The sequence below is a fragment of the Murimonas intestini genome (assembly GCF_024622195.1).
Classification (GTDB): domain Bacteria; phylum Bacillota; class Clostridia; order Lachnospirales; family Lachnospiraceae; genus Murimonas; species Murimonas intestini.
Genome location: NZ_JANKBI010000012.1, coordinates 57672 through 115342 on the forward strand (window position 1 = coordinate 57672; position 57671 = coordinate 115342).

At 46.3% G+C, this 57671-nt stretch carries 46 protein-coding genes (1 of these 46 only partly in view); 42 read left to right on the forward strand and 4 right to left on the reverse strand.

The features are described 5' to 3' along the window. The first annotated feature begins 952 nt into the window (after nucleotides 1–952). The 3 genes from NSB28_RS16165 to NSB28_RS25240 all read left to right on the forward strand — a co-directional run bounded on the left by NSB28_RS16165 (nucleotide 953) and on the right by NSB28_RS25240 (nucleotide 5271). Nucleotides 953–2227, forward strand: a complete 1275-nt coding sequence (locus NSB28_RS16165; protein ID WP_109624939.1) for an adenylosuccinate synthase — start codon at nucleotides 953–955, stop codon at nucleotides 2225–2227. A 204-nt stretch (nucleotides 2228–2431) separates the two neighbouring features. After that, nucleotides 2432–3145, forward strand: a complete 714-nt coding sequence (locus NSB28_RS16170) for an ion transporter (RefSeq protein ID WP_257497474.1) — start codon at nucleotides 2432–2434, stop codon at nucleotides 3143–3145. 269 nt (nucleotides 3146–3414) lie between these two features. After that, the gene (locus NSB28_RS25240; RefSeq protein ID WP_257497473.1) at nucleotides 3415–5271 is read left to right on the forward strand and encodes a hypothetical protein; all 1857 of its coding nucleotides are present in this window, start codon (nucleotides 3415–3417) and stop codon (nucleotides 5269–5271) included. Nucleotides 5272–5397: 126 nt separating this feature from the next. On the opposite strand, the gene NSB28_RS16180 is transcribed toward NSB28_RS25240, so the two are convergent. After that, nucleotides 5398–6441, reverse strand: a complete 1044-nt coding sequence (locus NSB28_RS16180) for an AraC family transcriptional regulator (protein ID WP_109624937.1) — start codon at nucleotides 6439–6441, stop codon at nucleotides 5398–5400. Between the two features lie 244 nt (nucleotides 6442–6685). Here NSB28_RS16180 and NSB28_RS16185 point away from each other — a divergent pair, with 244 nt between their 5' ends. The 9 genes from NSB28_RS16185 to NSB28_RS16225 all read left to right on the forward strand — a co-directional run bounded on the left by NSB28_RS16185 (nucleotide 6686) and on the right by NSB28_RS16225 (nucleotide 19867). Then, entirely contained in the window at nucleotides 6686–8149 is a 1464-nt protein-coding gene (locus NSB28_RS16185; RefSeq protein ID WP_257497471.1) for an ABC transporter substrate-binding protein, read from the forward strand. 96 nt (nucleotides 8150–8245) lie between these two features. Then, the gene (locus NSB28_RS16190) at nucleotides 8246–9169 is read left to right on the forward strand and encodes an ABC transporter permease (RefSeq protein ID WP_109624935.1); all 924 of its coding nucleotides are present in this window, start codon (nucleotides 8246–8248) and stop codon (nucleotides 9167–9169) included. A 9-nt stretch (nucleotides 9170–9178) separates the two neighbouring features. Then, a complete protein-coding gene (locus tag NSB28_RS16195) occupies nucleotides 9179–10057 on the forward strand; it encodes a carbohydrate ABC transporter permease (protein WP_109624934.1) in 879 nt (292 codons plus the stop codon). A gap of 53 nt (nucleotides 10058–10110) precedes the next feature. After that, nucleotides 10111–12339: a glycoside hydrolase family 3 N-terminal domain-containing protein gene (locus NSB28_RS16200; protein ID WP_257497470.1), complete on the forward strand. Its 2229-nt coding sequence runs from the start codon at nucleotides 10111–10113 to the stop codon at nucleotides 12337–12339. A 74-nt stretch (nucleotides 12340–12413) separates the two neighbouring features. Then, nucleotides 12414–14147 carry a sensor histidine kinase gene (locus tag NSB28_RS16205; RefSeq protein WP_109624932.1) on the forward strand — a complete coding sequence of 578 codons (1734 nt, stop codon included), beginning with the start codon at nucleotides 12414–12416 and terminating at the stop codon, nucleotides 14145–14147. Further along, nucleotides 14144–14920 (forward strand): response regulator transcription factor, encoded by a 777-nt coding sequence (locus tag NSB28_RS16210; protein ID WP_109624931.1) that lies wholly within the window; start codon nucleotides 14144–14146, stop codon nucleotides 14918–14920. The genes NSB28_RS16205 and NSB28_RS16210 overlap by 4 nt, the downstream gene beginning before the upstream one ends. Nucleotides 14921–14922: 2 nt before the next feature. After that, nucleotides 14923–15990 carry a family 43 glycosylhydrolase gene (locus NSB28_RS16215; RefSeq protein ID WP_109624930.1) on the forward strand — a complete coding sequence of 356 codons (1068 nt, stop codon included), beginning with the start codon at nucleotides 14923–14925 and terminating at the stop codon, nucleotides 15988–15990. 179 nt (nucleotides 15991–16169) lie between these two features. Beyond that, entirely contained in the window at nucleotides 16170–18485 is a 2316-nt protein-coding gene (locus tag NSB28_RS16220; RefSeq protein WP_109624929.1) for a family 78 glycoside hydrolase catalytic domain, read from the forward strand. Between the two features lie 11 nt (nucleotides 18486–18496). Continuing rightward, nucleotides 18497–19867 carry a family 43 glycosylhydrolase gene (locus tag NSB28_RS16225; RefSeq protein WP_109625268.1) on the forward strand — a complete coding sequence of 457 codons (1371 nt, stop codon included), beginning with the start codon at nucleotides 18497–18499 and terminating at the stop codon, nucleotides 19865–19867. A gap of 96 nt (nucleotides 19868–19963) precedes the next feature. Here the strand turns inward: NSB28_RS16225 and NSB28_RS16230 are convergent, their stop codons facing one another. Next, nucleotides 19964–20563, reverse strand: coding sequence for an HAD family hydrolase (locus tag NSB28_RS16230; RefSeq protein WP_109624928.1), 600 nt, complete (start codon nucleotides 20561–20563; stop codon nucleotides 19964–19966). 272 nt (nucleotides 20564–20835) lie between these two features. Here NSB28_RS16230 and NSB28_RS16235 point away from each other — a divergent pair, with 272 nt between their 5' ends. The 5 genes from NSB28_RS16235 (at nucleotide 20836) to NSB28_RS16255 (ending at nucleotide 25567) form a co-directional block, all read left to right on the forward strand. Further along, nucleotides 20836–21456, forward strand: a complete 621-nt coding sequence (locus NSB28_RS16235; RefSeq protein WP_109624927.1) for a VTC domain-containing protein — start codon at nucleotides 20836–20838, stop codon at nucleotides 21454–21456. 396 nt (nucleotides 21457–21852) lie between these two features. Continuing rightward, on the forward strand, nucleotides 21853–22581 hold the full coding sequence (locus NSB28_RS16240) for a GntR family transcriptional regulator (protein WP_109624926.1): 729 nt from the start codon (nucleotides 21853–21855) through the stop codon (nucleotides 22579–22581). Further along, nucleotides 22578–23336: a deoxyribose-phosphate aldolase gene (gene deoC / locus NSB28_RS16245; RefSeq protein ID WP_257497469.1), complete on the forward strand. Its 759-nt coding sequence runs from the start codon at nucleotides 22578–22580 to the stop codon at nucleotides 23334–23336. Before NSB28_RS16240 ends, deoC begins: the two co-directional genes overlap by 4 nt. Nucleotides 23337–23499: 163 nt before the next feature. Beyond that, on the forward strand, nucleotides 23500–24561 hold the full coding sequence (locus NSB28_RS16250) for an NAD(P)-dependent alcohol dehydrogenase (RefSeq protein ID WP_109624924.1): 1062 nt from the start codon (nucleotides 23500–23502) through the stop codon (nucleotides 24559–24561). Nucleotides 24562–24571: 10 nt separating this feature from the next. Then, nucleotides 24572–25567 (forward strand): CobW family GTP-binding protein, encoded by a 996-nt coding sequence (locus tag NSB28_RS16255; RefSeq protein WP_109624923.1) that lies wholly within the window; start codon nucleotides 24572–24574, stop codon nucleotides 25565–25567. A 139-nt stretch (nucleotides 25568–25706) separates the two neighbouring features. Here NSB28_RS16255 and NSB28_RS16260 read toward each other — a convergent pair whose 3' ends face one another. Continuing rightward, entirely contained in the window at nucleotides 25707–26006 is a 300-nt protein-coding gene (locus NSB28_RS16260; RefSeq protein WP_109624922.1) for a hypothetical protein, read from the reverse strand. Nucleotides 26007–26166: 160 nt separating this feature from the next. On the opposite strand from NSB28_RS16260, the gene NSB28_RS16265 reads away from it, so the two are divergent. The 18 genes from NSB28_RS16265 to NSB28_RS16350 all read left to right on the forward strand — a co-directional run bounded on the left by NSB28_RS16265 (nucleotide 26167) and on the right by NSB28_RS16350 (nucleotide 47572). Then, nucleotides 26167–27483, forward strand: coding sequence for a sodium-dependent transporter (locus tag NSB28_RS16265; protein WP_109624921.1), 1317 nt, complete (start codon nucleotides 26167–26169; stop codon nucleotides 27481–27483). Nucleotides 27484–27538: 55 nt separating this feature from the next. Beyond that, nucleotides 27539–28576 (forward strand): threonine aldolase family protein, encoded by a 1038-nt coding sequence (locus NSB28_RS16270; protein ID WP_109624920.1) that lies wholly within the window; start codon nucleotides 27539–27541, stop codon nucleotides 28574–28576. Nucleotides 28577–28603: 27 nt separating this feature from the next. Continuing rightward, nucleotides 28604–29413: an arylamine N-acetyltransferase family protein gene (locus tag NSB28_RS16275; protein ID WP_109624919.1), complete on the forward strand. Its 810-nt coding sequence runs from the start codon at nucleotides 28604–28606 to the stop codon at nucleotides 29411–29413. Between the two features lie 93 nt (nucleotides 29414–29506). Then, a complete protein-coding gene (locus NSB28_RS16280) occupies nucleotides 29507–29995 on the forward strand; it encodes a MarR family winged helix-turn-helix transcriptional regulator (RefSeq protein WP_109624918.1) in 489 nt (162 codons plus the stop codon). 27 nt (nucleotides 29996–30022) lie between these two features. After that, nucleotides 30023–31381, forward strand: coding sequence for a citrate/2-methylcitrate synthase (locus NSB28_RS16285; RefSeq protein WP_109624917.1), 1359 nt, complete (start codon nucleotides 30023–30025; stop codon nucleotides 31379–31381). A gap of 261 nt (nucleotides 31382–31642) precedes the next feature. After that, nucleotides 31643–32119: a MarR family winged helix-turn-helix transcriptional regulator gene (locus NSB28_RS16290; RefSeq protein ID WP_257497468.1), complete on the forward strand. Its 477-nt coding sequence runs from the start codon at nucleotides 31643–31645 to the stop codon at nucleotides 32117–32119. 68 nt (nucleotides 32120–32187) lie between these two features. Continuing rightward, complete coding sequence (locus NSB28_RS16295; RefSeq protein ID WP_109624915.1) at nucleotides 32188–34353, forward strand: ABC transporter ATP-binding protein; 2166 nt, start codon at nucleotides 32188–32190, stop codon at nucleotides 34351–34353. Then, nucleotides 34346–36187, forward strand: coding sequence for an ABC transporter ATP-binding protein (locus NSB28_RS16300; protein WP_109624914.1), 1842 nt, complete (start codon nucleotides 34346–34348; stop codon nucleotides 36185–36187). The genes NSB28_RS16295 and NSB28_RS16300 overlap by 8 nt, the downstream gene beginning before the upstream one ends. Continuing rightward, the gene (locus NSB28_RS16305; protein WP_109624913.1) at nucleotides 36187–36786 is read left to right on the forward strand and encodes a cytidylate kinase-like family protein; all 600 of its coding nucleotides are present in this window, start codon (nucleotides 36187–36189) and stop codon (nucleotides 36784–36786) included. Before NSB28_RS16300 ends, NSB28_RS16305 begins: the two co-directional genes overlap by 1 nt. Before the next feature lie 201 nt (nucleotides 36787–36987). Then, nucleotides 36988–38766: a molecular chaperone DnaK gene (gene dnaK, locus NSB28_RS16310; protein ID WP_109624912.1), complete on the forward strand. Its 1779-nt coding sequence runs from the start codon at nucleotides 36988–36990 to the stop codon at nucleotides 38764–38766. Nucleotides 38767–38782: 16 nt separating this feature from the next. After that, nucleotides 38783–39535: a nickel pincer cofactor biosynthesis protein LarB gene (gene larB, locus NSB28_RS16315; RefSeq protein ID WP_109624911.1), complete on the forward strand. Its 753-nt coding sequence runs from the start codon at nucleotides 38783–38785 to the stop codon at nucleotides 39533–39535. Then, on the forward strand, nucleotides 39528–40985 hold the full coding sequence (larC, locus tag NSB28_RS16320; protein WP_109624910.1) for a nickel pincer cofactor biosynthesis protein LarC: 1458 nt from the start codon (nucleotides 39528–39530) through the stop codon (nucleotides 40983–40985). Before larB ends, larC begins: the two co-directional genes overlap by 8 nt. After that, on the forward strand, nucleotides 40961–41809 hold the full coding sequence (larE, locus tag NSB28_RS16325; RefSeq protein WP_243134656.1) for an ATP-dependent sacrificial sulfur transferase LarE: 849 nt from the start codon (nucleotides 40961–40963) through the stop codon (nucleotides 41807–41809). The genes larC and larE overlap by 25 nt, the downstream gene beginning before the upstream one ends. A 161-nt stretch (nucleotides 41810–41970) precedes the next feature. Beyond that, complete coding sequence (locus NSB28_RS16330; RefSeq protein ID WP_109624909.1) at nucleotides 41971–43596, forward strand: FAD-dependent oxidoreductase; 1626 nt, start codon at nucleotides 41971–41973, stop codon at nucleotides 43594–43596. 13 nt (nucleotides 43597–43609) lie between these two features. Next, a complete protein-coding gene (locus NSB28_RS16335; protein ID WP_109624908.1) occupies nucleotides 43610–44563 on the forward strand; it encodes a 4Fe-4S binding protein in 954 nt (317 codons plus the stop codon). Between the two features lie 200 nt (nucleotides 44564–44763). Further along, nucleotides 44764–45267 (forward strand): GreA/GreB family elongation factor, encoded by a 504-nt coding sequence (locus NSB28_RS16340; RefSeq protein ID WP_109624906.1) that lies wholly within the window; start codon nucleotides 44764–44766, stop codon nucleotides 45265–45267. A 66-nt stretch (nucleotides 45268–45333) separates the two neighbouring features. Continuing rightward, entirely contained in the window at nucleotides 45334–47016 is a 1683-nt protein-coding gene (locus tag NSB28_RS16345; RefSeq protein WP_109624905.1) for a GGDEF domain-containing protein, read from the forward strand. Nucleotides 47017–47083: 67 nt separating this feature from the next. After that, complete coding sequence (locus tag NSB28_RS16350) at nucleotides 47084–47572, forward strand: deoxycytidylate deaminase (protein WP_109624904.1); 489 nt, start codon at nucleotides 47084–47086, stop codon at nucleotides 47570–47572. Nucleotides 47573–47641: 69 nt separating this feature from the next. Here NSB28_RS16350 and NSB28_RS16355 read toward each other — a convergent pair whose 3' ends face one another. Then, nucleotides 47642–48985: an MATE family efflux transporter gene (locus NSB28_RS16355; protein ID WP_109624903.1), complete on the reverse strand. Its 1344-nt coding sequence runs from the start codon at nucleotides 48983–48985 to the stop codon at nucleotides 47642–47644. Between the two features lie 281 nt (nucleotides 48986–49266). Between NSB28_RS16355 and NSB28_RS16360 the strand changes: the two genes are divergently transcribed. The 7 genes from NSB28_RS16360 to NSB28_RS16390 form a co-directional block, all read left to right on the forward strand. After that, a complete protein-coding gene (locus NSB28_RS16360; protein ID WP_109624902.1) occupies nucleotides 49267–50379 on the forward strand; it encodes a M20/M25/M40 family metallo-hydrolase in 1113 nt (370 codons plus the stop codon). Nucleotides 50380–50503: 124 nt separating this feature from the next. Beyond that, nucleotides 50504–51220, forward strand: coding sequence for an ABC transporter ATP-binding protein (locus NSB28_RS16365; protein WP_109625266.1), 717 nt, complete (start codon nucleotides 50504–50506; stop codon nucleotides 51218–51220). After that, nucleotides 51210–52775 carry a permease gene (locus NSB28_RS16370; protein WP_109624901.1) on the forward strand — a complete coding sequence of 522 codons (1566 nt, stop codon included), beginning with the start codon at nucleotides 51210–51212 and terminating at the stop codon, nucleotides 52773–52775. Before NSB28_RS16365 ends, NSB28_RS16370 begins: the two co-directional genes overlap by 11 nt. 184 nt (nucleotides 52776–52959) lie before the next feature. Next, nucleotides 52960–54051 (forward strand): LacI family DNA-binding transcriptional regulator, encoded by a 1092-nt coding sequence (locus NSB28_RS16375; protein WP_109624900.1) that lies wholly within the window; start codon nucleotides 52960–52962, stop codon nucleotides 54049–54051. Nucleotides 54052–54228: 177 nt separating this feature from the next. Further along, a complete protein-coding gene (locus NSB28_RS16380) occupies nucleotides 54229–56043 on the forward strand; it encodes an ABC transporter substrate-binding protein (protein ID WP_187374129.1) in 1815 nt (604 codons plus the stop codon). Nucleotides 56044–56064: 21 nt separating this feature from the next. Next, a complete protein-coding gene (locus NSB28_RS16385) occupies nucleotides 56065–57009 on the forward strand; it encodes an ABC transporter permease (RefSeq protein WP_109624898.1) in 945 nt (314 codons plus the stop codon). A 13-nt stretch (nucleotides 57010–57022) separates the two neighbouring features. Further along, nucleotides 57023–57671, forward strand: the 5' portion of a protein-coding gene (locus tag NSB28_RS16390; protein ID WP_109624897.1) for an ABC transporter permease. 212 nt of this gene lie beyond the right edge of the window; the window shows 649 of its 861 coding nt (coding positions 1–649); its start codon is at nucleotides 57023–57025; the stop codon falls past the right edge of the window.

The window sequence follows — 57671 nt, forward strand, 5'->3', positions numbered from 1 at the left end:
TGAGGGGCAGTGAGCCGTCAGACAGGGCAGGGAAGGGGTTCAGGGTTCTGTCCGAACCGCTGCGTCCTGAAACTCTAAGGCTGCGGGGAACGCTAGAACCGCAAAAAGCGGCCGGAAACTCGGTGCGTTTGCCGATGCAACCGCCCCTCAGACAGCTCCGGCCTCGAGTGCAAGCACTCGTTTTTGCTGACCGCGTTCCCCGCAGCCTAAGAGTTTCATGTCCTCACTATAGTCCGCCACCCTGAACCCCTTCCCTGCCCTGCCTGACGGCGCCAAATTTACTGGCACAAAGCTGGCTGTTATAAACAGGCTTGGGTTGAGGTAGAAGACTACTATGTATGCGAAAAAGTTTGGTTAAAATCTTTTCTATGGAGTCTCCAGTTTCAAAATAAATAACTGATTCCGCTATGTTCCTGGGATCCAATAAAGTAGTGGCCTCACCCATACCTCAGCCTCATTACGGGAGCCAGCTTTGCATCGATAAACTTGGCATTAGCGGGAGGGGCAGGCGGCGGGCGTGTGGTTTCGGGGTGAAGGACTTGAGCGAGGACATGAAAATCTTAGGTTCCAGAGGCTGCGGTCAGTGAAAGTGAGCGCTTGCGCTCAAGGGCGGAACTGTCTGAGGGGCGTTTGCATCAGGCAAACGCACCGAGTTTCCGCCCGCCTTTCACGGTTCAAGCAGACTTTGGAACCTTAGATTTTCAGGACACAGCGGTTCGGACAGAACCCCGAAACCACACGCCCGCCGTCTGCCCCTTCCGCTGATTCACTACCTACAATGCAAAGCGTCCTCCCCGCCTCTAATCATCTAAACAGCAATATAAGTTTCAGTTATGTGTAACATAAAAAATATTAATTTTACTTATGGTATAAAATGTAGTATACTATCATCGTTAGGGCAGAGGCCCTCTTAAACGAGAAAAAAGTGAAATCCATACAGGAGGATATGCATATGGTACAGGCAGTAGTGGGAGCAAACTGGGGAGACGAAGGAAAGGGCAAGATCACGGATATGCTGGCTGAGAAGGCCGATATCATCGTAAGATTCCAGGGAGGTGCAAATGCGGGACATACTATTGTGAACAACTATGGAAAGTTCGCGCTTCATACATTGCCTTCAGGAGTATTTTATGACCACACTACAAGTGTTATCGGAAACGGAGTTGCTTTAAATATTCCAGTTTTATTTAATGAAATAAAGAGCATTGTGGACAGGGATGTGCCCGCCCCGAAGATACTTGTATCAGACCGCGCGCAGATCGTGATGTCTTATCACATTTTATTTGATCAGTGTGAAGAGGAACGTCTTGGCAAGAAGTCCTTTGGCTCTACAAAGTCTGGTATTGCCCCATTCTATTCTGATAAATATGCAAAAATAGGGTTCCAGGTCAGTGAGCTTTTTGATGAAGAACTGCTTCAGGAAAAAGTAGTGCGTATCTGTGAACAGAAAAATGTCATCTTGGAACATTTATATCATAAACCGGCCATAAAACCGGAAGACCTTCTGGAAGAGCTTCACGGCTACAGAGATATGGTGGCGCCTTACGTGTGCGACGTATCAGCATTTCTGTGGGAGGCATTAAAGGAAGGTAAGGAGATCCTGCTGGAAGGACAGCTTGGTTCATTGAAAGATCCTGACCACGGTATATATCCGATGGTAACATCTTCCTCCACTCTGGCTGCTTACGGAGCCATCGGTGCGGGAATCCCTCCTTATGAGATCAAGAAGATCGTCACAGTCGTAAAAGCTTACTCAAGCGCTGTAGGCGCAGGAGCATTTGTAAGCGAGATCTTCGGTGAGGAAGCAGATGAACTGAGACGGCGCGGAGGAGACGGCGGAGAGTTTGGCGCGACTACAGGACGTCCGAGACGTATGGGATGGTTCGACTGCGTAGCCACAAAGTACGGCTGCCGCATCCAGGGTACTACAGATGTAGCATTTACCGTGCTGGATGTGCTTGGATATCTGGAAGAGATCCCTGTATGTGTGGGCTATGAGATCGACGGGGAAGTGACAACAGATTTCCCGACTACAGCAAAGCTTGATAAAGCTAAACCAGTCCTGAAGACACTTCCCGGCTGGAAGTCTGATATCAGGGGAATCAAAAAGTATGAAGATTTACCTGAAAACTGCCGCAAATATATAGAATTTGCAGAAGAGCAGATAGGATTCCCGATTACCATGATCTCTAATGGACCGGGAAGAGAAGATATTATCTACAGGTAAAATAGGCGTCAGCTGTTGATACGTAGAATTCCGGACACATATCACTATCATATCAAATATAAAACGCTTTCTGTTAAGCGGGTATATAAAAATCTCCAGCCTTAATTATACGGCTGGGGATTTTTTCTTTCAATTCCAATAGAATTGCGTTAAAAGTCAGCACGCTGACTATATTCTAACTACATAGTAAAGGAATGGTGTATTATGAGGGAAAAAATGTACGGTATCATTGAACCCGGCGATGGTTCGAACACGCTTAGTAAAATATACGATTATATTATGATTGTCACTATTATTGTTAGTGTTATCCCACTATTTTTCAAACATGAAAGCACATTTTTTCGTGCATCTGATAAAGTCACGGTTTCAATTTTTATTATTGATTATCTGTTAAGACTAATTACTGCAGACTATAAATATAGTCGGAAAAAGGTCTTTTCATTCATACGCTACCCGTTTTCTTTTATGGCTATTATAGATTTAATCGCCATATTGCCGTCTGTTTCTATTGTAAACAATAGTCTAAAATTGTTTAAAATGTTAAGAATGGCTCGTGCCATGCGGGTTTTGCGTATTTTTAAGACTTTCCGTTATTCTAAAAATATTGCAATCATCGTAAAAGTATTTAATTCGTCAAAAGAGGCACTGTCTGCTGTATGTATGCTTGCAGCTCTATATATTGTTGTCTCTGCATTGATTGTATTTAATGTTGAACCTAATTCGTTCAATAATTTTTTTGAAGCTATATATTGGGCTACTGTTTCTCTCACCACGGTAGGCTACGGCGATATTTACCCGGTATCTACCGCAGGAAGGATTGTTACCATGATTTCGTCTGTTTTTGGTATCGCTATTGTTGCTTTACCTGCTGGCATAATAACTGCTGGCTATATGAATGAGATAAACAATAAAGAGTAGTTCGGTTCTTAAAAAGGAGAGGATTTCTCCTTGCTTTTTCTCTTCTGCTCCTGTCGCCTGGCTTCTATGCTATACGCCAGGAGCTCTGTACAATTCTTTGTAGTCCCTATTCCTACAATAATTTCCTTTGACTTTTAATGGCCTCCAATATTTGTACCGCTTTAATTGAATGTCCGGTTTGAACAACCATGATGTCCCGTTGGATAATTTTATCAGGGACATCTCTATTTTATAATAGTTTATATCAAAGAGAAGGAGGCAATGTATTTATGAAAAGGTTAGAAGCATTTAAGAAAGCAGGTGTATTTTTGATGGCAGGGGTTATAGCCTGTTCTTCACTTCCGGTTAATGCAGAAGGGGCAGATATGGAGACTGCGGGGGAAACGGCAGAGGCAGGCACAGAGGATGCGGGAGAAAACCAGGAGGCTGAGGCACCCCAGATTCCGGAGGTCACACCACTGGAGGGGGAAAAAACAGAGACCGCGTCTGGAGTTTTGGAAAAAATCAGCAGGGATGTTGTGGTAGAGGAAGAAAATAGAGGCCAGGTAGAATTTATTGTCTATACGCCAGCTGGTATCAGGCCGGTGGGTCCTGGCACTCCGGTGATCATGGTGTATGGGGACAGTGCTGTGACAGTCCGGGATGTTGAAAGTGTTTTGGAATCTTCAGGCCTGGATGACATTGCTAAGGAAGAGAATTGTTCCGTAGTCTTTGTAAACCCGGTAGGAGATACCTGGGGGGAGGCAGATGCAGAGGCATATTTGTACTCTCTGGTAGATATTTTTTCTGAAGATACGGGATCCGGGACTGGGAAAAATGCAGCAGGAGATAAACTGATTGGGACAAGCCAGAGGATTTATGTTATTGCAGAAGGAAAAGGGGCAGATTTTACCGCTCAATATTTAGCAAAAGAGACAATGAAAAAATTCTTTGTTTTTACCGATTTCCATTATGTTCCGGCAGGGATTATGCTTTTTAATCCTTCTGTGCAGGAAGCATCATGTTCAATTGGAATGCCTGCAGTGATTGGAGGCGGAAGTACGGAATTGGTAGGAGCTTTTAAGGAAATGAACAGTACGGACACAGAAGAGCCCGTTGATAAGGGTACACTTTATACAAATTCTGGATCCAGGTTAAAAAATTTCATGGTAGCTGATGTGTCTTCAGAAGGGTTTGATAAAGATATCATCCGAAGCGGCTGGGATAATGTTCTCTCTAAAGTGAGGAGGCAGCTTTCCGGTATTGCAGAAGAGTCCTATGAACTCTTACCAGTATATGATTATACAGAGTATGGGATCCAGGTAAATATTGAAACAGCAGATATTAATGGAAAGCCTATGGAGTGGTATGAATATATTCCGGAAGATATAGATATGAGTGCAGAAGGCTCTGTGCCGCTGGTATTTACATTCCATGGAGGCGGGAACCATGCAGAATATCAGGCAATTGCCTCTGAATGGCCTCTAGTTGGCAAAGAGAATGGGTTTATGGTTGTGGCAGTCAATCAGCATGTAGAGCGCACGGCGGAAGAGATTGTGGAACTCCTTAAAATTCTCGAAAATAATTATCCTGCTATTGATAAAACAAGAGTATACGCCAGCGGATTTTCTATGGGCTCGATTAAAAGCTTTGAACTGGGCCTGCAGTACCCGGAACTTTTTGCAGGAATTGCCCCGATGGACGCTTCTGGTGTTCAACTTCCTGAAATGAAAGACAGCATTATTCCTGTATATTATCTGGCGGGCATTGATGACGGCCTTCCGGTATTTCCGCATCAGGCAGGATTTGGGCATGAGGATGAATTGACAGAAACAGGTGAAGTAGAAGCGGACTTCCTGATTCAGAGGCTGTTTGCAATGAACAAAATAGAATATCCGGGCTATGATGCCAAAGCGGACCCTGTGTGGGGCATGGAATTCTCGGAAACAATAGAAAAGGCTACAGCGAACCCGGTTCATACAATTACGGAAAATTATATGGCCAGTCAGGATGGAAATACCTATACGGTTTTTGCAACCATGTCAAATCAGGCACATGCAGTATTGGCCGGAAGCAGCTATGCAGCCTGGGATTTCCTGAAGCAGTTTTCAAGGAATGAGGATGGATCTATAACAGTCAGTGAGTAACAGCGGCCAAAGCCTGTCCGGATCAGACAGGATGAGAAATATCCTGAAGGTATGGACACCGACTCTGGATACAGAAGTAAAGAGGCCAGTTGTGGTATGGCTTCACAGCGGAGGAGGTACCCTAATTTAAGTATCAGAGCTTCCACGTTTACATGCATATTTTTTACGGTATTCTGCCGGAGTGAGGTGATACTCTGATTTAAACAGCCGGTAAAAGAAACCATAATCTGTATAGCCGATGTCAGTTATGATGTCTGTAACAGGAAGCTCTGTATTTTTCAGCATTTCAGCAGCTTTGCTCAGCCGGAGCTGGTGAATCAGGTCTTTGAAAGAACAGTTGGTGTACTCTCTCAGAATCCTTCCCAGGTGGCGTTCACTATAATGAAAAAGACTGGCCAGCTTTTTCATAGTGATCGTGTCATAATGCTGCTGTATATAGTACAGGATCGCAGATATATTCTGGTTGGCAGAATTTTGTTTTACAGGGCTGGAAGAAATGGCCAGGGCGCTGTAATGCCTCAGCAGGGTGATGAAAAAGGTAGATACGAGCGTATTTAGCATATGCCTGGAATAAGGTTTATTTTGGAGAGATTCTTCGTAAATATTGAAGAAACAGTCCATGATCCGCTGGTCCGGCCCTGCAGGAAAATAGAGGTAAGAATTAGTATAACTGCCATAAAGGCTTTTCATTATAAAAGCAGATAAGAGGTCATTTTCCGGCAGGATACCCAGAAAGACTTTTTCAAAGGTCGAGGAACGGATCAAAAGGTTGTAGCAGATACAGTCATCAGAGTAAGCGGCAAGTGCATGAGGTGTGTGCTTGCCGATTATGCATATATTACCATGTGAGAGTGCCAGGGGGACTGTGCCTATGAAATTAGTGATACAGCCGTGCAAAACGTATACGACTTCAATAAAATCATGGGAATGTGAAATGGCTGGTGTATACCGGGGATGTTTCATGACAGTGATATCGTAGCCGGCAGGTATGAAACTGGATTCATGGAGGCTTTTTTCAGAAAAGGCATGATCCATCTGATCCAGTTCTTTTACAATAGTAAGGGAGTCATCAGGCAGAAGATAATAAGGGGCATTCGTTCTGGGCAATGCCTTAAAAAATAATTCCTGCCGGGAAAGGGCAGATGGTTCCACGAAATGTGTTTTTGACATAGAAATACCTCCTAATACAATTTTAGGAAGCGCGTAACTGTATTATAATTATATAAATAAGAAAAGTCAATAGAGAGTATTGCGGTCCGCCTTTAAATATGTTGTAATAATCACTAAAAAATAATACAGATGACGGAAAAGTATAATGGAAATGACGGAAAAATTATGGATAGGATTTTTTTGGTTAGTTATAATGATATTACAAAAACTTAATAGAGGACAAGTTAGGAAAGGAAGCGCGGAAATGAAAAGAAAAGTAAAAGCAATGGGACTTACAGCACTTGCAGCAGTTTTAGCAGCAGGAACCTGCGGCGCGGAGGCGCGTGCAGACGATGTGAAAACTATCAATATGTATACCATGGGGATCGGGAATACCACAGATAACCAGATGATACAGGATGCCATCAATGAAATCAGCCGTGAAAAGATTGGTGTGGAAGTAAACTGGACTGTTTTAGATATCGGCCAGTGGTTTGAGCAGTACAACCTGCTTTTGAGCGGAAGTGAAGCAGTAGACCTGATGCCGAATATGGGCGGCGTTGCAACAGGGGTGCGCCAGGGCTCCTTCATGGAAATGGAAGACCTGTATGCGGAATATGGACAGGGGATAGCAGAATATCTGGACGATGAATTTCTGAATGCAGGGTATGTGGACGGACATTTATATGGAATCCCGTCCCAGAAGGATTTTGCAGCAACGAAAAATATTACATACCGCCAGGATATAGTAGACGAGCTTGGCCTGGATGTAAGTAATGTAAAAACCATAGAAGACTGGTTCCCGATCATGGAGGCTGTACAAAAAGCTTATCCCGATATGACCATGTTTGTATCAAATGCAGGAAGTACGCTTAACCAGTGGGATTCATACAATTGGGACAAGCTGGAAGATGAGCTGGGCGTATTGATGAATTATGGGGAAAGGGCTGAAGTTGTAAATCTTTTTGAAACGGATGAATATGAAAAGATCGTGCGTGAGATGAGAAAGTGGTATGAAGCCGGATTCATCGCAAAAGATACGGCAACGTCCACAGAAGCTTACAGTGTAATTATTAAGTCGGGAAATGCATTTTGTTCTATTACCACAGGAAATCCGGGTATTGTGGAAGAACAGACTCAGAACTGCGGATTCCCCATGGGGACAATTGCATTAACCGAGCCTCTTGCCAGCACCATGAACGTGACAGCATTAATGTGGGCTATCCCATATACCTCAGCAGAGCCGGAAGCGGCTATGAAGTTCCTGAACCTGATGTATACGGATGCAGAAGTATCTAATCTTCTGAATTACGGTATTGAAGGGATGCATTATACAGTACAGGATGACGGAACCTTATTCTATCCGGAAGGCATTGATGCCTCAAGCTGTACCTATCATCCTGAAATGACCTGGATCTGGCCGAACACATATATCGCAGGCCAGTGGGCTGCCTCAACAAAAGACCTTGGAACAAAGATGGGTGAGTTCAATAAAGAAGCCCGGAAATCCGCAGCTATGGGCTGGGTATTTAACAGTGCTCCTGTAGCCAACGAGATAACCGCCTGCACGAATGTGATTAAAGAGTATGCATACGGCCTGGAAGTGGGGGCAGTGGATGTGGATGAAGTCCTGCCTAAATTCCAGCAGGCATTAAAAGATGCGGGCATTGACAGAGTTATAGAAGAGAAACAAAAGCAGATAGATGAATGGCTGGCAGCAAAGGAGTAGGAGCCGGATAGTTACTTTGTACAAAATAGCTGCATGAACCCTGAAAGGTGCTGTGAAAACGGCACCTTTCATAAATAAGGAAAGGAATTTGCTGGTATGAAAAAAAAGAGCCTTGCAGTACAGATAAAGAAATACTGGCCGTTTTATATTATGATGCTCCCGGCGCTGATTTATCTGTTTATTAATAACTATATGCCCATGTCCGGCCTGGTGCTCGCATTTAAAAAGTACAATGTGCGGGATGGAATTTTTGGCAGCCCCTGGATCGGACTGCAGAACTTTGAGTTTTTGTTTGCCACGAAGGATGCATGGATCATAACCCGGAATACGATACTTTATAATCTGGCATTTATTATTGCAGGTACTGTATCGGCCATAGGGCTTGCCGTATTTTTGAATGACATTGTATCTAAAAAAAGAAAAAAGGTTTATCAGACGCTTGTACTGCTCCCCTATATGATCTCCATGGTAGTAGTGGCATATCTGGCAAATGCATTTCTGTCATCTGATACAGGCTTCATTAATAATTATATTCTGGAACCTCTGGGGCTGCAGCCGGTATCTTTCTATTCTGAAACAAAATACTGGCCCTTTATCCTGATATTTATCAATATCTGGAAGGGGGTAGGATACAGCTGTATTATGTACCTGGCGAACCTGGGCGGGATTGATCCGGGGTATTACGAAGCGGCTGCATTGGACGGGGCCACCAGGTGGCAGAGGTTTACAAAAATTACGCTGCCCTGTCTGAAGCCGACGATCATCACATTGACCATCCTTTCCATCGGAAAGATGTTTTACTCAGATTTTGGCCTGTTTTATCAGGTACCCATGCAGTCAGGAGCTTTGTTTAGTGTAACTCAGACTATAGATACATATGTATTCTACGGATTAATGAAAAACGGGAATATAGGCATGAGTGCGGCAGCAGGTTTTTATCAGTCAATGGTAGGATTTATACTGGTCCTTGGGACAAATGCTGTGATCCGCAGGATAAGCAGAGAAAACGCCATGTTTTAGGAGGGTATTATGGTTGAGAATAGAAAAGGGTACGACATATTTATTAATGTTATTTTGATTCTTATTTGTATCTGCTGTGTGGCGCCATTTGTTCTGCTGATCGCATCATCCTTTACAGCAGAAAGCAGCCTCATTAAAGACGGATACTTCTTTATCCCAAAAGAATTCAGCACGGAAGCGTATAAATTTCTCCTGGGAGACAACAGCATATTCAGGGCATATGGGGTGACTATCCTCCTGACAGCGTCCGGCACTGCCATTAACCTGCTGATCACTACGATGATCGCATATCCGCTGTCTAAGCAGGATATGCCGGGCAGAAGTTTCTTTAACTTCTTTGTGTTTTTTACTATGCTGTTTGCAGGCGGCCTTGTGCCAACGTATATGATGTGGACACAGATATTCCACATAAAAAATACGTTTGCAGCATTATTGTTCCCGTCACTTCTTACTAACGGTTTTACTATTATGATGATGCGCAGCTATTTCCAGCAGAATATTCCGCCGGAAGTGCTGGAAAGCGCCCGTATAGACGGTGCGAATGAATTCTATATCCTGTTTAAGATCGTCATGCCTATGAGCCTTCCGATTCTGGCAACTGTGGGTCTGATGGCAGGTCTGATGTATTGGAATGACTGGAATAATAACCTGTATTATATAACTGAGCCGGGGCTGAACAGCATTCAGGGGCTTCTGAACCGTATGCTGACAAATGCCCAATATCTGAAACAGACGGCAACTATGGGAAATGTGGGTGCGGCTTCTGTGCCGACCACTGCTGTCAGGATGGCTGTAGCAGTCCTCGGAGCGGTGCCTATACTCTGTATCTACCCCTTTTTCCAAAAATACTTTGTAAAAGGGATGACAATGGGGGCAGTAAAGGGGTAGCCAGGTATAACTTCCGGTAAATACCGTGGTGTATGTCAAGAGGAGATAAGCATATGACGATGACGATTAAAGACAGGGTAGAAGAATTATTAAGTAAAATGACTCTGAGGGAAAAAATAGGCCAATTAAACCAGGCGGGAACTACAATGAACTGTACGCTGCCGGGATTTGAGGCTGACATAGATACCTGGGTGTCACAGATGCTGCAGGGGCGCCTGTCAAAGGAAGAATTGGACAGGAGACTTGCTATGTGTGAAGAAGATCTCAGGGAGGATGAAATAGCGGGAGGGGAGCTTGGAAATTATGTGAACCTGTACGATGATGAAAAAATAGCCAGGGGCACTAAGGCTGCCAGGGAGAACAGCCGTCTTGGAATACCTATGTTTGTGGGGGTGGATGTTATCCGGGGCTACAGGACTATATTCCCCACTCCTCTGGCCTTGTCCTGCAGCTGGGACATGGATGCGGTGCGGCGCAGCACTCAGACGGCAAAAAGGGAGGCCTGGGTGTCAGGGGTGAACTGGACCTTTGGGCCCATGCTGGATATTGCCAGGGATGCGAGATGGGGCAGGATTGTGGAAAGCCCGGGGGAGGATCCTTATCTGGCAGGTGAGATAGCGAAGGTCCAGGTGCGGGAATTTCAGCGGGAGGAAGAGGATGGATGCCGCCTGATGGCATCCGCAAAGCATTTTCTGGCATATGGGGCTGTCAGCGGAGGTCAGGATTACTATACAGTGGATATGTCAGAGAGGCAGCTGTTTGAGACTTACCTGCCCCCCTTTAAAGCAGCGGTGGATGCAGGCGCAGGCGCCGTAATGAGCGCATTCCACGATCTGAATGGGATTCCCTGCACAATGGATAAATGGCTGCTTACAGACATCCTGCGCGGGAAATTGGGTTTTGAGGGATTTGTTGTAAGTGATGCGGAAGCTGTAAAGCAGTGCGCCGTGCATGGGGCTGTAAAAGATGAAAAAGAGGCTGCAAAGATGTCTCTTCTGGCAGGCGGTGACATGGACATGTCCTCGCTTGATTACATACAATATCTGGAAGAATTGGTGGAAGAAGGCGAAATAGAGGAAGAAGACGTGGATAGGGCAGTCCGCAGGGTCCTCACTAAAAAATTTGAATTCGGGCTTTTTGATAAAGAATGGGCTTATGATCCTAAACTGATCTGTGATACCGTACTTTCGCCGGAAAACAGAAAAACAGCTCTGGACGTGGGGAAGCGTTGTGCTGTACTTTTGAAAAATGACGGGATTCTTCCTATAGCAAAGGGTGTAAAAAAAATCCTGATAACCGGGGAACTGGCTGATGACAGGCAGGCTCTTATGGGGCCGTGGTCTTTTACAGGAAGGACAGATACCCAGGTAACTATTGTTGACGGTATGAAAAATTATGCACCGGAAGGTGTGGAAATCACGTACATAAAAGGCTTTGGCGTAAAGGGCGGCCGTGATGGATTTGAGGAAGCATATGAGATGGCTAAAAAGGCGGACATGGTGATCGCAGTGGCCGGAGAAGAGGCATATATGAGCGGTGAGGCGGCTTCCAGGGCGGATCTGCACCTGGCAGGGCTGCAGGAAGAATTTCTGCTGGGCCTGGCTGAACTTAAAATACCTGTGGCAGTTGTACTGATAAATGGCCGTCCGCTGGCGGTAAGGTGCTTACAGGACTGCCCCGGGATCGGCGCTATCCTGGAGGGCTGGCATTTAGGGACTGAGTTTGGAAATGCAGTGGCAGAAATCCTCTATGGGAAATATAACCCCAGCGGCAAACTGACAGTGACCTTTGCAAATGAGGGCGGGCAAGAACCCATGTATTATAACCATCCGAATACAGGGAAGCCGGGGAGTGATTTCAAGTTTACGTCTAAGTACCAGGATGTCCCGTTTACGCCCTTGTATCCTTTTGGATACGGGCTCAGCTATACGGTTTTTGCCTATGACAGCCTGAAGCTGGAGAAGGAGGTGCTGGAGCAGGATGAAAGCCTCTGCTGCAGTGTGAAGGTAACAAATACAGGCAGCAGGGCAGGTGAGGAAGTAGTGCAGCTTTATATAAGAGATCTGGCGGGCAGCTGCGTGCGCCCTGTCAGGGAGTTAAAAGCTTTCCGCAAGATTATGCTTAAGCCCGGGGAGGAAAAAGAAATTTCTTTCCAGGTTCCGGTAAAGGATATGGGATTCTACAACCGAAGCTGCCAGTATATAGTGGAGCCGGGGGAGTTTAGGGTGTTTGCGGGGCCTGACAGCGTAAGCGGGCTGTCTGCGGCTTATTATATAAGATAATTTCAGCGGGCTTTGGCTTGAGGTTTCACTTATAAGCAGTTACAATAATGGTATAAAGCTGGGGAGGAAAACCGATGGAAAAGCTTGTAAATAAGAAAAAATATACCTTGCTGCACTGGATTACCGGGATGATATTGCTGCTGTTGTTTATAAGTGCTGCTATTTTAGCTGCTTTCTCCAAAGTGAGTATGGATAATCTGCTTGCACAGGAAATAGAGAACAGGCAGGCAATTTTGAAGTTAAACGTGGATAATGCCAATACAAATTTATCTTCCCTGCAGGGGTACCTCTATCAGCACTTTACTGATTCCGAAGAGATTACCATGATTGAGACAGGTAACGATAATACAAAGATTTTTATGGCAAAACAAAGCCTTACACGTAACCTGAAGAAAATCGCAGGCTGGAATGATTCTCTGGAATTCCTGTTCTTTTACAGTCCGCCCAGCCCTGATAAAGTTCTGCTTCAGGTTTCGGCAAAACAGGCAGATTATCCGGAAAGAAAGGATCTGGAAAGGCAGGTAAAGGAGTATATAGATAATAAGCTGGAGAAAGGGTCTTCCCTTGGCCGTGGCTATCTGCTTTTAAAAAACGGATCCAGGGGATATGTGATCCGTTTTTACAAAATAAGGAACAGCTACCTTGGCATGTGCCTGGATGGCAGGGCAGTCCTCGAGCCATTGAAAGGGCTGGCAAGTGAAGAAGGGTGCCTGGCTTTCCTGGCAGATGTGGATGGAAATATAATATCACAGACAGAAGGTTTTCAGGAAAGCATTGATATTAACAACAATGGAAGGCTCCTGAAAAAAGACGGGGAACAATACCTGCAGTTGAACTACCTCTCAGAGCAGGGGGATTTTTATATCGGGACATGGACAAAGGCAAGCCTGGTAAACGGACAGCTTAAATGGATGCGAAACCTTATTGCTGCCTTTGTCGCAGGTTTCCTGGTGGTGATTGCTGCGATGGCTTTTTCAATCCGCAGATCTCTATACCAGCCGATCAGGTCAATGGAGCTGGCCATGAAAAAGGTGGGAGACGGAGAATGGGACCTGGCAGTTAAAGATGACAGCAGGATTTCGGAATACAGCAGCATGATCCATAATTTCAACGAAATGGTATCGGAAATTAAAGGACTGAAGATCCAGAATTATGAAAATGAACTGGCAGCACAGAAATCCTATCTGCAGTGCCTCCAGCTCCAGATAAATCCTCATTTCTACCTCAATGCACTGAATATTATATATTCCCTGGCAGAGGTGCATGACTATGCGCTCATCCAGGAAATGACCATGAGCCTGGTTGAATATTCCCGGTATATGTTCAGGCGCCCGGAGAACCTGGTGACGGTTTCCCAGGAGATAGAGCATGTGGATAATTATATGAAGATCCAGAAAATGCGTTTTCCGGACCGTATTGAATATCAGGCAAATATAAGCAGTGAAATTGAGGACGCTATGATACCGCCTTTCGTGATTCAGAGCTTTGTGGAAAACAGCATTAAATATGCCGTCAGTTTTGAGCAGCACAACAGGCTGTCTGTATGCGGAAAGCTGAACGAAATAGATGGGGAGCTGTATGTACAGATAGAGATCAGGGACAATGGGACTGGATACAGCCAGGAGGTTTTAGAGGCCATGAATGAACAAAAGCCCAGGGATGAAAGGTTTAATATTGGAATCCTGAATGTGCGTCAAAGGCTGCGGTTTATTTTTGGGGATAAAGCCAAAATGGAGTTAAAAAATGAGGAGGGCGCAGTCACAATTCTGCTGATCCCCCTGACCTGGAGGGAGGATACTGAGGAATGAAAGGATACAGTATATTACTTGTAGATGATGAAGAAATTGCGCTTATGGGGCTGCAAAAGGGAGTTAACTGGGAAAGCCTTGGCATAACAAAATGTTATTGTGCCGCTGGCATAAAGGACGCTCTTGGTGTGCTGAGAATGCATCATGTAGATATAATGATCAGCGATATTGAAATGCCGGGAGGGAGCGGGCTGGAATTAATCTGTAAAGTGCGTGAGGAGTATCCGGAGATTATCTGCATCTTTTATACCTGCCATGCGGATTTTTCCTACTGCCAGGAAGCGCTCCGCCTGGGAGCATTTGATTATGTGTTAAAGCCCATCCCCTATGAAGAGCTGGAGCAGATCCTGCAAAAAGGCCTGCTGGAGATGCAGAAAGGCAGGACTGCCAGAGAGCTGGAAAATATCTGGGGTGATATGACTCATCAGGAGGAAAAAAGTTCAGCTGTGGAGACGGTGAAAAAGAAGATAACAGAGAACCTCTCAGTGGAAATATCCAGAGATGAACTGGCGGATTTAGTATATATGAGCCCGGATTACCTGACAAAACTGTTTAAGAAAGAAACAGGGCTGTCTTTAAGTGATTATATTATTAATAAGAGGCTCCTTCTGGCACAGCAGCTGCTTTCTTCCACGGATTTAAGCATTGTAGAGATTGCCCAGAGGGCAGGCTTTTCGTATTCCTCTTATTTTGTGAGGATATTTAAGAAAAAATTGGGGATCACGCCTAATCAATATAGAAAAGATTGTTTAAACAGAAAAAATGAGGTGTAAAAATGTATGAATCAATAAAACCCGGCCAGCCATGGCTGGATACGGATGGAAACAGGATACAGGCACACGGCGGAAGTATAATTTCTGTGGGTGATACTTTTTACTGGTACGGTGAAAATAAAGAGAAAACCACAGGAGAGAATAATATCTGGCACTGGGGGGTGAGGTGTTATTCCTCGAAAGATATGTATAATTGGAAAAACGAGGGAATCATTATTCCGCCTGATACGGAAGATGAAACTTCTCCCCTGCACCCTGCTTCTATGATGGACAGGCCCCATATCATTTATAATGAAACTACACAGAAATATGTGGCGTGGCTGAAGATTATGGGGGAACCGCCATACTTTACAGTACTTATCTCAGATCATTTACTTGGACCCTACAAAATAATTAATCGCAGGGTTAATCCCTGCGGCTTAAATGTGGGAGATTTCGACCTGAAAGCTGATGATAAAACAAAGAAGGGATATCTGATCAGCCAGAGACCTCATACAAGCATTTATATTGTGCGGCTGAATGATGATTATACGGATGTACTTGGGGAGTATACCGAACACTTTCCGCATACTGCTCCGCCGGATGCCCGGGAAGCTCCCGCATATTTTTACAGAAACGGCCTGCATTATATGATTACGTCCGGCACAACCGGGTATTATTCCAACCCATCAGAGGCATCGGCAGCAGCGGATTGGATGGGGCCATATGAAATACAGGGGAATCCGCACCTGAATGATACGACAAAGACCTCTTTTAATTCACAGATCACATCAGTCTTTAAGCATCCGGGAAAAAAAGACCTGTATATAGCGCTTGCAGACCGCTGGAGGCCGGAATTGCCAGTATTAGCAGGAGATAAATGGGAAAGCGGTGAGTATTCTGATTTGATTCAGGAAAAATTCAGGAGGATTTTTGACCCGGCAGCTGAATTTGTGTTTTCACCGGAAGATGCGAAAGATATGAGGATAAATTCCTCTGTGTCCGAGTATGTCTGGCTTCCTTTAAAATTTGATAAGGACAAAGTGTACATAGAATGGTTAGATGAGTGGAAAATAGAAGATTATGAATAACTATTCAGCAGGTCTGTGCATTTACTGCACAGACCGTAAGAAAATGATTCAAGGGTGCAAAAATCCCATCGCCGCAGGCGATTTTAAATGGATTTTAGCATGTAACTGTGAGGGTACTGAACAGTTACGATTATGAGTAATTATTTAACGATTATAAGTGAAAGGGAGTAAAGGAGCCTATGGCAGCATTAGAGAAATGGGTTACTGCCGGGACAGCAGAACCATTCTATGTCAGAAAGAAATTCCGGATCGGAAAAGAGATAGAAAAAGGGGTGGCCAGGGTATGCGGCCTTGGGCAATTTATTTTCTATATAAACGGGAAAAAAGTGGGTGACCATGAGCTGGACCCGGGATGGACAAATTATAGGAAATTGATCCAGTATGTGACCTTCGATGTGACTGATTATCTCCGGCCGGGAGAGAACGCTCTGGGGGCAGAGGTAGGAAACGGGTGGTTCATTAAGACAGACCAATATTATACTTTTAAATTCCCGGAATTTATGCCGCCGAATCCTAATGGCTATAAACCTTTTGGAAAGTATCTTGTTTTCGCCCTGGAACTTAAGATACTTTATAAAGACGGGAGTATGGATATAATTAGTGCAGATGAGACGTTTAGAAAGAAAGCGCATCCTGTAGTGATGAGCAATGTCTATGGATCGGAGATAATTGACGGGCGGTTAAGACAAAAAGGGTGGAGCGGGGCAGGGTTTGATGACTCCTGTTGGGAGCAGGTCCTGGCTGTGCCGGAAAATGAGGCGCCTGAAGGAAAGTTGGAGGAACAGTTCCAGCCCCCGGTAAAAGTGATACATACTTATGAAGGCAGGTTTCTGCATAAGACAGGCAGCAGAGAAATTTATGATTTCGGGCAAAATATGTCAGGGATCTTAGAGGCTGAGGCATGCGGACAAAAGGGAGATATGCTGAAATTTTATCCTGCGGAAAAGCTGACGGCAGACGGGGATGCAGACCAGTATGCAAAAGGGTGGGTGAACGTAGACTCCTGCATTACTTTCATTTTGGGGGAGGATGGGGAGTGGGAAAATTTCAGGATGAAGTTTACTTACTTTGCAGGCAGATATATGGCAGTTGAAAAGGTTTACACAGAGACAGAGCCGCTTTTGCGCAGCATTAAGGCACATGCTGTATCCAGTGCATGGAAAACGGACGGCACATTTACATGTGATGACAAGCGTTATGAGCAGATCTATGATCTGGTAGAAAAAGCAGTGGAGGCAAACATGGTAAGCGTCCACACGGACTGTCCTGCTATAGAACGTTTTGCCTGGCAGGAGCCCAACCACCTGATGGCTCCTTCCATCATGTATATGAAAGACGGGAGGAAGCTCTGGGAAAAATTTCTGCTGGATATGCGGACAGACCAGCATACGGTGGAGGACTATTTCTACGATTTTGAAGGGAACAAGATATGGCCGGGAACCGGCCTGATGCCCTCGCAGTGCCCCTGCTATATGCCTAATGTGATGCCGGTCCCCGGAATGGGCAGTTTCTATGATATTATAGCCTGGGGGAGCACATGTATTTTAGGAGTCTGGTGGCATTACCAATTTTATGGTGACATAAGAATCATTCAGGAAAATTATGAAGCCGGAATGAGATATCTGGACCATTTAAAAACAAAAATGACAGCAGAAGGGTTTATCAGCCATGGCCTGGGGGATTGGGGGAATCCGGAAGGAGAATTGCTGAGAGAAAATATAGAGACTGTGTTTCTGTATGCGGATACCATAACTCTGAAAAAATTTGCTGATATTTTGGGGAGAGCTGATGATGCTGGTAAGCTGGAGGTATTTGCCGCCCGGGTGAGACAAAATTATAATGAAAAACTGCTCATATGGGATACAGAGAAAAATATGTGGTGTTATCGGGCATGGGATCATCCTGAGAAAATATTTATAACTCAGGCCAGTCAGGCGCTCCCCCTTTATTGGGGAATGGTTCCTGAAGAGAAGACGGAGGATGTGGTAAAGGCCTTTAGAATGTCTTTGGAAGAGAAGCAGGCATTTATAGCGGGGGAAGTAGGGCTCCCATATGTGATACAGGCTGCCCGCAGATATGGAATGAATGACCTGACTGCACAATTTATTTTAAACAAAACACACCCCAGTTACTATGCGTTTGTAATGGATGGGGAAACGACCCTGGGTGAATATTGGGAAAAGAATCCCCGCAGCCACTGCCATGATATGATGGGCCATATCACAGAATGGTACTATAATGGGATAGCAGGGATCATCCCGGAGGAACCGGGCTTTAAGAAGGTTAAGATCAGCCCGTACCTGCCGCCTTCCGTAAAAGAATTCAGCTGCAGCTACAGTTCTGTAAGCGGCAGGATCAGCGTACACGTAAAGGAACTGCAGGAAGAGGTAGTGTTGGAAATAGAGATACCTGAAAATATGGGGTATGAGGTTGAGACAGGCAGCCTGAAACAGCGCGGAAAACCTGTAAACAGCAGGATAGAATTTAGAAGATGAGAGGTATTATTGTGATAAATTTAAAAAATACAAGGAACCCGGTGCTGCCATTGGAGTATCATATACCAGACAGCGAAGGCCATGTAATGCCGGACGGCAGGCTTTATATATATGGTAGCTTTGATGACAGGGAAGACGTATACTGCAGCGAAAAATACTATGTGGTTTCCACACCGGATATGGTTCACTGGACCATACATGAGGAGGCCTTTAATGGAAATGATGTTCCCTGGTTCAATAATCCTGATGCGCCAAAGTACCCAGGGATAGACTGGAGCAGACCAACTCCGTTTATCCGGAAAATGCTGGATGACCAGGCCAAAAAAGGGAATGATATGAAAGCAGCATTTGAAAAAGAGGATGAGGGAGAAAAAGCGGCGCTTTTATTTGCACCGGACTGCATAGAAAAGGATGGAAAATACTATCTTTATTTTTGCATGCAGGACGACAGCGAAGGGGTTGCGGTCTCAGACAGGCCGGAAGGGCCTTTTTCGGATCCGGTTCAGCTTCCCTGCGGGGGAATTGATCCGGCGGTCTTTATTGATGATGATGGTCAGGCATATTACTACTGGGGGCAGTTATTTTCCCATGGAGTAAAATTGAACCCGGATATGGTATCCTTTGATGAGGACGCCGTCGTGGACGGCCTGGTTACAGAGGAAGAACATTTTTTTCATGAGGGTTCCTCTGTCAGAAAGATCGGAGATACATATTATTACATTTATGCAGATATGGAGAGGGGAAAACCCACATCTCTCGGATATGCCACAGGAAAATCTCCTTTAGGGCCATTTACATATCAGGGTATTATCATAGACAATGACGGGTGTGATCCGGCGAGCTGGAATAATCATGGTTCTATTGAGTGTGTGAACGGGCAGTGGTATGTATTCTACCACCGCTGCAGCAGAGGCAGCCAGCAGCACAGGAGGCTTTGCATAGAACCTGTCACGATTAATGAGGATGGCACTATCAATGAAGTGAAAATGACTTCCCAGGGTGTGGGAATGCCTTTTGCACCCGGAGAAAAGATTATGGGATATCAGGCATGCCAGTTAAAAGGTACGGTCTATATCGGTGTCAATAACACATGCCGGGAAAATTCAGAAAGATTAATGAATATTTCCGATGGGGACGAAGCAGTGTTCCGCTATGTTAAAAGTGAAGAAGCATGGAAGGAAATTAATGTCGCCTGCGTGGGAAAAGGAAATATCCGGATTTTCATGGATGACCGGTTGGCAGGAAGTGTTACAGCAGATGGAGATAGAGATAAGGTATCTTCTATTTCGGGCAAAATTCAGATGCCCGCCGGACAGTATGAACTGGCGCTGAGGTTTGAGAAAACAGAGGCACTGGAAATTATAGATATCATTATTTTATAACAATGGATGTCCATTAACATAAAACTGACAGAAAACAGGTTCGTTACTGTTCACTCCGTGAACAGTAACACGGGTTCTGTCAGTTTTTTTTCGGTTTTATACTCCAAGCAGAGCAAGTTCTTCTACGGCATCCTCATACCCTGTAAACAATATCCCGTGCAGTCCGAGGGAACGGGCCACATCGATATTGACCTGCATGTCATCGAGGAAGACGGCATGGTCGGGTATGATGTCATAGCGGTCAAGGAGTTCCAGGTAAAAGGTGCGCTCAGGTTTTACCATATGTACTTCATAGGAAAGAAGGCCTCCGTCTGTGTAGTCCATAAAACCCAGCTGGCTTTTGGACTGCTCGTAGGGCCATCTGCCATAATTAGACAGGTAATAAACCTTGTATCCTCTTGCCTTCAGATCCCTGACCCAGGGAATGGCGTAAGGATACTCTTTGAGCAGAGTGGGATAGTTCTCAAAGACATAGGAGATTTCCGGCTCATATTCCGGCGCAGCAGAAACGAAACGGCGGCGCAGCATTTCCTTTGCCATAAGTCCCCTGTCTACCTCCTGCCAGTAGGGGCTCTGGAAAGTGGCCTTGGCTATAGCAGCCTTTTTTTCAGGACCGAATTCAAAACGGTCCAGATATGCCCGCCAGTCAAAACTTACCATAACGTTTCCTATATCCAGAATGACAGTATCTATCATAAATAAGACCTCCTAAATCCGGCGCGGTGCATCATGGCGTCCGGTGAATAACTACATCATAATATAAGAGGGATATATTTGTCAAATCAACGGATTACAAAATATTTGCATCTTGTTAATGAAATGTCAGAGCCCTCTTAAGAGAATTAAGAAAGATTTCAGAACTTTGTCACCAGCAATTCACAAATCCCTGATATAGTAAATATTGTAAATTGAGGAAGCATTTTGAGGGGAAAATGCTAAAGGTTTTTGGACAGAATGGGGGAAATTGAATGCGTTATACCATGTACTACGAAGAGAACGACACCATTGACGATGAAAAGTACGATCTGTTGAAACAGAGGCTTCTTTTAGAACAGCCTAAGAAAAAATTTGAAAGCTATACCATTAAGAAACAGCGGTTTGTAGGAGGCGAGGAAGGGGCGCCAGACTATTTTTTATGTATTAAGAATGATGACGACAGCCAGATATATATGGAAAAGAAATACAAACAGAACGGCATCTTCTATAAAAAATGTGAGAAGATGACAAGAGAAGAATGTGAGAAGCTGTTAAAGGGCGACATAGAGTGGATGAAGAACCATAAAAAACTATTGTTTGCAGATTTTTATCTGCAGAGTACATTGAATTATCTGAGTCCCGGTCCCATGACAATATATGAGCGCGAGATGATGAAGTGCAAGAGGGAAGGATATGTTACCTTCTGCAAACGTATTGTCCGGGCAGCGGGAAGCTCTACAGACATTTTCACAGAAGACTATATTCCAATCAGCTGCCTGCCGGAAGAAAAAGTGAGAGTTACCTACAAAAAGGAGATAACCCTTCCGAATATGGTGCTGGCCATGCTGCAGATGGGCGATGAGCCGGCAGATGAATTTGCTTTTGCATTTTAATTCCCTGCTGTAAGGGAAAATATGAAGGAAGTGGAACATGTTTGTTCCGTATACAGAAAGGATGGGACCCGGATTTACGGGTCTCATCCTTTTTCGGTATGGGAGATACAAGTGAAGCACAGACAGCGGAAATATGATATAATGTCGTTAGACATTATACGCGCCGTAGCGAAGCGAAGTGCGCATCTCCCAGAGGGATACTATATCGCAGATATGGTATAATGTCGTTAGACATTATACGCGCCACAGCGAAGCGAAGTGCGCATCTCCCAGAGGGATACTATATCGCAGATATGGTATAATGAGCACGGAGTGGGAATTATGCCATTGCATAGAAGGCAGTTTCATGTGAGGCTGCTGAATAGTTACAAGAAAATTTATTTGGAGTGTCAGACAATGGAAAATCATAAAAATGAACCGGCCTATATGAGAGTATATAGGGAATTGAAATCTGAGATACAAAAGGGCACTTATCCTGCAAATGGGTTTCTGCCCAGGGAGAGTGAACTGGAGGCAATATATAAGGTGAGCAGGACCACAGTGCGCAAGGCTATAAAGCTGCTCAGCCAGGAGCGTATATTAGAAGTGCGCCAGGGCTGCGGAACACGAGTATGCGGCCAGAAGGCAAAGCAGGATTATAACAAAGTAACGTCAGTCACAGAATCCCTCAGGAAAAAGGGGTATACAGTCACGACGGGAAGTATGCTGATTGATGTAATTGAAGCGGCGGGGGAAGTGGCCGAAAGCCTGGAGCTTCTGCCGGGCACGCCTGTTGCCAGGGTCCAGCGGCTGCAGCTGGCGGACGGAAGCCCGGTCACATTAATGGAAAACTATATTCCATATTCCCTTGTGCCGGGGATAGAGGCGCATGAGAATAAGTTTGTAGCTCTGTACCAGTTCCTGGAGGAAACTTATGGAATCACCATTGACAGCACAAAAGACAGGATATTTGCCGTATCGGCCTCATTTATGGAGGCCCAGGTTCTGGAGATTAAGCCCAGGGATGCGCTGCTGGTAGTGCAGAGGACATGCTATAAAGACAGCAGGCCCGTATGCATGGACCATGTAAGGATCATAGGGAGCAGATATGAAGTGGAGATATGCGGACAGGGGAGGAGCAAATGACAGAAAAGGCTATGACAGAAAAAGCTGTAACAGAAAAAGCTGTAACAGAAAAACTTATAGCAGAAAAGCTTGTAACAGAAGAAATAATAGAAACCAGAGAAGAGCTTGCCAGGCATATTGATGTCAGCTGTGTTCAGGCATTTCACACAAGAGACGAGATCGACCGGATGATTGAAGCGGCGAAAAAATACAGGTTTGCATGTGTGTTTACACTTCCGGCCTTCAGTTCCTATGTGGCAGAGAGACTATTCAGGGAGCCGGATATCAGTGCAGGAGGAGTCGTCAGCTTTCCGGGGGGCGGCGACACCATCCTCCAGAAGGGGCGGCAGGCCAGGGAGCTGCGTGAGATGGGCTGCGGGGAAATTGATATGGTGATGAACCTGACAGCGTTTAAAAGCGGGGAATATGCTTATGTGTCTGAGGATATCATGGCAGTAATAGATAATGCTGCAGGTATACCCGTAAAAGTAATTATAGAGACGCCGTATTTAACAGAGGAAGAGATCCGCCGTGCTGTAGATCTGTGTGCGGAGGCCGGAGCAGCCTATGTAAAGACAAGCACAGGGTGGCATCAGGAAAAAACGCAGCTTGAACATATCAGGATCATGTCTTCACAGGCCAGGGGAAGGATCAGGCTGAAGGCGGCAGGCGGGATCCGCACTGTGGAAACTATACGCGGGATGGCGCAGGCCGGCTGCAGCAGATTTGGGCTGGGACTTAAGCCGGCCATTCAGGTAATGAAAGATATGTATTGATGACCTTTATGGAATATGCACAGATATGTATACGATAATTTAGCGAATATCCCGAAACATTATTAATTGATTACATAACCTTTTAGTGTTATAATCTCAATATGGTATGTTATATTTTTAACATACTTAAAAAAAAGAGCTGATATTTGAAAGGAGATACAAAATGAAAGGTTATGCAATGCTTAAGATCGGAGAATCCGGCTGGATTGAGAAGGAAAGGCCAAAATGCGGGCCTATGGATGCAATCTGCAAGCCGCTTGCAATTGCGATCTGCACATCTGATGTACATACACTCTGGGAGGGGGCGATCGGAGAACGCCACAATATGATATTAGGCCATGAGGGATGTGCAGAAATAGTTGAAGTCGGAGAGATGGTAAAAGACTTCAAACCTGGCGACAGGGTTTTAGTGCCGGCTATCACACCTGACTGGAATTCATTGGAAGCCCAGGCGGGATACTCCATGCACAGCGGCGGAATGCTGGCAGGCTGGAAATTTTCTAACTTTAAGGATGGAGTATTCTCAGAATATTTCCATGTAAATGACGCGGATGGAAATCTTGCACTTCTTCCGGACAATATCAATACAGTAGATGCATGTATGCTCTCTGATATGGTGCCCACAGGTTTCCACGGGGTAGAGCTTGCAGATGTACAGTTCGGCGATACTGTACTGGTGATCGGGATCGGCCCGGTGGGACTTATGTCAGTGGCAGGAGCGAACCTTCGCGGGGCTGCCAGGATAATTGCAGTAGGGACAAGGCCGGTATGTGTGGAAGCGGCAAAAGGATATGGAGCCACAGATTTTATCAGCTATAAGAACGGACCTATCTCAGAACAGGTGCTTGCAATGACAAATGGAGCGGGCGTTGACAAGATCGTGATCGCCGGAGGCAGCGTAAAGACCTTCTCTGAGGCTGTAAAGTGCCTGAAACCGGGCGGAAAGATCGGCAATGTAAACTACTTAGGCTCAGGTGATGTTATTGATATTCCGCGTGTTGAGTGGGGAGTAGGCATGGGCCACAAGCAGATCAACGGAGGACTTATGCCTGGAGGAAGACTTCGTATGGAAAAACTGGGCGCTCTTGTATCTTCAGGAAAACTGGATCTTTCTCCTCTGAGCACACATGTATTTGAGGGATGGGACCATGTGGAAGAGGCTCTTTTCCTCATGCGTGACAAGCCTGCAGACCTGATCAAGCCGGTTGTAAAAATAGAAGACTAGGAAAAAGCTTATGAAGATACTTGTCATATCGGGCTTTTTAGGAGCAGGCAAGACTACTTTTATTAAAGCTCTCGCAAAGCACACAGGCAGAGAATTTGCTATTCTGGAAAATGAATACGGCTCTGTGGGGGTGGACGGCGACAGCCTGAAGGATAATATTCCGCCGGGAAAAGTGAATATATGGGAAATGGCGGAGGGATGTATCTGCTGCTCCATGAAAGGAGATTTTGCCGCTTCGGTCCTGACTATCGCCAATACTGTAGATCCGGAATATCTTGTGATAGAGCCTACGGGAGTCGGAATGTTAAGCAGCATTATCCAGAGCTTAAAAGAGATCGAATATGAGAGGATATCACTGCTGGCTCCTGTAACAATAGTGGATGGGTACAGTTATGAACGGTACAGACAGGAATTTACGGAGCTGTACAGAGACCAGATTGCGGAAGCACATACGGTTATTATATCCAAGATGGAGCAGGCCGGAGATCAGGAGAGGGCTCTGCTGGAAAAGAAGCTGCGGGAGTGGAATCCTCATGCCAGGATACTTACAGCGCACTATACCCAGATGGAGCAGGACTGGTGGAACAGTCTGCTGGAAAAGGGATATGACGGGCAATCGCTGAAATGTGAGAAGGCCGGCGGGCAGGAACTGCCGGATACATTTTCCATGAGCGGTGTTTTTCTGGAAAGCCCGGAAAAACTGTTTCTAATGATGGAAAGAATCATTTTTGGAGAATTTGGCGATATCTGCCGGGCAAAAGGACATTTAAAGGCAGGAAACCAGATATTCCAGTTTGATGTGGCGGACGGACGCTATTCTGTGACGGGAATGGAGAAGGAACAGGCCGGAAAGGTGGTTTTTATCGGCCGGGATATCCGCCGGCAGGAGATTCGCAGATGCTTTTATACAATAAAAAATCCTGATGGAGCCAGCCGGCGGGCAAAGCCCCTGAGGGTGCGGGAGAGTGCAGCACACAGAGAAAAAATACCTGTAATAACCTGCTGATCATAAATATGCACAAAGCTAAAGGCAGTCCGTTTTCACCGACGATGAAAATGCGGAACTGCCTTTTTGCACCCTTGACTCATTTTCTTACGGTCTGTGCAGTAAATGCACTGACCTGCTGAATAGTTACTATTTTATCTTATTTATTTTTAGTTCCCTGTTTACCTTGCTGCTTCTTATTTTCTTTAATCTCTTTTTTCTCATTTTCAGTATCAATACCGGAAATTTTATCGTCATTCCCCTTGCCCCTGAGCATCTTATATGCCATCATATACACATAGAGCAGGCATGGAATCAGGATGGTGCATGCTACAGCGCCTCTGAACAGGCTCTGGGCCATCTCACTTTTCATGAGGGAGAGGATCAGGGTGGCGATATAGAGGCCGGCCAGCAGGACGACGGCGGCAATTGCCAGGATCTGCTTTGTTTTTTTCTTCATCGGTTGTACTCCTTTGTGGATTTTAAGTAAGATTAATTATAGCTGTTTAAACTGTGAAAAGCAATGGGGAAAATTACTGGCTTTTATCTCATGCATATGGTAACATACATCTGCAAGAGACTTACAGAAAATGATTACAGGAGGAGAAAGAAGACAAGTAATGAAACAAGAAAAAAACACAAAATTTACAAGCAGGATAGGCTTTGTCCTGGCTTCTGTGGGGTCTGCCGTGGGTATGGGAAATATATGGATGTTTCCCTACAGGGTGGGACAGTACGGAGGAGCGGCATTTTTGATCCTCTATTTCCTGTTTGTCATATTGTTCGGGGCGGTGGGGCTTTCAGGTGAGTTCGCCCTCGGGCGGCTGACAGGGACCGGGCCTGTAGGCTCATATGATTATGCTCTGAAGACAAGAGGAAAGAAGGGCGGTTCCTTTTTGGGAGGAATCCCGCTGCTGGGGTCCTTTGGCATTGCGATCGGCTATGCTATTATTGTCGGCTGGGTGCTCAGATATCTCTTTGGAGCTGTGGGCGGTACGCTCATGGGGACAGAGTCGGAAGCCTATTTCAGCCAGATCACAGGTTCATTTGGCAGCGTATTCTGGCACATGGCAGTAGTGGCTCTTACAGTGCTGGTGCTGGTGGGCGGAGTGCTCAAAGGGATAGAAAAGGTAAACCGTATCATCATGCCGGCCTTTTTTGTACTGTTTACAATTGTGGCTGTGCGCGTAATGTTCCTTCCGGGGGCGGGGGCAGGATACAGCTATCTGTTTGTTCCCCAGTGGGAGAAGCTGGCGGACCCCATGACATGGATCATGGCTATGGGGCAGGCATTTTTCTCCCTGTCTATCACAGGCTCAGGGATGATCATATACGGCAGCTATCTGGGTAAATCAGAGAATATCACAAAGGCTGCGGGGCAGACGGCACTGCTGGATACATGTGCCGCTCTTCTGGCGGGGCTGGCTATCATACCGGCAGTCTTTGCCTTTGGCATGGACCCCAATTCAGGGCCTCCCCTGATGTTTATCACACTTCCGAAGATTTTTGCACAGATGCCGGCAGGAAGGATCATAGCAGTACTTTTCTTCGTGTCAGTGCTGTTTGCAGGAATCACTTCACTCGTAAATATGTTTGAGGTGTGCGCTGAGGCAGTGATGAAGAAATTTAAATGGGGCAGAAAGGCAGCAGTGCTCTTTGTGGGCGCGGTTGTGCTGGGAATAGGGCTGTTCCTGGAATATGAGCCGTACATGGGTACATGGATGGATATCATTACCATATATGTAGTTCCGTTCGGAGCTCTTCTGGGCGCTGTTATTATATACTGGGTCCTTGGAACCGGCAGGATATCGGCAGAGTTAAATATCGGAAGAGATAAGCCGGTAGGAAAGCTGTTTAAGTTCATGGCAAAATATGTATATGTATTTCTGGCCGGCCTTGTATTTATACTCAGCATCATTTATAAAGGCATCGGATAGTTAAATATCTCATATGATTTAGAAAATTTTTGGAGAAGAAAGGCGGAAAATTAAAATGATCAGATTTAATTGTGACTATGCAGAAGGAGCACATGAGATGATCCTTCGCAGGCTGATGGAGACAAATCTTGTGCAGACTCCGGGATATGGGGAGGATGAATACTGTGAACAGGCCAGAGAGACAATTAAAAAGGCGTGCGGCAGAGAAGACGCCTATGTCCAGTTCCTGGTAGGGGGGACACAGGCAAACCTCACGGTGATAGATGCTGCCCTGCGCACACACCAGGGAGTGATCGCTGCCTGCACGGGACATATTAATGTGCATGAGACAGGATCTATAGAGGCCTGCGGCCATAAGGTGCTCGCAGTTAACGGCAGAGACGGCAAAGTAGAGGCTGCCCAGGTGGAAAAGATGTGCGAGGCCCATATTCATGATGATTCATTTGAGCATATGGTACAGCCTAAGATGGTGTACATTTCCAATCCCACAGAGATAGGAACACTCTATTCTAAGGCAGAACTTGAAGAGCTGTACCGGGTTTGCAAAAAATACGGCCTGTATCTTTTCCTGGACGGAGCCAGGCTGGGATATGGCCTGATGGCGGAGGGGAATGATCTGGACCTGCCCTCCATCGCAGCTCTGTGTGATGTATTCTATATAGGTGGCACAAAGGTGGGAGCGCTGTTTGGGGAAGCTGTAGTAATTTTGAATCCTGCGCTGAAGGAAGATTTCAGATATATAATGAAGCAAAAGGGCGCCATGCTGGCTAAGGGCAGGCTTCTTGGGATACAGTTCCAGGCGCTGTTTGAGGATGGACTGTATTTTGAGATCAGCAGACATGCGGATCAGCTGGCAATGAAGCTGAAAGAGGCGTTTATAGAACACGGATGTACATTTTTGGCGGAGAGTGTGACGAACCAGCAGTTTCCTGTTTTCAAGGATACAGAGCTGGAAGAGCTGGGGAAGGACTTCAGCTTTACATACCAGGAGAGGGTCGATGAGGAGCACAGCGCCGTGCGCTTCTGTACCAGCTGGGCCACGAAAGAAGAAGACGTGGACGCATTGATAGAAAAGATCAGAAACTTAAGATAAAAATGAAAAGTGGATTGGAGGGGTATCATGTTTGAAAGGCTTTGGGAGCCCATAGAGAATGTCCAGGACTATCTGGACAGGATATCGTGCGGCCCGTCAGAGGAAATAAGGCAGGACAGGGAATGCCTGGACAGGCTGATCAGGAACCACCAGATATTTGTTCCCTTTGAGAATCTTGATATTTATGATCTGGACAGGGATGTGTCTTTAAATATCGGGGATATTTATGAAAAGGTGGTGGCAAGAGGCAGGGGAGGGTTTTGCTTTGAACTAAACGCCCTCTTCCAGAAGCTTCTGGAGCAGCTGGGGTTTGAGACAAAGGCATGTATGGGCAGGATAGTGCGCGGGAAGGATTATATGCCCCAGCCCCTGCACCGCGTCCTGCTGGTAAAGCTGGAGGAAGGCTGGCATTTCTGTGATGTGGGGTACGGCGGACCCATGCCTGCGGGGGCATTGCTGCTGTCGGACGGCAGCCGTCAGAGAGTAAAGGATACCTGGTTCAGGGTAAGGCAGATATCCCATCATGAGTGGGAGATTTCACGGGAAAAAGAAGACGGGGAAGAAGGTCTTGTGCGTTTTACGGAGCAGGAACAGTACCCCATGGACTTTGTGGCTCCCAGCTTCTTCTGCTGCAAGCATCCTGATTCTTATTTCAGGGCCAGAAGAATAGTGAACAGATGCCTTGCTGACGGGAACATGAGACTCTGGGATGATACGGTCACAATAGAGAAGGACGGGAAGACTGAGCAGGTTGTCTTCAAGGATGGGGAAGAGCTGAGAGAAGGCCTGAGAAAGTATTTTGGAATACATATTTTAACAGAATTTTCAAAAAATTAACAATTTTATACTTGTAATTCAATTAATAATCCAGTATAATTCATTTGTAAACAGTTCAAGAGTGAATTAATAGAAAGCAGCGTGGATCATAATATGGAAGAAAAAACCGATTGTGGGGAAGACCTATACAAGCGATATAGTACAGGAGAAGCGTTTATCGTATCATCTCAGATGGTTAAAAAGCTATATGAGAGGATGTGGTCGGATACAAGAAAACACTATGAACTGACACAGAATGAAATCGACGTGCTTTTATTCCTGAAGAATTTTGCGCCTATGGATACGGCCGGTGATATCGCCAGATGCCGTGCCCTGTCCAGATCCCTTGTTTCAAAGTCAGTGGAGTCACTGATCCAGTGCGGATATCTGGATGGCGAGCCGGACAGCAGGGACCGGAGGTATTTTCATCTGAAGCTGACCGAAAAGGCAGAGCAGGTGCTGAGGGAGATGCAGAAGATCAGAAGCAATTTCTGGTCAATGCTGCAGGAGGGAGTCACGCCGGAGGAAATGGAGCAGTTTCTGAGGGTTTTGGGCAAGATGCGTCACAATCTTGAAAAGATCCTGCCCCAGGGACAAGAGTGACTTGTTTGTATAGAAAGAGGTGTTTGTATGATGAACAGTAAAGAATTTATGAACACAATCAGCGGCCTTGCGCAGGGATGTGTAGAAACCGGAAAAATTGATGCAGAATTATATACGAGATATGATGTGCAGAGAGGACTTCGTGACAAAAACGGAAATGGAGTTCTGGCCGGGCTCACTAAAGTATCCAAGATAGAATCCAGCAAGGTAGTTGACGGTGTCAAACAGCCGTGTGACGGACGTCTTTTCTACCGTGGCTACGATATCCATGATCTGGTAGGCGGAGTCGTGAGAGAAAAAAGATATGGTTTCGAGGAAGTGGCATACCTGCTTCTGTTCAGTAAACTGCCTGATGATAAGGAACTGGCTGAGTTCAAGGGACTGCTTTCTTACTGCAGGAAGCTGCCTACTAATTTCGTCAGAGACGTTGTCATGAAGGCTCCCAGCAAGGATATCATGAATTCACTGTCAAGATGTATCCTGACACTTGCATCATACGACCCCAAGGCTTCTGATATATCCGTGGACAATGTGCTCCGCCAGTGCCTGATGATCACCAGTGTTATGCCGATGCTGGCAGTGTACAGCTATCATGCATTTAACCACTATGAGAGGGACGAGAGCATGTACATCCACCGTCCTGACCCCAAGCTGTCTACAGCGGAGAATCTGCTCAGGCTTCTCCGTCCGGATAAGAAGTACAGCGAAGTAGAGGCCCACGTTCTGGATATGGCGCTTGTGCTTCACATGGAGCATGGCGGCGGAAATAACTCCACCTTTACAACACATGTGGTGACTTCTTCAGGAACAGATACATATGCAGCTGTGGCCTCCGCACTGTCATCCTTAAAGGGACCGAAGCACGGCGGCGCCAACATCAAGGTTGTGGAGATGATGAACGACCTGCGCAAGCATGTAAAGAACCTAAAAGACCAGGATGAAGTAGAAGATTACTTAAAGAAGCTTTTACATAAAGAAGCGTTTGATAAAAAAGGCCTTATCTATGGTATGGGCCATGCAGTATACTCCAAGTCAGACCCCAGGGCTGAAGTGTTTAAGGGATTCGTAAAACAGCTTTCCCAGGAAAAACACAGAGAGTCAGATTTTGAACTCTATTCCATGATAGAAGTTCTGGCGCCTAAGGTAATTGCAGAAGAGAGGAAGATCTATAAAGGCGTAAGCGCCAATGTGGACTTCTACAGCGGATTTGTTTACAGCATGCTGGACATTCCCATCGAACTGTTCACGCCTATATTCGCCATTGCCAGGATCGTGGGCTGGAGTGCACACAGGATAGAAGAGCTTATCAATGTTGACAAGATCATCCGTCCGGCTTATATGAGCGTAATGGAAGAGGCTGAATATGTTCCGCTGGAGAACAGATGATAAATAATACTGTAAAACTGTAAATAAGAACGCCGGGACGTTCCCGGGATGGTGCCCCGCAGCTTGCTGCGGGGCATTTCTTTTAGAGAAAACAGGCACTGGGGATACCTGATTGAATAAATTAAAAATTAGACTACTAATTAAAAAATTGGACAATATTTCTAAAAAAAGTATTAAAAAGAGGAAAATAGGTTGATTTTTTGGGAGAAGTGCACTATTCTAGATTAGACGACTAACTAAAAATCCGGAGGTGAAAAAACGTTGTTGGATCATAAAGAGGAGGAGTCCCTTCAGATGATGCTGATGAAGATATATCATCTGTATTTTTCAAAGGTATTCAGATACATTACAGATCTGGGAGTACATCCGGGGCAGATTCCTCTGATACGTCTGTTGGGGAAGGAAGAAGGCCTGAGCCAGCGGGAGATATCCCAGAAGCTCCATATCAAGCCGCCTACGGTGACAGTTTCATTGAGGAGGATGGAGAATTCCGGACTGATAAAGAGGCTTCCGGATGAAAGGGATCAGAGAGTCAGCCATAATTACCTGACCGAAAAAGGGATGGAAATGTATCATATGACACATGAGCTGGCGGATGAACTGGAACAGTACACCTTTAAAGGGTTCACAGAGAGTGAGAAGTGCCTGATGAGGAGGCTGTTCGCCCAGATGATCGAGAACCTGGATGATATGTCCATATTGGAAAAGAAGCAGGGGACTGACAAAGAAGAAATGTAACTGTGAAGGTACCTGGCAGTTACGAGATAACTTAGAAAAGATTAAGGCAGCAAGAAAGGAAAAAGACGATGTTAAAGATGTTTCGCTATGTAAAGGATAAGTGGTACGCTATCATCATGATAGTAGCATTGTTGTTCTTACAGGCATACTGTGATCTGTCCCTTCCTGACTACACTTCCAGGATCGTTAATGTAGGCATCCAGCAAAAGGGTGTTGAGGACGGCGTACCGGAGGAGATCAGGGAAGAGACAATGCAGAAGCTCTTTTTATTTATGAGTGATGAGGAGCAGAAGCAGGTTGAAGAGCAGTATACAGTTAAAGATGGTATCTATACACTGAATAAAATTGATAAAGAGACAAGAGATGAGCTGAACTCACTTTTTGGAGTGCCTATGCTGGCAGTATCAGGCATGTCTGAAGACAATGAGGAGACAGCGAAGATGAAGGAGCAGATGCATCTGCCGGCGGACGCTGATATTTTCCAGGTGCTCATGCAGATGCCAAAAGAGCAGCTCTCCCAGATGATGTCTGCCATGACGGAAAAGATGGGGGATATGCCGGAGACGATCGTAACCCAGGCTGCCACGTCATTTGTCCAGAAGGAGTATGTGGAAATGGGTAAGGATGCGGACAAGATGCAGACTGACTATATCATACTCACAGGGCTTAAGATGCTGGGGCTGGCGCTTCTGGGAATGCTCGCAGCTATACTTGTAACCTTCCTTTCATGCCGGCTGGCGGCAAGTATGGGCCGGAATCTGAGAAACCATGTGTACAGCAAGGTTATTTCATTTTCAGGTACAGAACTTAACCATTTCTCAACAGCATCCCTGATCACCAGGAGCACTAATGATATCCAGCAGGTGCAGATGCTCATGACCATGCTTTTTAGAATCATCCTGTACGCTCCGATCATGGGTGTGGGAGGTGTCCTGAAAGTTGTTAAGACAGACTCTTCCATGACATGGATACTGGGAGTAGGAGTACTTTTGATCATGGCTCTGGTGGGATTCCTGTTTGCAGTGGCCATGCCTAAGTTCAAGATTCTCCAGACCTTGATCGATAAGCTGAATCTGGTCACACGTGAGATCCTGACAGGTATACCTGTTATCCGTGCCTTCAGCACAGAAAAGCATGAAGAAGAACGTTTTGAAAAAGCCAACAGGGATCTGACTAAGACGAACCTGTTTGTAAACCGCTGCATGACATTTATGATGCCGGCTATGATGCTCATTATGAACGGGATCACTGTCCTGATCGTATACAATGGCGCCTACGCCATCGATGCAGGAAATATGCAGGTAGGAAATATGATGGCGTTTATGCAGTATGCAATGCAGATCATCATGTCCTTCCTTATGATTACAATGCTTTCAATCATGCTTCCGAGAGCCAGTGTATCTGCTAAACGAATCAATGAGATCCTGGAGACAGAGGTTTCTATCCATGATCCGTCATCTTCTAAAAAAGCAGAGGCAGGCCGTATAGGGGAAGTGGAATTCGACCATGTGTCCTTCGGGTATCCGGGGGCTGAGGAAAATGTTCTGAGTGACATTAATTTTACAGCCAGAAAAGGGCAGACAGTTGCCTTTATCGGAAGTACAGGAAGCGGCAAGAGTACGCTTGTCAACCTGATCCCCAGATTCTTTGACGTGACAAAAGGCAGCATCAGGGTGGACGGAGTAGATGTCAGGGATATGACTCTGAAGGATTTGAGAGATAAGCTGGGATATGTTCCGCAGAAGGGCGTGCTCTTCTCAGGAACGATTGATTCTAACTTGAGATACGGACGTGAGGAGGCCACTGAGGAAGAGGTGAAGCAGGCGGCCAGGATCGCACAGGCATGGGATTTCATAAGCGAGAAACAGGAAGGCCTTCAGTCACCTATCGCCCAGGGCGGAACGAACGTCTCAGGAGGACAGAAGCAGAGGCTTTCTATTGCCAGGGCTATTGCAAAGAAGCCGGAGATATATATATTCGACGACAGTTTCTCAGCCCTTGACTATAAGACAGATGTAGTGCTCAGAAGAGCCTTGAAGCAGGAGACAAAGGATGCCACAACTTTGATCGTGGCACAGAGGATCAGTACAATTCTGCATGCTGACAATATTATTGTACTGGATGAGGGACATGTGGCCGGTCAGGGAACACACAAAGAACTTCTTAAAAACTGTGATGTTTACAAGCAGATTGCAATGTCCCAGCTGTCAGAGGAGGAATTAGCCAATGAGTGATACAGCAAGAAGGCCAAAAGGGCCTATGGGCCACGGACGTCCGATGCCTGGTGAAAAGGCCAAGGACTTCAAGGGCACTATGAAAAAGTTAATCAAATATATGGGCAAATATAAGTTCCGGCTGCTTTTAATGATGATCTTTGCCATGGGCGGCACTATCTTTGCCATCATCGGGCCCAAGATATTAGGTAAAGCGACTACGGAGCTGTTTAACGGCCTGGTCGCAAAAGTAAATGGAACGGGCGGCATTAATTTTGACAAAATAGTCGAGATCCTGTTCTTTGTAATGTGCCTGTATTTTGTCAGCGCAGCGCTTTCATTTATACAGGGGTTTATCATGACAGGCATCTCAAATGATGTGACATATGGCCTGAGAAAAGATATCTCAGTTAAGATTAATAAGATACCACTGAAATACTTTGAGAGCAGGACCCACGGTGAAGTGCTCTCCCGTGTGACAAATGACGTGGATACTCTCCAGCAGAGTTTGAACCAGAGCCTTACGCAGCTCATCACTTCCGTGACCACACTGATAGGTGCGTTCGTGATGATGCTGAGCATCAATGTATGGATGACCCTGGCAGCGGTACTGATCCTTCCGGTGTCTATGATAATCATCGGCAACGTGATGAAGCATTCACAGAAATACTTCAAGGACCAGCAGAGATTTCTGGGTGAGGTGAACGGCCAGGTAGAAGAGGTGTACAGCGGCCATAATGTGGTAAAGGTATTTAATAAAGAGGAAGCAGTAGTGGATACCTTTGAGAAGACAAACCAGAAGCTGTATGAATCAGCCTGGAAGTCACAGTTCTTCTCCGGCATCATGATGCCTGTCATGCAGTTCGTGGGAAACCTGGGGTATGTGATGGTAGCCCTTCTTGGCGGATTCCTTACGATCAAGGGCAGCATAGAAGTAGGTGATATCCAGTCATTCTTCCAGTATATCAGGAACTTTACACAGCCTATCCAGCAGATCGCACAGGTAACAAATATGCTCCAGTCTACAGCAGCAGCATCGGAGCGTGTATTTGAATTCCTGGAAGAGGAGGAAGAGGATCAGAAGTCTGAAAATCCTGTATCTGTGGAAAAGATTGAAGGAAATGTAGACTTCGAACATGTATCTTTCGGATACAATGCTGACCAGATCATCATCCATGATTTCTCCGCCGGGGTAAAACAGGGACAGAAGGTGGCTATTGTAGGTCCTACAGGAGCAGGCAAGACGACTATGGTTAAACTGCTTATGAGGTTCTATGATGTGAATACAGGCAGAATTTTAATTGACGGGCATAACATCAAGGACTTCAACAGGGGCGAGCTTCGTGAACTGTTCGGCATGGTGCTGCAGGACACATGGCTGTTCCACGGAACTATTATGGAGAATATCCGTTACGGGCGCCTGGATGCCACGGATGAGGAAGTTATCGCTGCAGCCAAGGCTGCGCACGCACACCGTTTTATCATGTCACAGCCTGGCGGCTATAACATGGTGCTTGATGAAGAGACCAGCAATATCTCTCAGGGGCAGAAGCAGCTTCTGACCATCGCCAGGGCGATCCTGGCCGACAATAAGATACTGATTCTGGATGAGGCAACATCCTCAGTGGATACACGTACTGAGATCCAGATACAGAAGGCTATGGATAATCTGATGAAGGGAAGGACCAGTTTTGTCATTGCACACAGGCTTTCCACCATCAGAGATGCTGATCTGATCCTTGTTATGAAGGACGGGGATATTATTGAACAGGGCAACCATGAAGATTTGCTGGCGGCAGGCGGCTTCTATGCAAACCTGTACAACAGCCAGTTTGAAAGAGCGGAGGCAGTGTGATGAGATACAATGTTATTGCGATTGAAAGAGAATATGCCAGCGGGGGAAGCGAGGCAGGGCAGAAGCTGTCCATGAAGCTTGGCATCCCCTGCTACGGCAGGGAAATCTTAGAGGAAGTGGCGAGGATGGAAGGGACCACACCCGGACAGATCGAACATCTGGAGGAGACTGCTACAAACAGTTTCCTGTATTCCATCGCAATGATTTCCAAAGCGGCGACAGGCGACAGTACAGGCCTCTCAAGAGAGAGCGCCCTGTATCTGGCAGAAGCCCGGGTGATCACAGAGATGGTGGCCCAGGGCCCCTGCATCCTTGTGGGAAGGTGTGCCGGATGGGTATTAAAGGAACGGAATGACCTGCTGAGGGTCTTCATACATGCGGACATGGAAAAGAGAAAAGAAAGAGCCGTTTCAGAGTATGGCATATCAGCTGACAAGGCGGAGAATGTCCTGAAGCGTTTTGACAAGCGCCGCTCGAATTTTTACAGCGCCAATTCCGGAAGAAAATGGGATAATAAAGAAGGATATGACATGATCCTTGACAGCGGAAGGCTTAGTATTGATAAATGCGTGGATATTATCTGCGAGGCTGTTAAATAGAAAAGGGCGTTTTCGTACTGGAGGAACTGCTGCTGCACCGGAAATAATGACCGGGGCAGCAGCCTTTTTATATTTATTTCATAAACACATGCATGAAAATATGATAATATAAAAATAGTTCGGCAAATACCGCCGTTTTGCGCTGTGAAATCCGGGATTTTCGTGCAGCATTGGGTGTGCACAGTAATAGAAAGGACAGTTATGGGAAAAGTAATAGGAATTGATTTAGGGACGACAAACAGCTGCGTGGCAGTGATGGAGGGGGAAGCCCCTGTTATAATACCAAATGAGACAGGAGGAAGGACGACACCGTCTGTGGTGGCGTTTACGGCAAAGGGTGAGAAGCTGATAGGAGAAGCTGCCAGAAGACAGGCGGCTGTGAATGTGGACAGGACTATCAGCTCTATTAAAAGAGAGATGGGAACCAGCAGCCGGAAAAAGATAAACGGAAAAGATTTTTCTCCACAGGAAATATCAGCAATGATTTTGAAAAAGATGAAAGAAGATGCGGAAGCTTTTTTGGGAGATTCAGTGGAAGAAGCTGTGATCACGGTACCGGCATATTTCAATGATGCCCAGAGGCAGGCCACTAAGGATGCGGGAAGGATCGCAGGGCTCAATGTCCGCAGGATCATAAACGAGCCGACGGCAGCAGCTCTTTCCTATGGCCTGGATAACGGTGCGCCCCAGAAGATCCTTGTCTATGACCTGGGCGGAGGTACATTTGATGTATCTGTGATCGAGATCGGCGACAATGTGATCGAAGTTCTGGCTACAGCCGGGGATAATCATCTGGGCGGGGATGATTTTGATGAGCGGATCGTGGATTACCTTGTGAAGGAATTTAAGAAAACGGAAAAGGTGAATCTGGCCAAAGATGTCACTGCCATGCAGAGGCTGAAGGAGGAGGCGGAAAAAGCAAAGAAGGAACTCTCATCAGTCATGACAGTAAATATTAACCTGCCGTTTATCGCAATGGACAGGAAGGGGCCCAAGCACCTGGATCTTACACTGACAAGGGCAAAATTTGAGGAGCTGGTCTATGACCTTGTGGAGAGGACGGCAGAGCCAGTGCAGAGTGCCTTAAATGATGCGGGCATATCGCCCTCACAGCTGGGAAAGGTGCTGCTGGTGGGCGGCTCTACGAGAGTGCCTGCGGTACAGGAAAAGGTGCGCCAGCTTACAGGCAGGGAACCTTCTAAGAATGTGAACCCTGATGAGTGCGTTGCCATGGGCGCGGCTATCCAGGGAGGAAAGCTCAGCGGAGAGCTGATAGAAGGCAGCGCGGCTGCACAGATCCTGCTGATGGATGTCACCCCGCTCTCTCTGTCCATCGAGACAGTTGGAGGAGTGGCCAACAGGCTTATAGAGAGGAACACAACGATCCCGACAAGGCAGAGCAAGGTGTTCACTACAGCAGGCAATTTCCAGACCTCTGTGGATATTAAGGTATATCAGGGGGAGAGGAGATTTACAAGAGATAACAAGCTCCTGGGAAATTTTAAGCTGGATGGGATCAAGAGGGCTATGGCGGGCGTTCCGCAGATAGAGGTCACTTTTGATATAGATGCAAACGGGATTGTAAAGGTTTCAGCAAAGGACCTGGCTACAGGCAAACAGCAGGAGATCACTATCACTTCCAGCAATAACCTGTCTGAGGAGGAGATCGAGAGGGCCAGGATGGAGGCAGCTGCCTTTGAACAGCAGGACGGCAGGCAGCAGGAGCTGGTAGCTATCAGAAGTGACGCAGAGCAATATGTAAATGTAGTACAGAACCTGCTGGGCGCTTACGGAAAGCAGCTGGATCGCAAGGTGCGCTCCCAGATCAAGGCAGATCTGGCGGAGCTGCGGAAGCTGGTGGCTAAATGCAAGCCGGAAAGCATTACAGATGCAGAGGCGGGAAATATAAGGACAGCAAGAGAAAAGCTGGAAGATTCAGCGAAACCTCTTTTTGAGGTAGGGCAGAACAGTTTCCAGTAGTGACAGGAGGATGGAGATGGATGTAGAAAAATTATTGAGGCAGGTGCAGGAGGGAACTCTCACAATCGAGAAAGCGAAAGAGGCGCTGAGGGAGCTGCCCTATTCAGAGCTGGGTTATGCCAAGCTGGATAACCACAGAAAGATACGCCAGGGATTTTCAGAAGTTATTTTCTGTCAGGGAAAGACAGATGAACATCTGACGGGAATCTATGAGCATTTTTATGCACAGGGCGAGAATGTGCTGGGGACAAGAGCTACCCGCGCGCAATATGAGATTGTAAAGAAGAAAGTCCCGGGAGTCGTCTATGATGAAGTATCCAGAATCTTAAAGATAGAGCAGAACATTACAGAAAAAACAGGCATGATAGCAGTCTGTACAGCCGGGACTGCAGATATCCCTGTAGCCGAGGAAGCTGCCCAGACAGCTGAATTTTTTGGCAGCAGGGTACAGAGATACTATGATGTGGGGGTGGCAGGGATACACCGCCTGTTCGCAAAGATAGAGGATATCAGGAAGGCCAACTGCTGCATAGCGGCAGCGGGCATGGAGGGGGCTTTGGCCAGTGTGCTGGCAGGGCTTGTGGATATTCCGGTGATAGCAGTCCCCACCTCTGTAGGATATGGAGCCAATTTCGGCGGGGTATCGGCTCTGCTGACTATGATCAATTCCTGCGCCAACGGGATATCTGTTGTAAATATCGACAACGGATATGGTGCAGGTTATACAGCAACACAGATTAACAGATTGGCGGTGAAGGGACATGAATAAGAAAAATAAAAAAATCTTGTATTTTGAGTGTTTTTCGGGGATCAGCGGAGATATGACAGTAGCTTCGCTGCTGGATCTGGGAGCTGATGAAGGGAAGCTGAGAGGCGCCCTTGACAGTCTTGGGATGGAAGATGAATTTGATATCCGGATTGGAAGGACAAAGAAGTGCGGCATAGATGCATGTACCTTTGATGTTATGTTGAAGGAGCAGCAGGATGACGGTCATGTGCATAATGAAGATATACCGCATCACAGTCATGCTCAAAATGAAGATGGACTGCATCATGGCTATGTCCATAGTGGAGATGTGGCGCATCACAGCCATGCCTATAGTGAAGATGGGGCGTATCATGGCCATGTCCATAATGAAGATGGGCCGCACCACAGTCATGCTCATAATGAAGATGGGCTGCACCACGGCCACGCTCATCATGGGAGGAATATCCAGGATGTGTATGAGATCATAGACAGGCTTGAGGGGCAGGAGAATGTAAAAGAGAGAGCCAGGAGTATGTTCAGGGTTGTTGCGGAAGCGGAATCGAGGGCTCATGGCATACCGGTGGAGGAGGTCCACTTCCATGAAGTGGGGGCGGTTGATTCTATTGTGGATATTATCAGCACAGCTGTCTGTCTGGAAGATATCGGCGCTGATGAGATCGTGTTCTCAGAGCTCTATGAGGGCAGCGGCCACGTAAAATGCAGACATGGAGTCCTGCCGGTGCCTGTACCTGCAGTGCTGAACATAGTGCAGGAGCATAAACTTTTGCTTCACCGTCTGGATGTACAGGGAGAGATGGTAACGCCTACAGGCGCAGCTATCGCCGCCGCATCTGCCACGTCACAAAAGCTGCCCGGTAACTGCCGTATCCTCCGGACTGGTACAGGAGCAGGAAAAAAAGATTTTGACCATGCGAATATCCTCAGGACTATGCTGATGGAGGCAGAAGCGGAGGAGCCGGGCGGAACACTTGTCGTCTTGGAGGCAAACATGGATGACTGTACAGGGGAAGCCCTGGGATATACTATGGAGCAGCTTTTGGGGGCAGGGGCCAGGGATGTCTGGTATGTCCCAGCATATATGAAGAAGAATCGGCCGGCTTATATCCTGAATGTTCTCACAGAAGAAGGAAAGCGGGAAGAGATGGAGAGCCTTATATTCAAGCATACGACCACAATAGGAATACGCAGGCACGAGGTTTTGCGCACAGCCATGCAGCGCAGATACGGAAAGGTAGAGACCAGGTTTGGAGAAGCAGAGGTGAAGGCGTGTATGTTTGGGGGAAGGACTGAGTATTACCCTGAGTATGAGAGCATAAGAAAGCTCTGCGAAGCATCGGGAGCTGGATTCCAGGAAGTATTCTCTGAGACAGTCAAAGCCGCTGAGGCGGCATCAGGCGGTACTGAGAGCGGCGAGAAGGATATCGAATGGATGGAACGGATGGGACAGTAAAGGTGGACGGCAGAATGAATAATACGGAAAGTAAATTGCACTTGCTGAGAGAATGGATGCAGAAAAAAGCTGAACATGATATATGCGTGGCCTTTTCGGGCGGAGTTGACAGCAGCCTCCTGCTGAAGATAGCTGCTGAAGAGGCAGAGAAGAAAGGCACAAAGGTGTACGGCGTTACTTTTGTCAGCCGCCTTTCCCCTAAAGCCGACCTGGATATTGCAAGAGAGGTGGCAGGAGAATGCAAAGCTGAGTTTGAGGTCCTGTATGTAGATGAGAGCAAGAATGAGGAGCTGCTGAAAAATACGAGGGAGAGATGTTACCTGTGCAAGAAGCATCTTTTCTCGGAGCTTATCAGATGGGCGCATGACAGAGGGGTATATACAGTATTGGAAGGGACAAATGCAGATGATCTGAATGTATACAGGCCCGGACTGCGGGCTGTGCGGGAGCTTGAGGCTGAGAGCCCTCTGGCCCTTCTTGGAATAAGCAAGGAGGAAGTGCGCAGCTGTGCAGCATTATGCGGGCTGTCTGTGGCGTCCAGACCCTCCGCGCCGTGTATGGCCACAAGGATACCATACGATACTCCCCTTGACTTTGATATACTGGCAAAGCTTGAGCAGGGGGAGATGAAGCTTAAGGAAGCAGGGTTTGGCCTGGTACGCCTCCGTCTTCATGGGGATGTCCTCAGGATAGAGGTGCAAAAAGAACAGCTTTCACAGCTGGCAGCCCATTCAGAAGATGTGGTGAGGTTATTGAAAGAGCTTGGCTTTAAATACATAACCATGGATCTTGAAGGATTCAGGTCCGGCAGCATGGATGAATGACGTATAAATGACATATATAGGAAAAAGCTATTAAATATATTAGATTATTCTATTTTACCTATTGAATGGAACGTGCTATTATTAAAGAAGCGTGGTGAGGCCGGGAAACGGAAATATGGCGGCCTGATGGCAGATTCTATCTAAGAAAGAGGTTGATAAAGGTGAAAGTAATAATTATCGGAGGTGTAGCTGCGGGGACTAAAGCTGCAGCAAAGCTGAAAAGGGAAGACAGGAGCGCGCAGGTAACGATCCTGACAAAGAGTGAGGATATTTCATATGCAGGCTGCGGCCTTCCATATTATGTGGGTGATGTGATCAAAGAGAGAAAACAGCTCATCGTTAATACACCCCAGAGTTTTGCTAAGCTGACAGGAGCTGATGTACATACACTTACAGAAGTTATAAGCATAGACAGGGCGGCAAAAGAAGTTACAGCTGTGGACCTGACAACAAAAGAAGAGACAAGGTACTCTTACGACAAACTGATCATTGCCACCGGCGCATCTCCGATCAGGCCGAGAGTGGAAGGCGCAGAGCTTAAAAATGTATTTTATATGAGAACGCCTCAGGATGCACAGGATCTGAGGGACGCGGCAGCGTCAGGCACGATCAGACGTGCTGTAGTGGCAGGAGGCGGATTCATCGGGCTGGAAGTGGCAGAGAATCTTGCAAGCCAGGGCATCAAAGTATCTGTCATTGATATGGCGGAGCACATTATGCCGGGATTTGATCCGGAGATGGCTGAGTTTGTGGAAAACCATCTGGCAGATGAAGGGATCATGCCATTTACAAATACGAAGCTGGAAGCTATTCTGGGCACGGAAAAGGTTGAGAAGGTCCAGACGAGCCGTAAGGCCATGAAGGCAGATGCAGCTGTTCTCTGTCTTGGGATACGTCCTAATACACAGTTCCTGGATGGAAGCGGAATTGAGCTGACACAGGGGGGAACAGTCCTTGTCAATGAATATATGCAGACAAATGACGCTGATATCTATGCCCTGGGAGACTGTGCCTGTGTCACCAACAGGATAACAGGGGCGCCGGCGTGGTCACCTATGGGCTCCTCAGCAAATATAGAGGGCAGACTGGCCGCCACAGGGCTGGCCGGGGAAGGGAAACCATATCCGGGAGTCCTTGGCACGGGTATCGTGAAGCTTCCGGGACTCAATGCAGGAAGGACGGGACTCACGGAGAGCGCTGCAAGAGACGCCGGGTTTGATCCTGTCACAGTGACTTGTGTTGTAGATGATAAGGCTCATTATTATCCAGATGCATCATATTTTATTATTAAACTAATCGCAGACAAAAAGACAGAGAGATTTTTAGGCATACAGTGCCTTGGAAAAGGAGCGGTAGATAAGATCATTGATATTGCTGTGATGGCTCTCAGCATGAAAGCAGTATTATCAGATTTGGAAAATCTGGATTTTGCATATGCGCCGCCGTTCTCTACGGCCATCCATCCTTTAGAGCACGCTGTCAATATACTTATCAATAAGATCTCCGGACGCCTGGAGAGCATTACTCCGTCAGAGTTTGCAGCCGGAGCTGCAGAGGGCTACAGAGTGATTGACGCATCCATGTCGCCTTCGATCGAGGGTGTGGATTTCCTGGATTTGGCAAATGTGAATGGAGTACAGCCCCAGTATGCAGCTGATGATAAGCTTCTGCTTGTCTGTGCCAAGGGAAAGAGGGCATACATGCTTCAGAACCGTCTGAAGTACTATGGTTATACAAATACAAAAGTGCTGGAAGGCGGAACAACCTTCAATGGCGCAGAATTTTAGGAGGAAGAATTTTATGGCTACACTTACGATCAGCCCGGAAGAAGAAAAGAGAGTGAAGGCTCTCGGATTCTTGAGCAACAAGGGGACAGATAATTTTTCAGGAAGGATTATTACTAAGAACGGTAAGATCACAGCAGAGCAGCAGATCTGTATCGGTGAGGCGGCAAAGCTGTTCGGCAATGGCGTGGTGACTTACACCACAAGGCTGACAGTAGAAGTACAGGGGATCCCCTTTGAAAAGATCGAAGATTTCCGTGCTTACCTGGCTAAGTCAGGGCTGCAGACGGGAGGCACAGGGTCTAAGGTGCGTCCTGTGGTTTCGTGTAAAGGAACGACCTGCCAGTATGGACTGATTGATACATTTGCTCTGTCGGAAGAGATCCACGACCGTTTTTATGAGGGCTACAGGACAGTGAAGCTGCCCCATAAGTTCAAAATCGCAGTGGGCGGATGTCCAAATAACTGCGTGAAGCCGGATCTGAACGATATCGGCATTATCGGCCAGATGATCCCTGATTACGATGAGGATTCCTGCAACGGCTGCAAGAAATGTTCTGTTGAGAATGTCTGTCCGGTCAAGGCGGCTAAGGTAGTCGACGGAGTTCTTGAAATCGATGAAGAAAAATGCAACAACTGCGGCAGATGTGTGGGTACCTGCAGATTTGATGCCATAGAGGACGGCACCCAGGGATATAAGATATACATAGGCGGCAGATGGGGAAAGAGCATCGCCCAGGGCAGGGCGCTGAGCAAAGTGTTTACAGATAAAGAAGATGCCTTAAATGCAATTGAAAAGGCAATCCTCTTATACAGAGAACAGGGCAAGACAGGTGAGAGGTTTGCACAGACGATCGACAGAATAGGATTTGAGAATGTAGAAAAGCAGCTGTTGTCAGATGAGCTGTTTGAGAGAAAACAGGAGATCCTGGATGCAAAGCTGCATGAGACAGGCGGAGCTACCTGCTAGAGCATGTTTAAGACACGCTCAGGAGAGCTGAGCGAAGCACCGGAACATAACTGAGGTTATAATCAGTTATGCCCGGTGTTTTTTCTGCTGCGGAATATACGTATGGAATTACAGGATCTTTTATGCTAAAATAAAAAATACGGGTAATCCCCATATATTTTGCGGCGGCTCGGCGGAGCAGCCAGAAGGGCAGGAAGAACATGCGTGAACAGCTGACAAAAAGTGATATAAAAAAGATAGAGGAAGAGATCGAGTACAGAAAGCTGGTTGTGAGGAAAGAGGCCATTGAGGCTGTAAAGGAAGCAAGGGCTCACGGAGACCTGAGTGAAAATTTTGAATATCATGCAGCCAAGAAGGATAAGAACAAGAATGAGAGCAGGATCAGATATCTGGAGAGGATGCTTAAAACCGCCCAGATTATTTCTGATGAGTCAAAAGACGATGAAGCAGGTATCAACAATACAGTTGAGATATATATTGAAGAGGACGATGAGACTGAAAAGTACAGGCTGGTGACTTCTATCAGGGGAAATTCTGTAAAGGGGCTTATCAGCACAGAGTCACCTATGGGCAAGGCGCTCCTGGGACGTAAGGTGGGAGAGCGTGTCTACATCAAGGTAAATGACAGCTATGGATATTATGTTGTGATAAAGTCCATAGATAAGACCGGAGATGACGGGGCTGACTCTATACGCAGTTTTTAATCTAAAAGGGACAGTATGTCCCTGCATAATGTAAAGGAGATATTCAGTTAAGGATGATGAAAATATATGAACAGCCGTGAGAGAACAAGAAGTGCCGGGATAGTTTATATAGGCTGTATCATTGCGGGGCTGACAGGCGCAGCTGTAATTCTGTGCACTCTCATTTTGGGCAGGGGGCCTGACTTGAGATACAGTCAGGGCAGGTCAGGCGGTTTTGATTCAGGATGGTACTATATGGACGACGGCAGAAGGGTCGATGTCACGGAGAAGGCAGGGCGGATAGGCAAGGCTGATGTCACTGTATATAACAGGCTACCCGAATACAGCGGGGATGGCATGTATATGAGCTTTCAGAATATGTATCAGGCCATCGAGGTTCTGGTGGACGGCGAAAGAATATACCAGTATGGTATAGAAGAAAAGCCTGTGTTTGGAAAGATGCTGGGTGCGGTGCAGTGTATGGTGCCTCTGCCCCGGGATGGGGGAGGAAAAGAGATCCAGGTCCGTATAATTAATGTATACGGCCAGGAAAAAATTTATTTTACAGGCGGGATACAGCTTGCCCCGGAAGAGACTATTATCTATAATACATTCAGAAATAATATAGATGTTTTTTTCTTTGTTGTGATCATGGTATTTATCGGCACAGCGCTGATGACTGTTTTTTTCTGGTTCTATGTGAAAAAACGTGGTATCAGCTATCAGCCATTCTTCCATATGGGAATATTTGCATTTCTTTCGGGAATCTGGGTGCTGACGGATTCCAGGGCTGCCCAGTTCATATTTCAGAACGCGGTAGGTGCGTGCCTGCTTTCTCATTTTAGTTTCATGATGTTTGCAGTGCCGCTTTTAAATTTTATAGAATCCATATGCGACAGAAAAAGCAGGGCATTTACAGTATTGAAATACATGTTTATCCTGAACTTTCTGATACAGGTATTATTGTATCTGACAGGGATCAGCGATTTTGTCAGACTCCTGACAGTGACGCATCTGCTGATAGGCGCAGCTATTGTGAGCATGATGGTATACTCTATAAGAGAAATGAAAAGGAATAAGTCAGGTTATATAAAGGGTATTATGGGGGCCCAGGTCATTTTGGTTGTGGGGGCGTTAGTATCCTTCTGGGGATTTTTTAATGGGGATATGCTCCATTATACAAAAGCCTTCAGGACAGGGCTTATGATCTTTGTGCTGGTGCTGATGTGGATGACCGCCAGAAAGACCCTGGATGCAGAGGAAGAGAGGCTGAAGACGGATTTCTATAAATCTCTTGCATATATGGATATGATGACAAAGACTAAGAACAGGACTGCCTTTGAGAGAGAGATAGAAGATATAAAGGGATCAGGAAGCAGATACAGGAGGATAGCTGTCCTTCTGTTTGACCTGAACGGACTTAAAACAGTGAATGATACTCTCGGGCATCTGGCAGGGGATAAGATTATCACAGGTGCGGCTGATTGTATTAAAGATGTCTTTGGAGGCCTGGGTGACTGCTACAGGATAGGCGGAGACGAGTTCACAGTGATCGTTAAGGATAAAGCTGTTGATGAGGAAAAGCTCAGAAGATGTTTTGCACAGGCTATCAAGCATTATAATGAACGGGAAGAGATAAAGCTGTCCATAGCATTTGGCGCAGCCGGACAGGAGTTTACAGGAAAAGAGCCGCGTGATATGGAAATACTGCTCAAACGGGCTGATGAAGATATGTACAAGAAAAAAAGAGAACTGAAAAGGAAACAGTGACGAAAAAAGCAGCTGTCCAGCAGTCTGTACAGTTACATAAAATCAAATGAGGAAAGGCGGTCATAGAATGGAAAGACGCGATAAGGTAAATTACTATCTGGATCTGGCAGAGGTGGTGTCCCAGAGAGGAACATGTCTGAGAAGAAGATATGGGGCTGTAATCGTAAAGAACGATGAGGTGATATCAACAGGATATGTGGGAGCGCCCAGGGGCAGGAAAAACTGTACTGATTTAGGAGAATGTATCAGGAGCAAGTTAAATATTCCAAGAGGCGAGCGCTATGAGCTGTGCCGGAGTGTCCATGCGGAGGCGAATGCCATAATCAGCGCCCCAAGGGACAAGATGCTGGGCAGTTCCATGTATCTGGCCGGTGTTGAGACACAGTCAGGAGATTACGTAAAAAATTCCAACAGCTGCTCAATGTGCAAGAAAATGATTATAAATGCAGGCATAGAGACAGTCTACGTCAGGGACGATAAGGATCACTACAGGACTGTCCGGGTGATGGACTGGGTAGAAAATGATGAATCACTGGATGGGGTCTTCGGATATTGATAGGGAAACAACAGGGACACGGAAGATAAATTCCGTGTCCCTCGCTGTTTCCGTGTATGATGGAAGGATTCAGGCCAGATTCTTCCTGGAATACCTGATATACCAGAAGAGAAGTACAAGCCCTTTAAATATGCTGGATATAGTAATACTCCACCAGACTCCGTTCAGCCCCAGAGGCGTAGCGGAGAGGGCGAGAGCCATAGGGATGCGTGCCCCTGTGAGGATCACGCTCACTATGGATGGAGGAACTGTCCGTCCAAGGCCTGAGAACGCCCCGGCAGTGGTGATCTCGATGCACATAAAGAGCTGGGAAACTCCCAGGATCTGCAGGTAATCAATCCCCAGGGGCAGAAGGCCGTCCTCCGGGATGAATATCTTAAAGATCGGTCCGGGACAGAGGATGAGCAGCAAGGTACAGAAAATGCCCCAGACAAGGACTACCTTCATGGAACAGGAGTAGCCTTTGCGGACACGGGGCTTATTGCCTGCACCGAAATTCTGGGCTACAAATGAGTTGACGGCAGCGGCGAACCCGTCTGCAGTCATCCATGAGATAGATTCGATCTGGGAGCCAACCTTCTGAACAGCTACGGCAGAATCCCCGAAGCCTGCAATAAGTCTTGCTATTATCATGGAGATACTGGTCATGATCAGACTCTGGATACATGTGGGCAGGCCGATTTTTATGATCTCTCTGAGAGAACGTCCGTCGGGCTTTGCAAATATCCTCACCCTTTTCAGCAGGTACGTATCCCTGGCTGCATGGAAAAAGAAGATGCCCGCTACCACCAGTTGTGCAAATACAGTTGCGATGGCAGCGCCCATAACGCCCATTTCAGGTATCGGCCCAACACCGAAGATTAGGACAGGGTCCAGGATGATATTTATGACAAGTCCGATCGCAGTGGCGGTAAATGTAGTCTGGCTGTTCCCCATGGCAGTAAAAATTCCTGTAAGTATCTGTGATAGAAAGGAAAAGATCACAGTGCCGCAGGTAATTGCAAGATATATTTTGGCATCAGCTATTACTTCCGGACTGTTCAGGTTAAAAAAGCCAATAAGCGGACCAGCCAGCAATATAGAGGCCAGGCCGTATACGATTCCGAAGAAGATCCCAAGCTGCAGGGAATTCTGGGCAAAGCTGACGGCCCGGTCATGATCAGACCCGCCGATGGCGTGGGCTACTTTTACCTGTGCGCCCATTTTGGCCAGCGCCGCCAGTCCGTTGGCAAGCCACATGTACATTCCTGCCGCGCCCACAGCAGCCACGGCATTGCTGCTGATACGGCCTATCCAGATCATATCAGTCATGTTATAAGCCATCTGCACAAGCGAAGTAGCCATGATAGGCAGGGCGAGTTTTGTCAGGGAAGGGAAGATAGGCCCTTCCAGGAGATTTACATTCTTTTTCATAAGTCCCTCTTTTTAAGTTTGTGTTTTTGGTAGTATTGTAACACTTTTGATCTGTAAATGCTACTGGATATCAGCCTGTTGCGTATATTTGGCAGCAGTCTGAAAAAATAGATTGGATAATATCTGAAATAATGATAGAATAATATTCAAAAAGTTATGTAACTGTTCAATAACTTCACAGTTACATGCAAAAATCCGTTTAAAATCCCTGGATACGATGGGATTTTTCCAGAAAACATAAGATTGATTGTAATGGCAGATATAGATGATGGAGGGAGTATATGGATCAGGACAGGCTATTGAAACAGTTTTGCAGACTGGTTTCTATTGATGCGCCATCTTTAAAAGAGCGGCGCATGGCAGATTATCTGAAGGCTGAATTGGAAGAGCTGGGATTTGAGGTTGAAGAAGATGGGGCAGGAGATGCCCTTGGAGGTGACAGCGGAAATCTGTATGCAGTATTGAAAGGGACAAAAAAGAGCAGTCCGCTTTTGTTTTCCCTCCATATGGACACAGTTTTTCCGGCAGAGGGGAAGCAGGCTGTGATCCATGAAGACGGCCGCATTACCAGCAACGGGGACACTGTGCTGGGGGCAGATGATATGGCAGGCATGGCGTCTGTCCTGGAGGCTCTGCGCACCATAGTGGAGGAAGGAGCGGAGCACCGGGATGTGGAGCTTCTGATCAGTGTTGGTGAAGAACTTCATCTTCTGGGAAGCGGGATCTTTGAATTTGAGAAGATCTCTGCAAAAGAGTCATACACCCTGGACCTGAGCGGCCAGATAGGGACAGCGGCCTGGCAGGCTCCATCTCTGGCTTCTTTTGCAGCAAAGATATCCGGGCGGTCAGCACATGCGGGATTTGCCCCGGAAAAGGGAATACATGCTGTGGCTATCGCGGCAAGGGCAGTTAACAGGATAGACATAGGCCGTGTCAGTGAAGCCATGACGGTAAATATTGGAAGCATATCTGGAGGCACGGCAACGAACGTGATTCCGGACAGCTGTATAGTTACAGGGGAGGTGCGGGGATTTTCCCATGAGGCTGTTCTGGGAGAGACAGAGAGGATCAAGGAGATTTTTAAAGAAGAGGCGAAAGCAGAGGGAGGAAGCATATCCTTTCAGTACCAGATGCCCCTGACGGCGTTTGAGACACCCCACGGGCATCCTGTTGTAAAGCGTTTTAGACGGGCATGTGAAAAGCTGGGGATACAGCCGCAGATGGTGAGGACGTTTGGAGGGAGCGACCAGAATAATCTGTCATGCCATGGGGTGACTGGCCTGGTACTGGCCTCGGCAATGCACCAGGTACATTCCTGCCAGGAATTTACAGAGATCTCAGAGATGCTGGATGTGGCCAGGCTGGTCTATGAGATAATACTTGATGAGGAATAGAAACAGGCGCTTTTAAAAGCTGTAACTTGAGAATAAAAAACTTTACTTTGCGCAGCAGGGCTTGAAAGCAGGCATACATCAGATTATACTGGCAGCAGAAACAGGAAAGAGGAGGAAAAGGGCTATGCTGGAAATAAAAAATTTTTCTAAGACATATAAAGGAAGCAAGAAAGCGGTGGAGGACCTGAACCTGAAAGTGGAAGCAGGAGATATCTTTGGATTCATCGGACACAACGGGGCAGGTAAGAGCACAACTATCAAGGCAATTGCGGGTGTACTGGACTTTGAAGAGGGTGAGATCTTTATTGATAATAAAAGCATCCGCAGCCAGCCTGTAGAATGCAAGAAAGTGATGGCTTATATACCGGATAATCCGGATCTGTATGAACATCTGACTGGTATCCAGTACCTGAATTTTATCGGGGATATCTTTGAGGTACCTGTGAGAGAAAGAGAAGAGCGGATCAAAAAGTATGGTGATGAATTTGAGATTACAAGTGCTTTCGGTGATGCGATCTCTTCGTATTCCCATGGTATGAAACAGAAAATTGCAATTATATCAGCCCTGATGCATGAGCCAAAACTGCTGATCCTGGATGAGCCGTTTGTGGGCCTGGATCCTAAAGCCAGCATCCTGTTAAAGCAGACGATGCATGAACTTTGTGAGCGTGGCAGCGCTATCTTTTTTTCCACCCATGTGCTGGATGTGGCAGAGAAGCTCTGTAATAAGATTGCTATCATAAAAGGCGGCAGGCTGGTAGTGGAAGGGGAAATGGAAAAACTGATCGGAGACGAGTCACTTGAGAGCCTCTTTATGGAGGTGATCGACCATGAAAAGTAAATGTTTCCTGCTGTTTAAAGTTCAGTTCTTTAACCAGGTGAATGTAAAGAGTAAAGCGAAGAGCCAGGTTATGGTGATGGTATCCATGGGGATTCTGGGTGTTATTCTGGCGATCTACAGCTATATGATAGGGTATGGCCTGGGCAGCATGGGTATGGCTGAGGTAATTCCCTCATATGCACTGGCAATTACAAGTATTGTTACTCTTTTTTTCACGGCTATAAAGGCAAATGGCGTCCTCTTCGCATACAAGGATTATGATATACTGATGGCGCTTCCTGTAAAGACAAGTACAGTGATCGCCAGCAGGTTCCTCACCATGTATGTGCTGAACCTGATATTTACAGCTTTAGTCATGGTACCTATGGGAATCTCCTATATAGTGTGGCAGGGCCCGGGATTTTTATTCTACCCTGTGTGGATAGCAGGATTGCTGGCAGCGCCGCTTGTACCCACAACGATCGCTACCCTGCTGGGGGCGCTGATCATCCTTTTTACATCCAGGTTCAAATATGCAAATATACTGACCACAGTTGTTTCGCTGGCTGCAATGATAGCAGTGGTACTGGGGTCATTCAGCCTTGGAGGAGTATCTGATGAGAGTATAGATATCTCAGCAATTAAGTCAGTGGGAGAATTTATGCTGGTACAGATTAACAGAATATATCCTCTTGCGTCCCTCTTCCATAAGGCAGTTGTGAAGCTGGACATGGTATCATTCCTGATCTATCTTGTGATCTCAGCAGGCTGGTATTACTTGTTTGTAAAGGTACTCTCCCTGCGCTACAAGAAAATGAATACAGGGCTTATGACTTATCATACAAGATCTGATTATAAGATGACGAGCCTTTCGGCAGGCAGCCCACTGAAAGCCCTGTGGAAAAAGGAAATGAAAAGGTTCTTTTCATCTACTCCATATATTCTGAATATGGGGATGGGAATAATACTTGCTGTTGTATTCAGCATTGCCTGCCTGTTTGTAGGCAGGGATCAGATAGGTACTATACTAAACATGCCGGGTATACAGGATGTGATAGGAGGCGTGCTGCCTTTTGTGGTGAGTATGCTGGGATGCATGTCATGTACAACGAGTGTATCCCTGTCTCTGGAGGGGAAGAGCATCGGAATATTAAAGTCCCTGCCCGTATCACCTGAACTTGTATATAAAAGTAAGATCCTCATGAATCTGACCCTAATACTGCCGGCCATGTTAATAAGCTCCGCCTGTCTGGCAATCTGCTTTCCGCAGAGCCTGCCTGGAGTGGTGCTGATATTTGTGACCCCTCTTGTATACGGGACCTTCACTTCCATATTTGGCATGTTTGTAAATATTAAGATGCCAAATTATGAATGGACGAATGAAATATCTGTGATCAAGCAGAGCATGAGTTCTATGGCCGGGATATTTGGCGGAATGATAAACGGAGGCATCCCAATCATCATACTCGTAGTATTTAAGAATCTCGATCCGGTAGTGGTTGGCGCCATATTCACTGCCGCCGAAGCTGTTTTGTCAGTTTTGCTCTTTGGGTATCTGAAAAAGTTGAGATTTTAAAAACAGGCTTAAGAAATACCACCCTGATACCTGCCAAAGTTCCGGGGTGGTTTTTCTATGTTAAGTTAGTGACAAATCGGTTCCAGTTTAAATTATTGTCTGGGACTAATATTCATGTTAAAATGTATATGGATAAATATCCCATTATTAAGATTAACTGCATATATGCATAGAAAGGAAATTTATGGCAAGTATTTATGATATTGCAAAATTAGCAGGAGTTTCCTATTCTACGGTATCGTTGATTTTGAACAACAGAGGAGATGACTTAAGGATATCTAAGAAGACCCAGGAAAAAGTTAAGCAGATTGCAAAGGAACAGGGATATGTTCCGAATGTACATGCGAGGAAGCTGATTTCTAAGGATATAAAAAATATACCGGAGATAGCTCTGTTCTGGTCACCCACTCAGCACCCTATTTTTTTGAATTCAATGATAAGCAAATTGAATGAGATGATGAATGAAGGAATCGTACCGGATATGAGTGTGACGATTTATCCATTTGAAAATGATCATCTGGATAAAATGGAGAAGATACTGAAAGGAAACTTTGTCCATGGGATTATTATACCGGTAGCAGAGGAGAAGGATATACGCTATCTGAGACAGCTTGATATTCAGGTGCCGGTTATTACAATTTACAGAAGCGCGAGAAAGTATCATTCTGTGGATGTTGATAATTACACAAATGGAAAAGTTGCCGGTGAGATTTTTCATATGCTTGGTATGAAGCGGGTAGGCATTTTGAGAAATGCGTACTCTTCAATTTCTTTTTCTGAAAGGGTTAAAGGGTTTAAAGAGCAGTGCAGAAAGAATTCAATGGAGATCATAGTTGACCTGGACCGGAACATAAGTAAGAAAAAAAGTAAGGACCCTGTAGAAAGATACCAAGTCGGAAGCCAGATAGCAGAAGAGATTCTCGCGGCGGGACAGGCCCCTGAGGGAATATTTGTACAGAACGATGACAGTGCCCGTGGGGCAGTACATACGTTTAAGAAGCATGGCATCAGGGTGCCGGAGGATATAGCGGTCATCGCCTATGGGCACAACAGTAATGAAAATGCGGAAGAGAGCAGGCTGACACTGATAAGTTTTCCGATGGATGAATTGGCTGAGAAGACCTGGCAGCTGATCGGGAGCCTTTTGAGCGGCGGGATTATTAAAACTACACGGGTTTTGTGTCCGTCCAGAGTTTTTTTTGGAGCGAGCTGTCCAAAGCCAGAGGCATTTGACGAGTGGATGCAGGAAAAAGGAAAAGTGCACAAAAAAGAGTGATGCAAAATATTAATTATGCAGAAAATGACGGACAAAACAGAATTGACTTTACTATTAACAGGCAATATGCTATTATGAAAATGTGCTAAATGGATTTAATTGACAGAAATTCATTTAGCATAAATTACAGGTAATTGCTAAATGGATTTAGCAAAAGTGTTGAAGGGAGGATCACAAATGAAAAAGAAGGTATTGGCAGTTCTGATGTCTGTTGTAATGCTGGGAACGCTGACTGCCTGCGGAGGCCAGAAGTCAGAAGAAACTGGGCAGCAGAAGGCCACAGAGGCGGAGGAGGATTCCAAAGAAAAGAAGACAGAGGCAGAGAAAACAGAAGCGGAGAAAACAGAAGCAGAGAAGACAGAGGCGGAAGAATCCAAAGCTGAAGGGACAGAAGCGGAGAAAGATACCAAGAATGAAACTGATGGTGTAAGTGAAACGGAAGCGGCTAACACAGACAAGGAATCGGAAGCGGCCAAATCAGATGTAAAAGCGGAAGACCCGGCTGGCAAGGACAGCGGAGACAGTGCGCAAATAAAAACAGGCGGTATCCTGAAAATTGGAACACCCGCCGAGATAGTGAACCTGGGATATCCCGGCAAGCCAGGAAGTTCCAATGAATTAATTGTCATGCAGCCTGCCGTAGAGCCGCTGTGCAGATATACGAAGGAAGGGGAACTGGATCCGTGGCTTTGTGAATCTTTTGAAGCAGATGCAGATGCCCTGACCCTGACAGTAAAACTGAAAGAGGGTATAAAGTTCCATGACGGTACAGATTTTAATGCAGAGGCAGTGAAGTGGAACTGGGAGGCATTTACTGCTCAGGGGCGCACAGAAATCGGGGCTATTAAATCAATTGAATGCCCGGATGATAATACTGTAGTGGCCCACCTTGCCCAGTGGGATAACACGATCCCGGACAACGCCCTTTGGCTTGCTGGTTTTATGTATTCTCCTGCTTATGCAAAAGAAAATGGGGAAGATAAGGCAAATGTCAATCCGGTGGGTACAGGGCCATTTAAGTTTAAAGAGTGGAAAAAGGATGTAAGTATTTCATTTGAGGCAAATAAAGACTACTGGATTGAAGGACAGCCATATCTGGATGGTATAGAATTTGAATTTATTGCAGATGCCAATACTTTAACAACAGCTTATCAGGCTGGCGAACTGGATGCACTTGGCATGATTTTTGGAGATTCTGTCAGTATCATGAAGGCAACAGGGGAAGAGTCAAAGGCAGAGGATGGGCTGACAGGAGGCGCTACTATTTCAATTGTTGCGTTTGGCTGTACAGATGAGAAGTCCCCATGCAAGGATTTAAAGGTCCGCCAGGCATTCTGCCATGCAGTTGACTGGGAGACTCTGTGTCAGGCCAGCGGAAACGGAAGCATGTATTATGTGAACCAGTGGGCCGTACCGGGGACATGGTCTTACAATGATGATGTTGCAGGATATCCGTATGATACTGAAAAAGCAAAAGAGCTGTTGAAAGAAGCCGGTTATAAAGACGGAGTGAAGATTAACTGTTATACTGTTGAGCCTAATACAACACAGGCAACCATGCTTCAGCAGTATTTAAGCGAAGCGGGAATTGAACTGGATATTCAGATTATTGATCAGTCCAGGTCTGATGAAATGTCAGGCATCAATGGAAACTGGGATGGAATTATCCTGTCAGCAGGAAGGGCGGATGTGGAAATTGCTTCTATATATGGCAGGTCATTTACAGATGAAGGTGTCAGGTATGTAGGCGGATTTTTGCATCCTGAAGATCTGGCGGAGGTGATCAGCAATGCCAAAGCTGCAAAGACCCAGGAAGACAGGGCAAAATACTGCAAAGAAATGGCGAAAATGATAATCGATGAATACTGTATGATCGCCCCGATCGGTATTGGCTCGGGGGTACAGTATGAAAAGGATTATGTGCATGATACAGGAATTTTAAGGAAGCATATGATTGCCTGGACACCGGAAGCGTGCTGGCTGGACAAGTAAGCCAAAAGAGAGGTAAAGGTTATGGGAAGATATATCGCGAAGCGTTTCGGGCAGGCGGCAATTGTACTGCTGCTGGTTTCTCTTTTTACATATCTGCTCCTTTATATGATGCCGGGGGATCCGGTATATGCAATGCTGGGCGGAGATATTACGAGGGAACAGTATGATATTGCATATGCGAAGATGCATCTGGGGGATCCGCTGCTTCTGCGTTATGTGAGATGGCTGTTTGATTTTGTGACAGGGGAATGGGGAAATTCATTTAAGTATTCAGAGCCGGTGCGACAGATTATTGCGGTCAGACTTCCCGTAACCATGTACCTAGGAGTATGGTCTATTATCATAAGCACGCTGGCAGGCATACTGTTCGGTGTAATCTGCGGTACTAAACGGGGAAAGGCAGCAGATTCTGTTATCATCACCTGTGCTAATTTCGGTGCGGTAATGCCGGCTTTCTGGCTGGCTGTTCTGGGGATGTATATCTTCTCCCTGAAGCTGGGCTGGCTTCCAACTCATGGATTTACAATGCCGTCTGAGGATCTGGGACTTAGCATACAGCAGAGCATCCTGCCGCTCATAGCACTCAGCGTGGGAGGGATCGGCGGAACCACCAGGCAGATGCGCTCTGGTATGCTTGATGTTGTACGGCAGGATTATATCAGGACTGCACGGTCTAAAGGGCTGAAAGAATCTCAGGTAATATGGCGCCATGCATTCCGGAACGCAGTTCTGCCCGTGGTCACGCTGACAGGGATGAGTTTCAGGAATGTGGTTGCAGGGGCAGTGTCAATAGAGCAGGTTTTTGGTATTGCTGGAATGGGCTCTCTGCTGATCAACAGTATCCTGAGTAAGGATATCGCAGTAGTACAGTCCTGTATTATGATTATCTCAATTGTAGTAGTGATGTCAAACCTGCTGGTGGATATCCTGTATGGTATCCTGGATGCCAGGATCAGAGTGGAGTAAGGAGAACATAGGGATGGATAAAGAAACAAAGACAAAAATACATTTGTTTTTCAGGAGGCTGTTTAAAAGAAAATTGGTAATGCTGGCTGCAATACTGGTCCTGTTCTTTATACTGACTGCCATATTTGCTCCGCTGCTGACACCGTATGAACCTAATAAGCAGGATCTGACAGCAATTCTTCAGAAACCGTCAGCCTCCCACTGGCTGGGCACTGATGAGGCAGGACGGGATGTACTGACAAGAATATTCTACGGGGCCAGAACCTCACTGATCATAGGCGTTGTATCGGTACTGATCTCAGCTGTGGCCGGAGTTACTTTGGGCTTAGTATCAGCTTATTATGGAGGGCTGCTCAATACTGTCATATCCAGGTTCATAGATGTACTTATGTCACTTCCTTCACTGATGCTGGCATTGGCACTGGGACTTGTTTTCGGGCACAGTATCGGAAGCCTGATGATAATCCTGGGTATTTCCACGATTCCAACTTATACCAGAATGATGAGCGCCCAGGTTTTGTCAGTGAAGAATCAGGATTACATAACAGCAGAGCGCGTTGCCGGGGCCAGGAACAGCAGGATTTTGATCTCACACATACTGCCGAACTGTTTCTCACCTATTCTGGTACTGCTGACTTCCAATATTGGTATGACGATCCTGG

Excerpts from the sequence above, each read along its gene's own strand:
- NSB28_RS16385 (WP_109624898.1), top strand. The coding sequence starts at position 56,065 with ATGGGAAGATATATCGCGAAGCGTTTCGGGCAGGCGGCAATTGTACTG.
- larB (WP_109624911.1), top strand. The coding sequence starts at position 38,783 with ATGGATGTAGAAAAATTATTGAGGCAGGTGCAGGAGGGAACTCTCACA.
- NSB28_RS16380 (WP_187374129.1), top strand. The coding sequence starts at position 54,229 with ATGAAAAAGAAGGTATTGGCAGTTCTGATGTCTGTTGTAATGCTGGGA.
- NSB28_RS16340 (WP_109624906.1), top strand. The coding sequence starts at position 44,764 with ATGCGTGAACAGCTGACAAAAAGTGATATAAAAAAGATAGAGGAAGAG.
- NSB28_RS16365 (WP_109625266.1), top strand. The coding sequence starts at position 50,504 with ATGCTGGAAATAAAAAATTTTTCTAAGACATATAAAGGAAGCAAGAAA.
- NSB28_RS16260 (WP_109624922.1), bottom strand. The coding sequence starts at position 26,006 with ATGAAGAAAAAAACAAAGCAGATCCTGGCAATTGCCGCCGTCGTCCTG.
- NSB28_RS16220 (WP_109624929.1), top strand. The coding sequence starts at position 16,170 with ATGGCAGCATTAGAGAAATGGGTTACTGCCGGGACAGCAGAACCATTC.
- NSB28_RS16275 (WP_109624919.1), top strand. The coding sequence starts at position 28,604 with ATGTTTGAAAGGCTTTGGGAGCCCATAGAGAATGTCCAGGACTATCTG.
- NSB28_RS16295 (WP_109624915.1), top strand. The coding sequence starts at position 32,188 with ATGTTAAAGATGTTTCGCTATGTAAAGGATAAGTGGTACGCTATCATC.
- NSB28_RS16335 (WP_109624908.1), top strand. The coding sequence starts at position 43,610 with ATGGCTACACTTACGATCAGCCCGGAAGAAGAAAAGAGAGTGAAGGCT.
- larC (WP_109624910.1), top strand. The coding sequence starts at position 39,528 with ATGAATAAGAAAAATAAAAAAATCTTGTATTTTGAGTGTTTTTCGGGG.
- NSB28_RS16195 (WP_109624934.1), top strand. The coding sequence starts at position 9,179 with ATGGTTGAGAATAGAAAAGGGTACGACATATTTATTAATGTTATTTTG.
- NSB28_RS16285 (WP_109624917.1), top strand. The coding sequence starts at position 30,023 with ATGATGAACAGTAAAGAATTTATGAACACAATCAGCGGCCTTGCGCAG.
- NSB28_RS16165 (WP_109624939.1), top strand. The coding sequence starts at position 953 with ATGGTACAGGCAGTAGTGGGAGCAAACTGGGGAGACGAAGGAAAGGGC.
- NSB28_RS16350 (WP_109624904.1), top strand. The coding sequence starts at position 47,084 with ATGGAAAGACGCGATAAGGTAAATTACTATCTGGATCTGGCAGAGGTG.
- NSB28_RS16185 (WP_257497471.1), top strand. The coding sequence starts at position 6,686 with ATGAAAAGAAAAGTAAAAGCAATGGGACTTACAGCACTTGCAGCAGTT.
- NSB28_RS16355 (WP_109624903.1), bottom strand. The coding sequence starts at position 48,985 with ATGAAAAAGAATGTAAATCTCCTGGAAGGGCCTATCTTCCCTTCCCTG.
- NSB28_RS16205 (WP_109624932.1), top strand. The coding sequence starts at position 12,414 with ATGGAAAAGCTTGTAAATAAGAAAAAATATACCTTGCTGCACTGGATT.
- NSB28_RS16250 (WP_109624924.1), top strand. The coding sequence starts at position 23,500 with ATGAAAGGTTATGCAATGCTTAAGATCGGAGAATCCGGCTGGATTGAG.
- dnaK (WP_109624912.1), top strand. The coding sequence starts at position 36,988 with ATGGGAAAAGTAATAGGAATTGATTTAGGGACGACAAACAGCTGCGTG.
- NSB28_RS16255 (WP_109624923.1), top strand. The coding sequence starts at position 24,572 with ATGAAGATACTTGTCATATCGGGCTTTTTAGGAGCAGGCAAGACTACT.
- NSB28_RS16180 (WP_109624937.1), bottom strand. The coding sequence starts at position 6,441 with ATGTCAAAAACACATTTCGTGGAACCATCTGCCCTTTCCCGGCAGGAA.
- deoC (WP_257497469.1), top strand. The coding sequence starts at position 22,578 with ATGACAGAAAAGGCTATGACAGAAAAAGCTGTAACAGAAAAAGCTGTA.
- NSB28_RS16345 (WP_109624905.1), top strand. The coding sequence starts at position 45,334 with ATGAACAGCCGTGAGAGAACAAGAAGTGCCGGGATAGTTTATATAGGC.
- NSB28_RS16375 (WP_109624900.1), top strand. The coding sequence starts at position 52,960 with ATGGCAAGTATTTATGATATTGCAAAATTAGCAGGAGTTTCCTATTCT.
- NSB28_RS16265 (WP_109624921.1), top strand. The coding sequence starts at position 26,167 with ATGAAACAAGAAAAAAACACAAAATTTACAAGCAGGATAGGCTTTGTC.
- NSB28_RS16270 (WP_109624920.1), top strand. The coding sequence starts at position 27,539 with ATGATCAGATTTAATTGTGACTATGCAGAAGGAGCACATGAGATGATC.
- NSB28_RS16210 (WP_109624931.1), top strand. The coding sequence starts at position 14,144 with ATGAAAGGATACAGTATATTACTTGTAGATGATGAAGAAATTGCGCTT.
- NSB28_RS25240 (WP_257497473.1), top strand. The coding sequence starts at position 3,415 with ATGAAAAGGTTAGAAGCATTTAAGAAAGCAGGTGTATTTTTGATGGCA.
- NSB28_RS16235 (WP_109624927.1), top strand. The coding sequence starts at position 20,836 with ATGCGTTATACCATGTACTACGAAGAGAACGACACCATTGACGATGAA.
- NSB28_RS16230 (WP_109624928.1), bottom strand. The coding sequence starts at position 20,563 with ATGATAGATACTGTCATTCTGGATATAGGAAACGTTATGGTAAGTTTT.
- NSB28_RS16190 (WP_109624935.1), top strand. The coding sequence starts at position 8,246 with ATGAAAAAAAAGAGCCTTGCAGTACAGATAAAGAAATACTGGCCGTTT.
- NSB28_RS16215 (WP_109624930.1), top strand. The coding sequence starts at position 14,923 with ATGTATGAATCAATAAAACCCGGCCAGCCATGGCTGGATACGGATGGA.
- NSB28_RS16360 (WP_109624902.1), top strand. The coding sequence starts at position 49,267 with ATGGATCAGGACAGGCTATTGAAACAGTTTTGCAGACTGGTTTCTATT.
- NSB28_RS16240 (WP_109624926.1), top strand. The coding sequence starts at position 21,853 with ATGGAAAATCATAAAAATGAACCGGCCTATATGAGAGTATATAGGGAA.
- NSB28_RS16300 (WP_109624914.1), top strand. The coding sequence starts at position 34,346 with ATGAGTGATACAGCAAGAAGGCCAAAAGGGCCTATGGGCCACGGACGT.
- NSB28_RS16200 (WP_257497470.1), top strand. The coding sequence starts at position 10,111 with ATGACGATGACGATTAAAGACAGGGTAGAAGAATTATTAAGTAAAATG.
- NSB28_RS16280 (WP_109624918.1), top strand. The coding sequence starts at position 29,507 with ATGGAAGAAAAAACCGATTGTGGGGAAGACCTATACAAGCGATATAGT.
- NSB28_RS16370 (WP_109624901.1), top strand. The coding sequence starts at position 51,210 with ATGAAAAGTAAATGTTTCCTGCTGTTTAAAGTTCAGTTCTTTAACCAG.
- larE (WP_243134656.1), top strand. The coding sequence starts at position 40,961 with ATGGATGGAACGGATGGGACAGTAAAGGTGGACGGCAGAATGAATAAT.
- NSB28_RS16170 (WP_257497474.1), top strand. The coding sequence starts at position 2,432 with ATGAGGGAAAAAATGTACGGTATCATTGAACCCGGCGATGGTTCGAAC.
- NSB28_RS16305 (WP_109624913.1), top strand. The coding sequence starts at position 36,187 with ATGAGATACAATGTTATTGCGATTGAAAGAGAATATGCCAGCGGGGGA.